The sequence below is a fragment of the Rhodopseudomonas sp. RCAM05734 genome (genome assembly GCF_052658035.1).
Genome location: NZ_CP199742.1, coordinates 2,722,132 through 2,777,076 on the forward strand (window position 1 = coordinate 2,722,132; position 54,945 = coordinate 2,777,076).

58 protein-coding genes, 1 other RNA gene and 2 pseudogenes (2 of these 61 cut by a window edge) are annotated in these 54,945 nt (G+C 64.5%); 48 read left to right on the plus strand and 13 right to left on the minus strand.

Annotated elements, in window-relative coordinates; genetic code table 11:
• Positions 1 to 641, minus strand: a pseudogene (gene tkt / locus ACUXVA_RS12860) (transketolase) (it extends 1,349 nt beyond the left edge of the window).
• Positions 642 to 929: 288 nt separating this feature from the next.
• Between tkt and ACUXVA_RS12865 the strand changes: the two are divergent.
• The 12 genes from ACUXVA_RS12865 (at position 930) to ACUXVA_RS12920 (ending at position 6,854) form a co-directional block, all read left to right on the plus strand.
• A complete protein-coding gene (locus ACUXVA_RS12865; protein ID WP_265079948.1) occupies positions 930 to 1,268 on the plus strand; it encodes a DUF4164 domain-containing protein in 339 nt (112 codons plus the stop codon).
• Complete coding sequence (locus ACUXVA_RS12870; protein ID WP_265079947.1) at positions 1,265 to 1,648, plus strand: cell division protein ZapA; 384 nt, start codon at positions 1,265 to 1,267, stop codon at positions 1,646 to 1,648. The genes ACUXVA_RS12865 and ACUXVA_RS12870 overlap by 4 nt, the downstream gene beginning before the upstream one ends.
• 270 nt (positions 1,649 to 1,918) lie before the next feature.
• Positions 1,919 to 2,078, plus strand: a non-coding RNA gene (gene ssrS / locus ACUXVA_RS12875) — 6S RNA.
• A gap of 194 nt (positions 2,079 to 2,272) precedes the next feature.
• A complete protein-coding gene (locus tag ACUXVA_RS12880; RefSeq protein ID WP_445492498.1) occupies positions 2,273 to 2,866 on the plus strand; it encodes a 5-formyltetrahydrofolate cyclo-ligase in 594 nt (197 codons plus the stop codon).
• 1 nt (position 2,867) lies between these two features.
• Positions 2,868 to 3,692: a TIGR00282 family metallophosphoesterase gene (locus tag ACUXVA_RS12885; protein ID WP_265079945.1), complete on the plus strand. Its 825-nt coding sequence runs from the start codon at positions 2,868 to 2,870 to the stop codon at positions 3,690 to 3,692.
• A gap of 221 nt (positions 3,693 to 3,913) precedes the next feature.
• Positions 3,914 to 4,630 carry an outer membrane protein gene (locus ACUXVA_RS12890; RefSeq protein ID WP_265079944.1) on the plus strand — a complete coding sequence of 239 codons (717 nt, stop codon included), beginning with the start codon at positions 3,914 to 3,916 and terminating at the stop codon, positions 4,628 to 4,630.
• 34 nt (positions 4,631 to 4,664) lie between these two features.
• Entirely contained in the window at positions 4,665 to 4,958 is a 294-nt protein-coding gene (locus ACUXVA_RS12895) for a hypothetical protein (protein ID WP_265079943.1), read from the plus strand.
• 73 nt (positions 4,959 to 5,031) lie between these two features.
• On the plus strand, positions 5,032 to 5,343 hold the full coding sequence (locus tag ACUXVA_RS12900) for a sigma factor (protein WP_445492501.1): 312 nt from the start codon (positions 5,032 to 5,034) through the stop codon (positions 5,341 to 5,343).
• Entirely contained in the window at positions 5,234 to 5,590 is a 357-nt protein-coding gene (locus tag ACUXVA_RS12905) for a sigma-70 family RNA polymerase sigma factor (protein ID WP_445492503.1), read from the plus strand. Before ACUXVA_RS12900 ends, ACUXVA_RS12905 begins: the two co-directional genes overlap by 110 nt.
• Positions 5,587 to 6,006 carry a hypothetical protein gene (locus tag ACUXVA_RS12910; protein WP_265079941.1) on the plus strand — a complete coding sequence of 140 codons (420 nt, stop codon included), beginning with the start codon at positions 5,587 to 5,589 and terminating at the stop codon, positions 6,004 to 6,006. The genes ACUXVA_RS12905 and ACUXVA_RS12910 overlap by 4 nt, the downstream gene beginning before the upstream one ends.
• Positions 6,003 to 6,446, plus strand: coding sequence for a periplasmic heavy metal sensor (locus ACUXVA_RS12915; RefSeq protein ID WP_265079940.1), 444 nt, complete (start codon positions 6,003 to 6,005; stop codon positions 6,444 to 6,446). The genes ACUXVA_RS12910 and ACUXVA_RS12915 overlap by 4 nt, the downstream gene beginning before the upstream one ends.
• Before the next feature lie 123 nt (positions 6,447 to 6,569).
• Positions 6,570 to 6,854, plus strand: a complete 285-nt coding sequence (locus ACUXVA_RS12920; RefSeq protein ID WP_265079939.1) for a hypothetical protein — start codon at positions 6,570 to 6,572, stop codon at positions 6,852 to 6,854.
• Positions 6,855 to 6,897: 43 nt separating this feature from the next.
• On the opposite strand, the gene ACUXVA_RS12925 is transcribed toward ACUXVA_RS12920, so the two are convergent.
• The 3 genes from ACUXVA_RS12925 to ACUXVA_RS12935 form a co-directional block, all read right to left on the minus strand.
• The gene (locus tag ACUXVA_RS12925) at positions 6,898 to 7,749 is read right to left on the minus strand and encodes a carbohydrate ABC transporter permease (RefSeq protein ID WP_265079938.1); all 852 of its coding nucleotides are present in this window, start codon (positions 7,747 to 7,749) and stop codon (positions 6,898 to 6,900) included.
• An 11-nt stretch (positions 7,750 to 7,760) separates the two neighbouring features.
• The gene (locus ACUXVA_RS12930; RefSeq protein WP_265079937.1) at positions 7,761 to 8,639 is read right to left on the minus strand and encodes a carbohydrate ABC transporter permease; all 879 of its coding nucleotides are present in this window, start codon (positions 8,637 to 8,639) and stop codon (positions 7,761 to 7,763) included.
• Between the two features lie 232 nt (positions 8,640 to 8,871).
• Positions 8,872 to 10,188, minus strand: coding sequence for an ABC transporter substrate-binding protein (locus tag ACUXVA_RS12935; RefSeq protein ID WP_445493282.1), 1,317 nt, complete (start codon positions 10,186 to 10,188; stop codon positions 8,872 to 8,874).
• A 403-nt stretch (positions 10,189 to 10,591) separates the two neighbouring features.
• Between ACUXVA_RS12935 and ACUXVA_RS12940 the strand changes: the two genes are divergently transcribed.
• Entirely contained in the window at positions 10,592 to 11,701 is a 1,110-nt protein-coding gene (locus ACUXVA_RS12940) for an alkene reductase (protein WP_445492507.1), read from the plus strand.
• Between the two features lie 119 nt (positions 11,702 to 11,820).
• On the opposite strand, the gene ACUXVA_RS12945 is transcribed toward ACUXVA_RS12940, so the two are convergent.
• Both ACUXVA_RS12945 and ACUXVA_RS12950 read right to left on the minus strand, forming a co-directional pair.
• Positions 11,821 to 12,789 carry a tetratricopeptide repeat protein gene (locus tag ACUXVA_RS12945; protein WP_445492509.1) on the minus strand — a complete coding sequence of 323 codons (969 nt, stop codon included), beginning with the start codon at positions 12,787 to 12,789 and terminating at the stop codon, positions 11,821 to 11,823.
• Positions 12,790 to 13,122: 333 nt separating this feature from the next.
• Positions 13,123 to 15,003: an autotransporter outer membrane beta-barrel domain-containing protein gene (locus ACUXVA_RS12950; RefSeq protein ID WP_445492511.1), complete on the minus strand. Its 1,881-nt coding sequence runs from the start codon at positions 15,001 to 15,003 to the stop codon at positions 13,123 to 13,125.
• Between the two features lie 245 nt (positions 15,004 to 15,248).
• Between ACUXVA_RS12950 and ACUXVA_RS12955 the strand changes: the two genes are divergently transcribed.
• The 3 genes from ACUXVA_RS12955 (at position 15,249) to ACUXVA_RS12965 (ending at position 18,625) form a co-directional block, all read left to right on the plus strand.
• On the plus strand, positions 15,249 to 16,334 hold the full coding sequence (locus ACUXVA_RS12955) for a helix-turn-helix transcriptional regulator (protein WP_445492513.1): 1,086 nt from the start codon (positions 15,249 to 15,251) through the stop codon (positions 16,332 to 16,334).
• Between the two features lie 194 nt (positions 16,335 to 16,528).
• Entirely contained in the window at positions 16,529 to 17,032 is a 504-nt protein-coding gene (locus tag ACUXVA_RS12960) for a GDSL-type esterase/lipase family protein (protein WP_320109666.1), read from the plus strand.
• Between the two features lie 159 nt (positions 17,033 to 17,191).
• The gene (locus tag ACUXVA_RS12965; protein WP_445492515.1) at positions 17,192 to 18,625 is read left to right on the plus strand and encodes a tetratricopeptide repeat protein; all 1,434 of its coding nucleotides are present in this window, start codon (positions 17,192 to 17,194) and stop codon (positions 18,623 to 18,625) included.
• Between the two features lie 110 nt (positions 18,626 to 18,735).
• Here the strand turns inward: ACUXVA_RS12965 and ACUXVA_RS12970 are convergent, their stop codons facing one another.
• Positions 18,736 to 20,487, minus strand: a complete 1,752-nt coding sequence (locus tag ACUXVA_RS12970) for a methyl-accepting chemotaxis protein (protein WP_445492517.1) — start codon at positions 20,485 to 20,487, stop codon at positions 18,736 to 18,738.
• A 200-nt stretch (positions 20,488 to 20,687) separates the two neighbouring features.
• Between ACUXVA_RS12970 and ACUXVA_RS12975 the strand changes: the two genes are divergently transcribed.
• The 7 genes from ACUXVA_RS12975 (at position 20,688) to ACUXVA_RS13005 (ending at position 24,981) form a co-directional block, all read left to right on the plus strand.
• Positions 20,688 to 21,434: a YebC/PmpR family DNA-binding transcriptional regulator gene (locus tag ACUXVA_RS12975; protein WP_265079928.1), complete on the plus strand. Its 747-nt coding sequence runs from the start codon at positions 20,688 to 20,690 to the stop codon at positions 21,432 to 21,434.
• A gap of 238 nt (positions 21,435 to 21,672) precedes the next feature.
• A complete protein-coding gene (gene ruvC, locus ACUXVA_RS12980) occupies positions 21,673 to 22,200 on the plus strand; it encodes a crossover junction endodeoxyribonuclease RuvC (RefSeq protein WP_265079927.1) in 528 nt (175 codons plus the stop codon).
• A 157-nt stretch (positions 22,201 to 22,357) separates the two neighbouring features.
• On the plus strand, positions 22,358 to 22,975 hold the full coding sequence (gene ruvA, locus ACUXVA_RS12985; RefSeq protein WP_265079926.1) for a Holliday junction branch migration protein RuvA: 618 nt from the start codon (positions 22,358 to 22,360) through the stop codon (positions 22,973 to 22,975).
• On the plus strand, positions 22,972 to 23,472 hold the full coding sequence (locus ACUXVA_RS12990; protein WP_445492520.1) for a hypothetical protein: 501 nt from the start codon (positions 22,972 to 22,974) through the stop codon (positions 23,470 to 23,472). Before ruvA ends, ACUXVA_RS12990 begins: the two co-directional genes overlap by 4 nt.
• Positions 23,469 to 24,521, plus strand: coding sequence for a Holliday junction branch migration DNA helicase RuvB (gene ruvB, locus ACUXVA_RS12995; protein ID WP_445492522.1), 1,053 nt, complete (start codon positions 23,469 to 23,471; stop codon positions 24,519 to 24,521). Before ACUXVA_RS12990 ends, ruvB begins: the two co-directional genes overlap by 4 nt.
• Positions 24,521 to 24,763 carry a type II toxin-antitoxin system HicA family toxin gene (locus ACUXVA_RS13000; protein WP_265079923.1) on the plus strand — a complete coding sequence of 81 codons (243 nt, stop codon included), beginning with the start codon at positions 24,521 to 24,523 and terminating at the stop codon, positions 24,761 to 24,763. Before ruvB ends, ACUXVA_RS13000 begins: the two co-directional genes overlap by 1 nt.
• Complete coding sequence (locus ACUXVA_RS13005; protein WP_445492525.1) at positions 24,760 to 24,981, plus strand: type II toxin-antitoxin system HicB family antitoxin; 222 nt, start codon at positions 24,760 to 24,762, stop codon at positions 24,979 to 24,981. The genes ACUXVA_RS13000 and ACUXVA_RS13005 overlap by 4 nt, the downstream gene beginning before the upstream one ends.
• A 12-nt stretch (positions 24,982 to 24,993) precedes the next feature.
• On the opposite strand, the gene ACUXVA_RS13010 is transcribed toward ACUXVA_RS13005, so the two are convergent.
• Positions 24,994 to 26,601, minus strand: coding sequence for an oleate hydratase (locus tag ACUXVA_RS13010; RefSeq protein ID WP_445492527.1), 1,608 nt, complete (start codon positions 26,599 to 26,601; stop codon positions 24,994 to 24,996).
• On the minus strand, positions 26,598 to 26,813 hold the full coding sequence (locus ACUXVA_RS13015; RefSeq protein WP_265079920.1) for a hypothetical protein: 216 nt from the start codon (positions 26,811 to 26,813) through the stop codon (positions 26,598 to 26,600). Before ACUXVA_RS13015 ends, ACUXVA_RS13010 begins: the two co-directional genes overlap by 4 nt.
• Before the next feature lie 73 nt (positions 26,814 to 26,886).
• On the opposite strand from ACUXVA_RS13015, the gene ybgC reads away from it, so the two are divergent.
• Positions 26,887 to 27,333, plus strand: coding sequence for a tol-pal system-associated acyl-CoA thioesterase (gene ybgC, locus ACUXVA_RS13020; protein ID WP_265079919.1), 447 nt, complete (start codon positions 26,887 to 26,889; stop codon positions 27,331 to 27,333).
• 77 nt (positions 27,334 to 27,410) lie between these two features.
• Complete coding sequence (locus ACUXVA_RS13025) at positions 27,411 to 27,878, plus strand: nuclear transport factor 2 family protein (RefSeq protein WP_265079918.1); 468 nt, start codon at positions 27,411 to 27,413, stop codon at positions 27,876 to 27,878.
• 21 nt (positions 27,879 to 27,899) lie between these two features.
• Here the strand turns inward: ACUXVA_RS13025 and ACUXVA_RS13030 are convergent, their stop codons facing one another.
• On the minus strand, positions 27,900 to 28,577 hold the full coding sequence (locus ACUXVA_RS13030; RefSeq protein ID WP_265079917.1) for a nitroreductase: 678 nt from the start codon (positions 28,575 to 28,577) through the stop codon (positions 27,900 to 27,902).
• Between the two features lie 110 nt (positions 28,578 to 28,687).
• The gene (locus tag ACUXVA_RS13035; RefSeq protein ID WP_265079916.1) at positions 28,688 to 29,332 is read right to left on the minus strand and encodes a glutathione binding-like protein; all 645 of its coding nucleotides are present in this window, start codon (positions 29,330 to 29,332) and stop codon (positions 28,688 to 28,690) included.
• A 99-nt stretch (positions 29,333 to 29,431) separates the two neighbouring features.
• On the opposite strand from ACUXVA_RS13035, the gene ACUXVA_RS13040 reads away from it, so the two are divergent.
• From ACUXVA_RS13040 to ACUXVA_RS13065, 6 genes are all read left to right on the plus strand, one after another.
• Positions 29,432 to 30,082, plus strand: coding sequence for a TetR/AcrR family transcriptional regulator (locus ACUXVA_RS13040; protein ID WP_445492531.1), 651 nt, complete (start codon positions 29,432 to 29,434; stop codon positions 30,080 to 30,082).
• An 81-nt stretch (positions 30,083 to 30,163) separates the two neighbouring features.
• On the plus strand, positions 30,164 to 30,544 hold the full coding sequence (locus ACUXVA_RS13045; RefSeq protein WP_265079915.1) for a YciI family protein: 381 nt from the start codon (positions 30,164 to 30,166) through the stop codon (positions 30,542 to 30,544).
• Entirely contained in the window at positions 30,541 to 31,839 is a 1,299-nt protein-coding gene (locus ACUXVA_RS13050; RefSeq protein WP_265079914.1) for an RNA polymerase sigma factor, read from the plus strand. The genes ACUXVA_RS13045 and ACUXVA_RS13050 overlap by 4 nt, the downstream gene beginning before the upstream one ends.
• Positions 31,840 to 31,962: 123 nt before the next feature.
• Complete coding sequence (locus ACUXVA_RS13055; RefSeq protein ID WP_265079913.1) at positions 31,963 to 32,499, plus strand: SRPBCC family protein; 537 nt, start codon at positions 31,963 to 31,965, stop codon at positions 32,497 to 32,499.
• Positions 32,500 to 32,526: 27 nt separating this feature from the next.
• A complete protein-coding gene (locus tag ACUXVA_RS13060; RefSeq protein WP_265079912.1) occupies positions 32,527 to 32,937 on the plus strand; it encodes a VOC family protein in 411 nt (136 codons plus the stop codon).
• A 312-nt stretch (positions 32,938 to 33,249) separates the two neighbouring features.
• Entirely contained in the window at positions 33,250 to 34,452 is a 1,203-nt protein-coding gene (locus tag ACUXVA_RS13065) for a multidrug effflux MFS transporter (RefSeq protein WP_265079911.1), read from the plus strand.
• Between the two features lie 165 nt (positions 34,453 to 34,617).
• Here the strand turns inward: ACUXVA_RS13065 and ACUXVA_RS13070 are convergent, their stop codons facing one another.
• Both ACUXVA_RS13070 and ACUXVA_RS13075 read right to left on the minus strand, forming a co-directional pair.
• Positions 34,618 to 35,409 carry an SDR family NAD(P)-dependent oxidoreductase gene (locus ACUXVA_RS13070; RefSeq protein ID WP_413776393.1) on the minus strand — a complete coding sequence of 264 codons (792 nt, stop codon included), beginning with the start codon at positions 35,407 to 35,409 and terminating at the stop codon, positions 34,618 to 34,620.
• 235 nt (positions 35,410 to 35,644) lie between these two features.
• A complete protein-coding gene (locus tag ACUXVA_RS13075) occupies positions 35,645 to 37,909 on the minus strand; it encodes a TonB-dependent siderophore receptor (protein WP_445492536.1) in 2,265 nt (754 codons plus the stop codon).
• A gap of 664 nt (positions 37,910 to 38,573) precedes the next feature.
• Between ACUXVA_RS13075 and ACUXVA_RS13080 the strand changes: the two genes are divergently transcribed.
• The 17 genes and pseudogenes from ACUXVA_RS13080 to ftsH form a co-directional block, all read left to right on the plus strand.
• Positions 38,574 to 39,233, plus strand: a complete 660-nt coding sequence (locus ACUXVA_RS13080) for a glutathione S-transferase family protein (protein ID WP_265079909.1) — start codon at positions 38,574 to 38,576, stop codon at positions 39,231 to 39,233.
• Positions 39,230 to 39,598: a nuclear transport factor 2 family protein gene (locus ACUXVA_RS13085; RefSeq protein ID WP_265079908.1), complete on the plus strand. Its 369-nt coding sequence runs from the start codon at positions 39,230 to 39,232 to the stop codon at positions 39,596 to 39,598. Before ACUXVA_RS13080 ends, ACUXVA_RS13085 begins: the two co-directional genes overlap by 4 nt.
• Positions 39,599 to 39,735: 137 nt before the next feature.
• Positions 39,736 to 40,947 (plus strand): diguanylate cyclase, encoded by a 1,212-nt coding sequence (locus tag ACUXVA_RS13090; RefSeq protein WP_445492538.1) that lies wholly within the window; start codon positions 39,736 to 39,738, stop codon positions 40,945 to 40,947.
• Between the two features lie 76 nt (positions 40,948 to 41,023).
• The gene (locus tag ACUXVA_RS13095) at positions 41,024 to 41,452 is read left to right on the plus strand and encodes a YciI family protein (protein WP_265079906.1); all 429 of its coding nucleotides are present in this window, start codon (positions 41,024 to 41,026) and stop codon (positions 41,450 to 41,452) included.
• Between the two features lie 31 nt (positions 41,453 to 41,483).
• The gene (locus ACUXVA_RS13100) at positions 41,484 to 41,903 is read left to right on the plus strand and encodes a YciI family protein (RefSeq protein WP_445492541.1); all 420 of its coding nucleotides are present in this window, start codon (positions 41,484 to 41,486) and stop codon (positions 41,901 to 41,903) included.
• A 154-nt stretch (positions 41,904 to 42,057) separates the two neighbouring features.
• Positions 42,058 to 42,771 carry a TetR/AcrR family transcriptional regulator gene (locus ACUXVA_RS13105; protein ID WP_265079904.1) on the plus strand — a complete coding sequence of 238 codons (714 nt, stop codon included), beginning with the start codon at positions 42,058 to 42,060 and terminating at the stop codon, positions 42,769 to 42,771.
• A 132-nt stretch (positions 42,772 to 42,903) separates the two neighbouring features.
• Entirely contained in the window at positions 42,904 to 43,377 is a 474-nt protein-coding gene (locus tag ACUXVA_RS13110) for a DUF2852 domain-containing protein (RefSeq protein WP_445492543.1), read from the plus strand.
• Positions 43,378 to 43,759: 382 nt separating this feature from the next.
• Positions 43,760 to 44,473, plus strand: coding sequence for a protein TolQ (gene tolQ, locus ACUXVA_RS13115; RefSeq protein WP_265079903.1), 714 nt, complete (start codon positions 43,760 to 43,762; stop codon positions 44,471 to 44,473).
• 36 nt (positions 44,474 to 44,509) lie between these two features.
• A complete protein-coding gene (gene tolR / locus ACUXVA_RS13120; RefSeq protein WP_445492546.1) occupies positions 44,510 to 44,959 on the plus strand; it encodes a protein TolR in 450 nt (149 codons plus the stop codon).
• Positions 44,960 to 44,961: 2 nt separating this feature from the next.
• On the plus strand, positions 44,962 to 45,990 hold the full coding sequence (tolA, locus tag ACUXVA_RS13125; protein ID WP_265079901.1) for a cell envelope integrity protein TolA: 1,029 nt from the start codon (positions 44,962 to 44,964) through the stop codon (positions 45,988 to 45,990).
• 90 nt (positions 45,991 to 46,080) lie between these two features.
• Positions 46,081 to 47,370: a Tol-Pal system beta propeller repeat protein TolB gene (tolB, locus tag ACUXVA_RS13130; protein ID WP_413776539.1), complete on the plus strand. Its 1,290-nt coding sequence runs from the start codon at positions 46,081 to 46,083 to the stop codon at positions 47,368 to 47,370.
• Positions 47,371 to 47,553: 183 nt separating this feature from the next.
• Positions 47,554 to 49,876: pseudogene (locus ACUXVA_RS13135) on the plus strand (putative bifunctional diguanylate cyclase/phosphodiesterase).
• 166 nt (positions 49,877 to 50,042) lie between these two features.
• Complete coding sequence (locus ACUXVA_RS13140) at positions 50,043 to 50,786, plus strand: N-acyl amino acid synthase FeeM domain-containing protein (RefSeq protein ID WP_265079898.1); 744 nt, start codon at positions 50,043 to 50,045, stop codon at positions 50,784 to 50,786.
• A 263-nt stretch (positions 50,787 to 51,049) separates the two neighbouring features.
• Entirely contained in the window at positions 51,050 to 51,544 is a 495-nt protein-coding gene (gene pal, locus ACUXVA_RS13145; RefSeq protein WP_265079897.1) for a peptidoglycan-associated lipoprotein Pal, read from the plus strand.
• A gap of 157 nt (positions 51,545 to 51,701) precedes the next feature.
• Entirely contained in the window at positions 51,702 to 52,667 is a 966-nt protein-coding gene (gene ybgF, locus ACUXVA_RS13150) for a tol-pal system protein YbgF (RefSeq protein ID WP_445492549.1), read from the plus strand.
• A 59-nt stretch (positions 52,668 to 52,726) separates the two neighbouring features.
• Entirely contained in the window at positions 52,727 to 53,755 is a 1,029-nt protein-coding gene (gene tilS / locus ACUXVA_RS13155) for a tRNA lysidine(34) synthetase TilS (protein ID WP_445492551.1), read from the plus strand.
• Between the two features lie 225 nt (positions 53,756 to 53,980).
• A protein-coding gene (gene ftsH, locus ACUXVA_RS13160) for an ATP-dependent zinc metalloprotease FtsH (protein ID WP_265079894.1) crosses the window boundary here: on the plus strand, positions 53,981 to 54,945 show its 5' portion. It continues 952 nt past the right edge of the window; the window shows 965 of its 1,917 coding nt (coding positions 1–965); its start codon is at positions 53,981 to 53,983; its stop codon lies off the right edge, out of view.

Here is a 54,945-nt window from a genome sequence, read left to right on the forward strand (position 1 = left end):
ACATGGACCGCGTTCCAGCCATGAGCCTTGAAGCGGGCCACCTGGTCGACATTGTCCGACAGCGACAGCGGGCCGTCGATGGTGATGCCGTTGTCGTCCCACAGCAGGATCAGCTTCGACAGCTTGAGGTGACCGGCCAGCGCCAGCGCCTCGTGGCTGACGCCCTCCATCAGGTCGCCGTCCGAGCACAGCACGTAGGTGTAATGATCGACGATGTCACCGAATTCGGCGGCCAGCAGCCGTTCGGCCAGCGCCGTGCCGACCGAGGACGCGACGCCCTGGCCGAGCGGGCCGGTGGTGGTCTCGACGCCGGCGGTGATGAAGTTCTCGGGATGGCCCGGGGTCTTGGAATGCAGCTGACGAAAGTTCTTGAGCTGGTCGAGGGTAACGTCCTCGTTGCCGGTCAGATACAGCAGCGCATAGAGCAGCATCGAGCCATGGCCCGCCGACAGGATGAAGCGGTCGCGGTCGGGCCAGCGCGGGTCGGCGGCATCGAATTTGAGGAACTGGGTCCACAGCACGGTCGCCACGTCGGCGGCGCCCATCGGCAGGCCGGGATGGCCGGATTTGGCCTTTTCGACGCCATCCATGGCCAGCGCCCGAATCGCATTGGCCATCTTTGCGTGATCAACCTGCGTCATGATCGTTTCCGTCTGCGTGGAAGGGTGGGGACGTTCCGCATCCGCGGGACATGCGGCGTGCAGCGAAGTCTCGGTATACCGGTGGAGAAAGCGCTGGATAGCATCTGCGTTCCCGGGAGTCCAAGCCGGCGGGTCGTTATCGCCCGTTTTTGTGGCCTTTGCGGTGCATAGCTGCTGAGCAGCGTTGCGCCAGGCTTGCTTGCCACGTAAATTTCCCCGCCTAAACGCTTGCCGAGCCGCAGTTTTTGCGCCCCGGCGGGTTTTGCAGCGAAGGTCCGCGTAAACAGTATGATCGATCGACCCGCTTATGGTCCCAGTCCGGACGCCGCCCTCGGCGGATCCTCCGAGATTGACGCCGCGACGCGGCGCCTGATGGCGGCGCTGGATGCGCTGGAGAGCGCGGCGGAGCGACGCCGCGAGGCCGATCGCGACGAGGACGAGCTGGCAACGCGGATCCAGGCGCTGGGCGCAGACCGGTCGCGGCTGGCCGACGAACTCGACGGCACGCTGGTGAAATCGCGCCGGCTGGAACGCGCCAACCGCGAAATCGCCGGCCGCCTCGACGCCGCCATAGGCACCATCCGTTCCGTGCTCGACTCCGAACTGCCGGAGGGTGACGCCTCATGAGCCACGTCAACGTCACCATCAACGGCCGGCAATACCGCATGGCCTGCGAGGAGGGTCAGGAAACCCGCCTGCTCCGCTTGGCCGAGAGCCTTGAGGCGCGGGTCGAGAATTTGCGCGGAAAATTCGGCGAGATCGGCGACGCCCGCCTCACAGTGATGGCGGCGCTGACCGTGGCGGACGAGCTGGTCGACGCCAACCAGAAGATCCGCGCGCTGGAAGAGGAACTCGCCGCCTTGCGCGATGTCCGCGTGGCCGCCGCCGACCGCGCCCGCGCCACCCAGGCGGCCGTCGCCGCGGCGCTGAATTCCGCTGCGGAGCGCATCGAGAAGACCACCCAAGTGCTCAACCGCACCATCGGCGGCGGTGTCTCGATCGGGTAGGGGGCTTCTATCAAGCGCGCTTTCCGGTGAGAAACTGGCGAGGCGAAGGGCTTTGCCTGTCGTCCCCGCGAAAGCGGGGCCCCAGTAAACACTGATATGAGGGATGAACACTGTCGTCGCGGCATACTGAGTCGCCCGGTCCTGGCGCGCAATTGCGCGCAGGCCGGGCGACGACAGGGCGCGTATGCGGCGAAGGGCGATGAAGGCGCAAAAGCTGCGACATCCCACTTCCCACTGGCAAAACCAGCCCACCGCGCCTACATTGCTGTTGCGAGGCTGTGTCGCGCGTCAGAAGCCATAATTCTCCGGGGCCTTATCGATCCTCACGGGAACTGTCCCTGACCAGGTCCGTGGATCTGGTCACACGGTGCCCACCTACTTTCGTAGGTGCTCCGGGATCGAGTGCTTCAACGGCCAACGCGGCTTCGCACTTTTCTTTTTGGTTGTCGCTGATTTGATCATCGCCGCTCACATCCGCACTGTTGTCATCCTCGCGAAAGCGGGGATCCAGTATGCGGTGGACTCTCAGCCGCATCACCGGCTCCTCGGAATACTGGGTCACCCGCTTTCGCGGGTGACGACAGCGGAGTCCAACTCCCCCGCGCGAAATTGGTGCCGGTGCTGATGTCGGCACCAGAGAACGCCCCAAACGCCGATAAGTCGTCACTCCGCACCGCGGCCATCCAACGCCGCGAGGCGCTGGGCGTAGAACAGCGCGCCGCAGCCGCGCAGGCCATGGCCGCGCAAAAATTCCCCGTCGCCATCAAGCCCGGCGCCATCGTGTCCGGCTACTGGCCGATCCGCGCCGAGCTCGATCCGCTGCCGCTGATGCGACAGCTTGAAGCGCAGGGCGCGCAACTGGCGTTGCCGGTGATCATGGGGCGCGAGCAGCCGCTGATTTTTCGCGCATGGAATGCGGATGCGCAATTGCTGCGCGGCCAATTCGGCATCATGGAGCCGTCGCCGCAATCCCCCGCCGTGCTGCCCGACATCGTGCTGGTGCCGCTCGCGGCCTTCGATCGCCTCGGCCACCGCATCGGCTACGGCGCCGGCCATTACGATCGCACCTTCGAAGTGTTGCATGCCGCCAAGCCCATCATCGCCATTGGCGTCGCCTTTGCCGTGCAGGAAATCGACGCCGTGCCGGCCGAGCCGCACGACGTGCAGCTCGATTATGTGCTAACCGAAGCGCGCACATTCGATTTCCGGAGTTTATGATTTGCGTATTCTGTTTATCGGCGACGTGGTCGGAAAGACCGGGCGCACCATCATCCTTGACCGCCTGCCGGGCCTGGTGCGCGACTGGAAGCTCGATCTCGTGGTCATCAATGGCGAGAACGCCGCCGGCGGCTTCGGCATCACCGAGAGCATCTATAACGATCTGATCGATGCCGGCGCCGATGCGGTGACGCTCGGCAACCACGCCTGGAATCAGAAGGAGGCGCTGGTGTTCATCGAACGTGCGCCGCGGCTGATTCGGCCGTTGAATTTTCCGCGCCACACGCCGGGCCGTGGTGCCGCGCTGATCGATACCAAGAACGGCGCCCGCGCGCTGGTGATCAACGCCATGGGCCGCGTCTTCATGGAGCCGCTCAACGATCCCTTCAGCGCCATCGGCAAGGAGATCGACGCTTGTCCGCTGGTCGAGGCGGCCGATGCCATCGTGGTGGATTTCCATGGCGAGGCGTCGAGCGAGAAGCAGGGCATGGGCTATTTCTGCGACGGCCGCGTCAGCCTCGTGGTCGGCACGCATACCCACGTGCCCACCGCCGATCACCAGATCCTGGCGGGCGGCACCGCCTACATGACCGATGCCGGCATGACCGGCGACTATGATTCGGTGATCGGCATGCAGAAGGAAGAACCGGTGCGCCGCTTCACCACCGGCATTCCCTCCGGCCGCTTCGAGCCCGCCTTCGGCCCGGCAACGCTGTCGGGCGTCGCGGTGGAAACCGACGACAAGACTGGCCTCGCGCTGCATGTGGGGCCCGTGCGTCTCGGCGGACGGCTGTCGCAGGCGGTGCCGGAGTTTTGGGTGAGCTGAGCGCACAGCGCCCATGCGAAGACGTCCCGCGTCAGAGCCCGCTCAAACATGCGTCAGAGTCCAATCCACTCCCTCTGAAGCCTAGGCGGTTCCTCTCCGCGCTGGATTAAGCTTTGTGAACCGGACGCTTAAAAACCTCGGCTGCAGCCGAGGGAAATCCGTGGGCCGGCCGTACTTCCCCTGTCTTGCGGCGCATCGCGCCGCGCTACCAGGGGATCAGCATGAAGAAAGCAATTGGTTTGGCGTGCCTGCTCGGCCTGTCCGGCATCGGCAAGGGGTTGGCTGCCGATCTCGGCGTGGCGGCGCCTGTCGCGCAGCGGCAGTCTGTGGTGCCGCTGCTGCCGAGCTGGGCGGGGCCTTATGTCGGCGTCCAGGCCGGCTATCTGTGGGGCGGCGGAGAAATCGGCATTCCCTCGACCGGTGAATCCCATGTCGTCGATCCGAAGTCGTTCATGGGCGGCGTCACGCTCGGTTACGCCAGGCAGCGGGGCCGCTTCGTCAGCGGTCTTGAGGCTGACATCAATGTCGTCGGTGGCAGCGCGACCATCGATACCGGCCTCGCGCCCGATCCCACGCTGACCCAGTTGCAGACCAGGATGACCTGGAACGGGCATCTGCGCGCCCGGCTCGGCTACAGCTTCGATCAGGCGATGATCTTCATGGCCGGCGGCCTGGCACTGGCGGGCGTGCAGAACAAGGCGATCGACAACGCCGCCGGGCTTTCCGCGAGCTGGAGCGATACGCGGGCGGGCTGGACGCTCGGCGGCGGTGTCGACTACCGCATCTCGCCGCTGACAACGTTCCGGCTCGAATATCTCTACGACAACTACGGCACCGCGACGCTTGCGGCGCAGTCGTTCGACAACGTCGCTTTCGCCGAGCGCGAACACAAGCTCGACACCCACACGCTTCGCGCCGGCGTCAACTGGAGCTTCTGATCGTCCATCACTCAGCGAAAGAAAGGATATCACCATGTGGAAATTTCCGATCCTCGCAGCGCTGCTCGTCGCCGCGCCCGTGGCCAAGGCAGCGCCGCTGATGGCGCCGGATGCGCTGCGTCCCGCCATCGCCGCGGCCTCGAACGTGGAAACGGTGGCCTGCGTGCGTTATGGTTGGCGCGGCGTCGGCGTCTATCCCGGCTGCTATCGGCCGCGCTACGCGATGGCGGCGCCGTATTACGTTGCGCCGCCCGTCTATGTCGCACCGCCCGCCTATGTGCCGCCGCCGCGGCGGTGCTGGTACGCGGGCGCGTGGCGGCGCTGCTGATGCCATGGCATTGGCATCCGTAGCCCGGCGCGTCCGTGCGACGTTGCCGCGCGGCGAACCTGGGACGCAGGCGATGGAGAACGAAACGGACGAAGCCCTGATGCTGGCGGTCGCGGCGCGCCAGCAGCAGGCGTTTCGCATCCTGATGGGCCGGTACATGCCGCGCGCCATCCGCGTCGCCCAGCGCGTCGTCCGCAATGCCGCCGAGGCCGACGAGATCGGTCAGGAAGCCTTCCTGCGAGATCTGGACGCGCGCGACATCGTTCGATCCGGCAGTGGCGCGGTTCACCACCTGGCTCTACCGGATCGTGCTCAATCTCGCTTTCGACCGCGTGCGCAAGCCGGCCTTCGCGCCGATCGAAGACGCAGGCGATGTGCGGGATGACAGGCCCGAACCGGTGGAGCGGCTGATCGCGGATCAGGAGCGGCGGATGCTGGAGCAGGCAATGGCGCATCTGTCCGACCGGCAACGTGGCGCCATCGCGCTGTTTCACATGGAAGGGCTGAGCGGCGAGCAGTCCGCCGAGGCCATGAACATCAGCGCCAAGGCATTCGAGTCGCTGCTGGCGCGCGCACGCGACGCGCTCAGGGAGCAAGTCAGGAAAATTCAGGATGGCGGGAGGCAGGTATGACACGCGATCAATTCAGGCAATTGGCGGAGACATGGGGAGGCGACATCGATCGCTGGCCGGTGGCCACGCAGGCTGCCGCACGCGGCATCGCGGCGAGCGCGGACGGCGCGGCAATTCTCGAGGCGCAGCGCGGTTTCGACCGGCTGTTCGCAACCGCGCCCGACATCGGCAATGCGCGCGCCGGACAAGCGGGCCTGGCGGTCCTGCAGCGCCTCGCGCGGGCACAGGCGGTGCTGCCTTGGTACCGGCGGCTATGGCAGCCGGGATCGATGGTTCCGGTCACCGGCCTAGCCTGTTCGTTACTGGTCGGCGTCTGGCTGGCGAGCGCGCTTCCCTATCATCCGTCGGACGAGGGCATGTCGCTGGTCAGCATGCTGTTCGATAGTTCCGTCATCTCGCCCTGGGGGGTCCAATGACATTCTGGCCCTCTCCGCCGAAGCGCCTGCGCTGGGCGCTCCTGGCATCGCTCTGCATCAATCTCGCGCTGGCGACCTATGTTTCGGTGCAGTGGTTTCAACCGGACGGGCCGCCGGCCAATGCCGGTATGCCGCTGAGAATGGTCGAGCGCATCGCCGCACGGCTGCCGCAGGAGGATGCAGATATCCTGTGGCGGATCTACCGCGAGAAGCAGCCCGACATGCTGCCGCTACAGGCAGACTACCTGAGGGCGATGCGCAAGACGCTGCAACTGACGGGACAGCCGGAGCTGGACAAGGCCGCATTGCGCGCCGCGATTCTGGATGCGCGCGACAAGCGCATCAAGATCGGCGACGCCGTGATCGACACCTTCATCGAGACGCTGGACCAGATTTCTCCGAAAGGGCGACGTCAACTCGTCGGCGGGTTTCCGCGCTGAGACGTTGCGGCGCCGCGAGGGATCTCCGCAACCGGTGCGTATCAACTCTATCGGCCTGGATGGTCCGGGCCTGAGCGATCTCAAGCATGGGGAGCCGATATGGTGCAGCGAGTGAATTCACGGATGCCGCGTAACGACGGCAAGAGGTTCGTTTTTCGCCCGAGCGACACGTTCATGCGGGCGCTGCTCGCGGCGGCATGCCTGATCGGGATCCTGGTGGTGACGTTGTCTGTGGCGATGGCACAGGACGGCCGCGGCCAGGCCCGCCAGGCCTGCGAGGCGGACTACCGCAAACTATGCGCGGGCACCATTCCCGGCGGCGGTCGGGTTCGCAAATGCCTGAACGAGAATTTCAGCGCGCTGTCGGATCCTTGCAAGAAGGCCGTGTCGACGTGGCCCGGCAGGTAGCCGGCCCGGCGATCCGGCCGCGCGCCGGTCGCGGTGCCGGTGTCTACGACTTCACTGCACCGGCCGTCAGACCGCCGACCATGTAGCGCTTGAAGGCGTAGTACATCGCCGCCGGCGGCAGCGCATAGATCAGGCCGGTGGTCATCAGCAGTTCCCACGGCGAGTCGTCGGCGGCGAGGAAGTTGCCGAGCGCTACCGGCAGGGTGATCTCGGTGTCCTTGGACAGCAGCAGGAATGCGTAGAGATATTCGTTCCACGCCAGCAGCACCGCATAGGCGCCGACTGCCACCAGCGACGGCAGCATCAAGGGCAGATAGACCAGCCGGAACAGCTGGGGCGTTGTGGCGCCGTCCATGATGGCGGCCTCGTCGAGCTCGACCGGCAACTTGTCGGAGGCCTGCTTGAGCACCCAGATGGCATAGGGCGAGGCGATGGTCACCATGGCCAGGATCAGCGACCAGTGATTGTTGAGCAGACCGTAATTGCCCATGGTGCGATACATCGGCACGGCAAGGAATGCCGCCGGAATGAAGTAGGTGAACAGCGCCAGATTCATCACCAGCCGTCCGCCGCGCACCCGTAGCCGCGAGATAGCGAACGCTGCCGCGGTGGCGATCACCAGCGTCAGCACGCCGACCGACAGCGCGATCACCGTGGAATTCCAGAACTGCGCCCAGAAATCGCGCAGGAAGTAGTGCTTCTGGCCGAACACGATGCCGAAATTGTGCAGCGTCGGATGATCCGGCCACAGCTTGCCTGCGAAGGCATCCTGCTTCGGCGAGATCGCGAACAGGAACAGGTGATACAGCGGCAGCATGGTCCAGATGAACACGGGAATGCCGATCAGCAGCAGGCGCGCCTCGACGCCGACCTCGCGCAGGGTGGGCATGCGCATCTCTGATATCTTCATCGCGACAACCGTTTCATCATCACATAGACCAGAGGCAGCACCAGCGGCAGCGCGCAGACGATCGCCGCCATCGACAGGTCGAGCTGGTCGAGGCGGAGATAGCGGATGCCCAATGTGGCCAGCACATGGGTGAGGTCGGCAGGGCCGCCGCCGGTGAGCAGATAGACGCTGTTGAAGTCGCCGAGCGTCCAGATCATCGAGAGCAGCGTGCAGGTCAGATACAGCGTGCGCATCGACGGCCAGGTGACGTAGCGGAACTTCTGCCACGGGCTGGCGCCGTCGACCTCCGCGGCCTCGAACTGGTCGTCGGGAATCGCCAGCCGCCCGGTGATCAGGATCAGCGTCCAGAACGGCAGCGACTTCCAGATGTGCATGCCGATCGCCATGGTCAGCGCGATGGTGGGATCGTTGAGCCAGTTCGGCCCGTCCTCGCCGGTGAACCTGAAGATCAGATTATTGACCATGCCCCATTCGGGATTGAACATGAATCGCACCGACAGGATGGTCGGGATCGACGGTACCGCCCAGGGCAGGATGAACAGCACCGACAGCCATTTGATCCAGGTGCGCGTGTTGACGAAGAAGCCGGACAGGAACAGCGCGATCAGCATTTTGAAATTGATGCCGATGATCAGGAAGATCAGCGTGTTGACCGCGGCGCGGGCGAAAATCGGATCGTGATACAGCGCCACGTAGCTCGCCGGATGCCGCGCCAGCCACAGCCCGTAGCAGACGGGATAGACGACGAAAGCCAGGAACACGAGCATGTACGGCGTCAGCAACGCCAGCCCCCAGACCTGCTGCGTCGACAGCCGCGCCGACCACGGTTTTCGCGGGATCGTGTCTTGGGGCGAGGAGAGCGTGAGTGACGTCATGGCGTACCTGTAGAAGATCGAGGTGTCGTGCTTCCGAGAACGGCCGATCCGAGCCGTGCCCTCATCCTGAGGAGCGGTCGTCTTCGGCCGCGTCTCCTGCGAATGGCACGCCATTCGCTCGGGATGACGAATACACTTCATGGTTCGAGACCCGCGCTCAGAGGCGCGCTCCTCACCATGAGGTCGGTGCTCCGGGGCGCGCAGCGATGCTGCGCGCCCCGGAATGACGGACTTAGCCCGCGACCTGCTTGATGCGGGCGATCAGCTCATCCACGGCCTTGTCGACCGGCACCTTCTCGCTGACCACGCGGTTCATGGCCTTGGCCCAGGCGTTCTCGTTGTTGAGGATCGTGAACTTGTAGTTCTTCACGAAGTCGAACGTCGAGGTGCCGCCCATGAACTGGTTATACACCGCCTTGCGATGACGGTCGGCCTGCCAGAATGCGCTCTTCTGGCCGGCGGTGGTCACCGGGAACCAGCGGCCCAGCGCGCCTTCGATGTAGGGCTGCAGGTTTTCTTCCTGCAGCAGGAATTTGACGAATTCCTTGGCCTCCGGCTTGTTCTTGGACGCGCTGAAGATCATGCCGGTCTTGACGTCGGAGCGATACTTGATCGGCGTGCCGTCGGGCTTGTTGGGGAACGACGCCGTGATGATGGTTTCCTCATAGGCCTTCTTGCCCGCGGCGCGCTGTTCCGGCGTCAGTGCCTGGTTCTGCGAGTCCTCGAACCACTTGGCCGCGATCGAGATCGTGAAGTTGTGGGTCATCACGATGGTCTTGTTGTGGAACGCGACGTTGTTGTCGGGGTCCTTCCACGTGGTCGAGGAGGGCGGCGAGCAGCCCTTGATATAGGTGTCGGTGTAATCGCGGAGCGCGCCGATCAGGCCTTCGCGCACCTTGGGATCGTCGACCAGCAGCTTGCCGTCGTCGTCGACCAGCTTGACGTTGTAGGCGTCCATGAAGGTGTAGAACGACTGGAAGGAGTCTGTGGATTCCACGCCCATCGGCTGTCCGACGCCGAAGGCGCGGGTGCCGGATGCCTTGCGGTAGGCCGGCTGCACCCTGTCGCACCAGAACGACCAGTAACCCTTCCAGTCCTTCGGGATATCGCTGACCTTGAAGCCGGCCTGCTCCAGCATGTCGCCCCAGATTTCCACATGCATCGACTGCTGCTTCAGCGGAAAGCCGTAATAGGCCTTCTTTTTGGTGACGTCATTGTAGAGGAATGCCGTCTCGATGGTGTTGGGCGCGAAATTGCCCTTGATCGGCGTCAGGATGTCGGTGAGGTCCTCGAGCTTGCCCTCGGATGCCCACTTGCCGGAGGCCTGCACGTCATAGGTGTCGGCATAGGCGACGTCCGGCGGTGTGCCGGAATCCAGCGCCGCCACCGTCTTCGGGATCATGTCCTGAATAGCGTATTGCGACAGCTCGACCTTGATGCCGGTCTTGGCTTCGAATTTCTTGATCGCCTCGATCAGCGATTCATCCTCGGACTTGTAGAAGCCCTTGCTGAACCAGACCGTGATCTTCTTTTCCTGGGCAAACGCCACGCCGCCGGCGTGGACGAGAAACGTGCCGGCAAGCGCCGCAAATGCAAACGTACGAAACGTGGATGTCACAATTGTCCTCCCTGATATTTTATTTTTATCCCGCCACTGTAGGGAGGCGTATCAATCCGGCAAGTGAATTGGATGCTGCAAAGCAGCATTAGCCAGAGTTGTACGATGATCGTACCTTCGACTTTCGTAGCAGGCGCAGATCCGGCGGGCCGGTTGAGGTCTTTGCAAAACCTATGGCCGCGCGTGCCGCCGTCCCGCCTGGCGATAAGCCTTGCGTCGGGGAGTGAGAAGGGGAGCGCACCGCCTTGCCGTTTCGCTGCTTCGACCGGCATACTCTACCGACCGCCCCGGCCGACATTTGCCATGGCCCAACAAAATTCCGAATGGAGTCCCGATGCCATCTCCCTCGCTGTTCACGCCGCTGCAGATCGGTCCGTATACGCTGAGCCACCGCGTGGTGATGGCGCCGCTGACGCGGATGCGCGCCGATCGCGACAGCCTCGCTGCGCGGCCGCTCAATGCCGAATACTACGGTCAGCGGGCGAGCGAAGGCGGCCTGATCATCGCCGAGGCCTCGCAGGTCATGCCGGAAGGGCGCGGTAATCCGGATACGCCTGGCATTCATTCGGAGCAGCAGGTCGCCGGCTGGAAGCAGGTCACCGACGCCGCTCATGCCAAAGGCGGCGTCATCTTCCTGCAGCTCTGGCATGTCGGTCGCGCCTCGCATTCCTCATTCCAGCCCGGCGGCGTGCTGCCCGTGTCGGCGTCGGCCATCGCCATTTCCGGCACCACCCGCAGCGCCGATGGTGCGACGGTGCCGTATGAAGTCCCCCGGGCGCTCGAGACCGCGGAGATCGCCGCTGTAATCGAGGCCTATCGCCACGGCGCGCGCAACGCGATGGCGGCCGGCTTCGATGGCGTCGAAGTGCACGGCGCCAATGGCTATCTGCTGGAGCAGTTCCTGCAGTCACGCTCCAACCAGCGCACCGACCGGTATGGCGGCTCCATCGAGAACCGCGCGCGGTTGCTGCTGGAGGTCACGCAGGCGGTCATCGACGTGTGGGGCGCCGACCGCGTCGCGGTACGGCTGTCACCCTATGGCGTCGCCAATGATACCGGCGAGGCCGATCCGATGCCGCTGTACACCTACGTCATCGAAGAGTTGAAGACGCCGGGCCTGGCCTATCTGCATTTTGTCGAGCCGCGTTCGAGTGGCTCCGGTCGCGCCGAGGTCAACCACACCAATGTGCCGGCGGCGTTCGAACTGTTCCGGCCGTTCTGGCCGGGCGTGCTGATCACGGCCGGCGGCTTCGATGCGGCGTCGGCAGAGGCGGCGGTGGAGTCCGGCAATGCCGATGCGATCGCGTTCGGCCGCGCCTTCATCGCCAATCCCGACCTGCCGGAACGGATCCGGCGCCAGGTGGCGTTCACGCCCTACAACCGCGCCACTTTCTACGGCGGCGATGTCGCCGGCTACACGGACTATCCGTTCATGGCAGGCTGAGTCGTTTAGCAGGCAGATTCATCAAGCCGCGGCCATCACCTGTTTCAAGCGAGACGAACGAAGGCGAGGCACTCTTGGCGGCGAGTCTGTCGGGGCGCCTCGCGTCGCTACGTCCGGACTCAGATCGGTCCTGACTCTGTTTTCCCTCGAATGACCATCGAGCGCTTATGGGCTTGTGCGGCGTCGGCATAGCGCCCCTGATCCTTGTAGAAGCCGGCCAGGTTCTCCAGGACACCAGCGAGATCCGGATGGTTCGGGCCGAGCGTCCTTTCAAACATGGCCGCCGACTGCTTGAACAGATACTCGGCATCCGCCTTACGTCCCTGACGGGAGTAGAGTTCTGCCAGATTGTTCTGCGCCTGCGCGATGTCGGGATGGTTGGGGCCGAACGCTTTCGACGTCACCACGATCGCTCTCTTGAGCAGGCGCTCTGCATCCGCATAACGATGCCGCTGGATGTAGCTATTGGCCAGGTTGCTCATCGATACCGCAGCTTCGGGATCGTCGGGACCGTTCGCCTTCTCGAGGATGGCCAGTGCCCTTTCGAACATCGGAATGGCCTTGTCGTTACGGCCTTGAAGACTGTGGACAGCGGCGAGGTTGTTCAACGGCAGCACGATCGACGTATCGTCAGGGCCGCGCTTTTTTGTGCCGATGGCGATGGACCGCTTGAGAAACGACTCAGCTTCCGCGTAACGCTTTTCCGCACGATAGACGTCGCCCAGATTATTCAGCACCATTGCGAGGTCCGCATCATCCGGACCGAGCGTCTTCTCCCTGACGGCCAGTGAGCGCTTGTAAAATTGCTCGGCAACGGCGTATTGACCCAGCTGGTAGTGGATTGTGCCGAGGTCATTCAGCGGCATTGCGACGTGCACATCGTCTGACCCAAACTCCTTCTCGCGAAGCGCAAGGGACTTCTGCGCCAATGGCAGCGCCTCCACGTATTTCCCGGCCTGATAAAATTCTTTCATCTGCAGAATGAGGGTGGTCGCCTCATCCTCTGCCGCGTAGGACGTTGCGCTGGGCGACAGGCTCAGGGCGAGCGCGGCGACCACGACACAGATCGATGCTTTCAGGGCCCTCATCGCGCATTCCTTGCTCGTCATTCTCGGGATGTCTGCGATTTTGTGTTGTCAGAGGCCGCACAGGTTCAATTCGGGCTGTGAGACAGCGGATCGTCCACGGCTTGCCGTCGCTGCTGGCATTTCGCGGCCAGCGCACGGCCGCACAAACTTGATCACTTTGGGGCAGCGCGGCCGCGGCGCGCATCGCATCACTGGTTTGGACACGGTCCGGTGCGAATGCGTCGCGGATGCTTATTCTATCGTGGTGAGGCAGCACCAGGACGTGGCTGACCTCACCCGACCGCAGGTGGAAGAGATAAAGAAAGCCGATCTACAATCTATAGGCCGGAAATGCTATTTGGTGATCAACTTCGCCGCCTGCTGCGCGCCGAACGCGTAGTTCATGCCGAAGCGGCCGCCATAATTCATCGCGCCGGATAGTCCGAGCTGGGCGTTGACGGCGGCGAGCGCAGTCCAGTCCTGCGCAAATGCAATGGTGGTGCCGATGCTGGCGCTGGCCCAGTCGCGGCCGAGCTGAACGACGGGCAGTGAGTAGCTCGGCGCCGTCGCCAGCGTCGTCAGGCTGGCCGTGACCGTGCGGCCTGCAGTGTCGTCAAACTCGTGATTCCAAGTCACCTGCGCGAACGGTCGCCAAATGCCGAGGTCAACGGCTGCGCGATAGCCCAGCGCGCTGACCGTCGAGGTCCGGCCGATGCCGGAAAAGGCCAGGCTGGTGAAGCTGCCGGTCTCCGTGAAGTTGTCGATGCCTACCGACTGCACTTCCACGCCGACCACCGGGCCATGGGTCACAGCGCCGTGGCGGAAATCGTAGCCGGTCAGCGCTGCGAACGAGAAATTGCGGCCGTGGGTGGAGGCGGAATTGCTGTCGAAGGTAATGCCCAGCGGCACCACGCGGTTGACGTCGTACTTCAGCCAGCCGAAGCTCATGATCGCATTGGCCCACAAGGCGCCGCTGCGCGCGGCGCCGAAGATCGTCGCGGCGACCTCTCGCTCCCTGAAGCCGCCGCCCGATGAAAAACTCGGATCCTGCGATCCCAGCGTGACGGCGGCGCCGACCAGCGCATGGGCGCCGAAACTGTAGCTGGCGCCCAACGTGCCGGAAATGGGCGTGCTCGGGTCATTGGGGAAGCCCGCCGAACTGTTGTTCAGCTTCAGCGAGGACACGTCGCCATTGAACCAGACATTGAAGCCGGGGCCGCCGCGGCGTTGTGCGACGTCGATCTGCTCCTGGATGCCCAGCGTCACGCCGCGGCGGAACTGGATCGCGCTTTCGGTCAGGAACGAGATCTGACTGGGCGCGACGATCAGGCTGTAGAAGTAATCGGACTCGATCTGCTGGCCGGCCGGCGAAAAATGGATATTGTCGGAAAACAGGCTGGTCTGCAGCGCGGTGGCCGAACCGAGAGATGCGACGTTCGGGGCCGGCCGCGTCGTCGAGGCCACGCAATACAGTCCGTAACCGGAATAGCCGTTGCTGGGCGGCTGACAGGCGGATGGCGACGTCAGTACCGGTGGCACGGTGCCTACCGCGGTCGACGTCAGCCCGAACCGCTCCGGCGTCGCGCGGATTGCGCCGACCATGGCCGCGAGATCCGCAGGAATGAAGTTGACGCCGGCAGCGGTGAGATTGCTGTAGATCTGGGTATTGAGGAAATCCCTGCTGGTGTTGGGGATCAGAATGTAGCGCGCGCCGGCCGCCTGAAGTCGCGCGACCGAGTCCGTGAACAGGCCGGCCTGGGTGGCGAGAACGGCCTGCGTGGCGCCGGGAGCGGTGACGTCGTTGCTGCCTGCGCTGATCACATAGAGCGCATTCGCATTGGCTACGCCACCGGTCGAGGCGAGGTAGTTGGTCATCTGTTGGGTGATGCTTGGCGTGAGAGCGGCCGATGCAAACGCGGGCGTGAAGGAGTTGGCTGCAGTGATGCGCGCGCCGGACACCGCGTAGTTGGTGCCGTTCGGCGATACGCCTTGCGACACGTCGGTCAGCCCGAACCGGGCGGACAGAAAGTCGGTGACCATGAGGCCGGCCGACGGGGTCATGGCGGCACCATTGGCGCGCGCGACTGTGAAATGATTGTCGCCGCCGGATGTCTTGAAGGAGCCGCTGTCGAGATTGCTTGGGCCGAACACCAGGAACTGATCGAAGCTCTGCGCGGAGGCGGAAAGTGACGTGGAAACCAGGAGCAATGCTGCGGCTGAGGCCCTGAGAAACATGAAATGCCTTACAAAATAAACGCGGAGATCGTGCAATACATCCCGCTTACCGCGTGTAACGCACGGCGTCGATGGCTTGCGGGCGATTCTGAGAGGTTCTCGAATTCCCGCAACACATCCTACCCCCAATTGGGTGAGACGCGGTGCCGGGGGTGCCCGGTCAGGGCTTTGCGACCACTTGCAATCAAACGGGAAACTGCGCGACACTGCGCCTTTCGGTGGCATCACTTATTGATCGAGCAATCATGCGGTCTATTTCATTCGACCGGGCTGCGCTGTCGCTGCTCGACGCCGCCGTCGATCCGGCGTTATGGACCGCGGCGATGGATACGGTAGCCCAGTACGCCAATGCCACCGGCGCGGTGTTGCTGCCACTCAGGGGCCGCGGTCCCGGTACACCGCACTCCTCGTCGCTCGGCGAAGGCTTCGAGGAATACTTCAGGGACGAATGGCATCTGCGCGATCAGCGCGAGCGGGGGATTCCGCACCTGCGGGCCAAGGGCATCTCCGTCGACCAGGATTTCGTGACCTCGGAGGAGCTGAAGACCTCCGACTACTACAACGGTTTTCTGCGCAAGTACGATGCGATCTGGTCGGCCTGCATCGGCTTCTCCAATGACGACGACGAATGGTGTCTGGTCATGGAGCGCGGGGACGCCGGAGGTTTTTATACCGACCGCGAGCAGGCCGATCTGGTGCGGTTCGGCGCCTATCTCGACCGCGCCGCGCAGCCGGCGCGCCAGATGGCCTACGCCAACGCCACCGGTATGCTTGACGCCTTCGCGGCACTGGGCTGCGCCAGTTTCCTGCTCGATCACGCCGGTTGCGTGATCCGCCACAACGCACAGGCGGAGCGACTGCTCGGCAACGGGTTGATGCTGGCGCGCGGCCGGCTGCGCTGTGACCGCGCCCCTGACAGCCTTGCCCTCGGCCAGCTCACCGCCGCCCTCGGCCGTAGCGCAGCCGCACCGCCGGTGGTGGTGCACCGGCTGTCGAAGCGGCCGCTGGTGATCCAGGGCATCCCGCTGGCCGGTCTCGCCAGCGCAATCTTCTCGCCGGCGACGGCCATCCTTCTGATCTCCGACACCGACCTCCGGCCACCGCCGACGGCCATGGAGACCACGCAGCAGATGTTCGGTTTGACGGTGATGGAATCGACGGTGCTGTCGCTGCTCGAGCAGGAAGTGCCGCTTCCGGCCGTCGCCGAGGTGATTGGCATGTCCTACGAGACGGCGCGCTCGCACCTGAAGCGCATCCTGTCCAAGACCCGCACCACCCGCCAGGCCGAGTTGCTGTCGCTGCTCGCCCGCATCCAGCGCGCGCCAACCTAGGCGGCTGCGTTTCCACGCCTCTCCGCGAGCGGCAGAGCCTAACGGAAGCCCTCCCTTTGTCGCAGCCTCAGTCACCCAATTGGGTGACTGAGGCTGCGCGGCGCCGTGGCCTGCTGGATTCGCCGGGCCGCAGCGAAAACTCGCATCGGCTGGCGGCGACGCTAATCCAAAACGATCACATGAAGGGAACACCGATGATCTCGATGAAAACGGCGCTGCTTGCTGCGGCTTTGCTCGGCGCTATGGCCGTCACGCACACCGCATCCGCGCAGGTCGTCGCGCTCGGCGCCAGCAACACCGAAGGTCACGGCGTCGGCGCGTCGGAGGCCTATCCCGCCCAGCTGGAGCGGATGCTGCAGGCAAAGGGCAAGGGGATGTCGGTGCGCAACGCCGGCGTGTTCGGCGACACCTCCGCGGGCATGCTGTCGCGGCTGTCCAGCAGCGTGCCGGAGGGCACGAAAATCGTTATCCTGCAGTTTGGCGGCAACGACATGCGCCAGGGGATCACGCCGCCGCAACGGGCCGCCAACATCGCCAGCATCCAGCAGCAGCTCAGGGCGCGCGGCATCAAGACCGTGCAGGCCGACGGCTACGTCAAGTCTGCGCTGCAGTCGGGCATGGCGCAGAACGACCGCATCCATTTGACCGCCGCCGGCCATCAGAAGGTGGCCGCCCAGCTCGTTGGGTCGATCAGGTAACTTCACCTCTCCCGCAGGCGGAGCGGGAGGTCATCAGGAACCAGTCGAGCGTATTCCGTGACGCACTTCTCAATGCAGTTCTTTCGACAAGGCCCGCCGCGGCTGATGCTGCGGCGGGCCTTGCGTTCGTCGCAATCATCTCATTTCGGGAAGCCCGCCATGTCCACTGAGAGCGTTCCGCAAGAACGATTGCAGCCGACCATCGCTTCGGCTGCGCCGAGGAAGCGGAAGTTGCACGTCCGCGCCGGGCAATATCTGGCGTCGCAGGTCCGCGAAAGGTCGGCGGCCGAACTTGTGATGTTTGCCAAGGGGCTCGCGGTGGTGGTCGTGACCGTGGTGCCGATTGTTCTGACAGTGATCGTGGTCGCCAAGGCGATGATCGAGAACGGCATCGTTATGACCGCGCTGCGCGTGCCGCAATCGCTGGAAAATGCAGGCTATACCGCGGAGACGGCCACCCAGCGGCTGCTGGACGAGATCTCCGCGCTCAACCGCAATTCCAACGCGGCGAAGCCAAAGACCGCACTTGGCGATACCCAGTTGATCGACGCGCTGTCGTCGATCGAAACGCCGGCCGGAAACATCGACCTCAAGTCGTTCCAGTCGCTGATCCAGAAGGTGCTCGGCAAGCAGATCGTGCAGATCTCCGGCGAGATCACCACCCGCACCGAGGACGGCAAGGAGCTGCTGCGGCTTCGCCTGCGTCAAAATCCTGGCCGGGAGGGGTTGATTGACGTCGAGACGGCGCAGGGCGCCGAGACCCTGTTCAGGAAGGCCGCGCTGAACCTGCTGGAGCACATCGATCCGGAGATCGCGGCCGGCATCTATTTTCGCGAGTACGGCGACGAGGAAGCCGCCATGCGGCTGACGGCCGTGGCGCTATCGGGCAGTCATCCTGGCGCCGAGAAGTATGCCATGAACCTGCGCACCTACATCTATCTCAGCCGCGGCCAGATTGGCGAGGCCGCCTCGGCCACCGACGGCGCGCGCGCCATGGATCCGGAGTTCGCCGCGGCGGAATACACCCGCGCCTTCGTGCTGATGGCGCAGAAGAAGCCGGAGGAGGCGCTGCAGGCGGCGAAGCTCGGGGTCGCGCGCGCGCCGGATGCCGACAACAGCTACAATTCGCTGGGCATCGTGCTCAATTCCATCGGCCGCAAGGACGAGGCCATCGAGGCGCACCGCACCGCGCTGAAGAAGAACGTGCGCAGCATCGTCGCCTACCGCCGGCTCGGCATCGTGCTGCGCGAGGCCGGCCGAACCCGCGAGGCCAGCGACGCGCTGCTCACCGGCGTGGCGGTGGCGCCGAACAGTTCGCTGCTGCAGTTCGACTACGGTGAGGACCTGCAGCGCCAGGGCCGCAACTTCGAGGCGATTGCGCCGTTGCGCCGGGCGATCGAGGCGCAGCCCGACAACCTCCGGTTCCAGGTGGCGCTGGCCGAGACCGAATACGCCCTGGGGCACGGCGCCGAGGGCGACAAGCTCGCCAGCATCGTGAAGAACCGCATCGCCACCGGCGAAAAGGTGCCGCCCAATCTCAGGGCGCGCGCCGATGCGGTGGTGGCGCGGGCGCCCCCGGCCCAGGGAAAATAGCCGGCGAGGCCACCGTAGCTTCCTCGCTCGCCGGCGGGAGATGGCCGGAGTGAGGGCTGCAAGGGGAGCGGAGCGTAACGGCAACACGAAAAGCGACAGTTCCGGAGCTACTACAATTTGTACGCCGTGCGGAATCCGCCCCAATGCCGGCCGTGCACGCGGATCGGTACGTCGATCTCGCGCATCATCACCGTGGTGCCGTTGCCCATGTCGCGGGCATAGCTCTGGATCAGGTAGGCGCGGGTGTTGCGGCCGGCGGCGAGGCCGGCGGGATCGTTGAAGATGCGACGGTTGCGCGAATTGGCGGTGTTGAAGGCGACGTCGCCGGGCCGTTGCGGCTTGGAATAGATGCTGTTGTGCACCGGCAGGTAGCCGTTGCGGTCGATCGCGGCGCAGAACGCCATGCGCGGGTCGGTCGCCAGCAATTTGTCCTGGAAATCCGGCAGCGCGCGGTCGGCCCAGTCGAGAATCCGCGTGCGCACCTGCACCGGATTGGAGCCGGCGATCTCCACATAACTTTCGTCGAACATGTCGTCGATGCCGATGGCGCCGGAGGCGATACCGTCGGCGAAGATCTTGTTGAGCGTGACGCCGGCATCGATGGCGCGGGTGACGAATTCGGTGTTCTCGTCGTGGATCGCCCATAGCCGGTCCTCGATCCGGCTGGTCAGGGCGGCGTCCGGCGCCACGAACAGGGCGCGGGCACCGGCCTTGGACTGTTCGGTGACACGCAGCCGGCAGGTGCCGACCTCGACAAGATCGGCCGTCAGCATCTCGTGCGGTTGCAGCGAGGCCGCGTCCGGGCCGCCGATCAGAATGCCTTCCAGGGAAATCTCGTAGACCGGCGCACGCAGCGTCGTGTTGCGGGTCTTGATCTCGATCTGCAGGTGGCACGGCAGCCGCTCGCGCTTGCGCTCGTCCTCGCGTTCGTCCTGGCGCAGCAGCGTGGCGCAGCGCGACTTCAGCTTCTGTGCGAACATGGTCACGGCGCGGCCGGCCTCGGCGACGCTCTGGCCATGCACCTCAGCGGCCTGGGTGGCGCTGTCGATCTCGGCAGCGCTGTCGCCTACGGCGACGATGAATTGCGACGCCGAGGCGGCATTGTCGGACATGTCGGAGGTCGTGGCGTTCTGTTCGGCCACTGCGCCGTTGACGCTGTCGAACACCGGGCGGATCGCCTGGATCGCGTTGGAGATGCGGTGCACCGCATCCACTGAACTCGCGGCATCCTTCTGCAGCGCGTCGATCTTCTTCTTGATCTCTTCGGTGGCCTCTGCGGTCTGCACCGCCAGCGCCTTGACCTCGGTGGCGACCACCGCGAAGCCGCGGCCGGCGGCGCCGGCGCGTGCGGCCTCGATCGTCGAGTTGAGCGCCAGCAGCGTGGTCTGCTTGGCGATCTGGGCGATCAGGTTGACCACGTTGCCGATTGCGGCGGAGGATTCCCTGAGGCGGTCGACGTTGCGGCTGGCCTCGTCCGCGGCGGCGCCGGCGTCGTCGGCCAGTTTGCTGGCGTTGCGCACCTGGGCGCCGATGCCTTCGGCGGAATGGGTGAACTTGTCGGCGGCCTGCGCAAAGGTGGTGGCGGTGGTCTGCGCCGCGCTGGTCTGGCCGGTGAGGGCGTCGGTGCGCTGGCGGATGGTGGAGAGGGTGGAGGCGGTGGATTCGGCGCCGCCGGCCACCGACTGCGCGGCGCGCTCGAGCTGGCGGATCAGCGCCCCCAGTTCCAGCTCCAGCAGTTCCAGGATCTCGCGCGCCGAATCGCGCTCCGGCTCGGGCACGGCGGCCGCCGCCACCACCACCGCGGGCTGCGCAACAGGAACAGGCGCCGGCGCCTGCCGCTTCCGAAACATTCCGAAGACCATGTCGTCTCTCTGGGGGATACAATCTATGCGGGTATCCTTGCACCCTGACGTGAAGCCGTGGTTAACGGATGTGCGACGCTTGCGCGCAGCCGGTATCCCAAGGCGGAAACCGGACTGTTTTTTTGATTTTGCCGGGCTCGCGGCCTATAACCCCGCGCCGCCGCACCCCTGACAGACCGCACGAATCCGAAAGAGACCGCATGGCCGGACATTCCCAATTCAAGAACATCATGCACCGCAAGGGCCGGCAGGATGCCCAGAAGTCGAAACTGTTCAGCAAGCTGGCCCGGGAAATTACCGTGGCCGCCAAGCTCGGCACCCCCGACCCGTCGATGAATGCCCGGCTGCGCGCCGCGGTCACCGCCGCCCGCCAGGAAAACATGCCGCGCGACAATATCGAGCGCGCCATCAAGAAGGCGATCGGCTCCGACGGCGAGAATTATGACGAGATGCGCTACGAGGGCTACGGCCCCGGCGGCGTCGCCGTGATCGTCCAGGCGCTCACCGACAACAAAAACCGCGCCGCCTCGGACATCCGCTCCTATTTCACCAAGTCCGGCGGCAATCTCGGCGAAACCGGCTCCGTGTCGTTCATGTTCGACCATGTGGGGATCATCGAATACGACGCCGCCAAGGCCTCCGCCGACGACATGCTGGAAGCCGCCATCGAGGCCGGCGCCGACGACGTGATCTCGTCCGAGACCGGTCATGAAGTCTATGCCGCCCAGGAAACCTTTCGCGACGTCGCCAAGGCGCTGGAAGCGAAATTCGGCGAGCCGCGCAAGGCGGAACTGACCTGGAAGCCGCAAAACACCGTCGCGGTCGACGACGAGACCGGCGAGAAGTTGCTGAAGCTCATCGACCTGCTCAACGATCACGACGACGTCCAGAACGTCTACGCCAACTTCGAGGTATCCGACGCGCTGGTCGCCAAGATGGGCGGCTGAGGCCAGCCGTTGCGTCAAACTCCGCTGTCATCACCCGGCCGGCGCGCACTTGCGCGCTGGACCGGGGACCGAGTAGACACTGGCCTTTCGGGGCACATGCAGGCCGGCGTTTACTCGATCCCCCGCATCCGCGGGGACGACAGCCTGTGGTCGGGGCGCACCGTCTCCGCCCACTTTCGCCGTGCAAACCCGTCTGTTGCTATTTTGTTCTTAAGCTTTCGGCGTTATCACTGCGCCCATGACAGCCGTCCCGATTCGCCCATCCGTCCGCATCATCGGCATCGATCCGGGCCTGCGCCGCACCGGCTGGGGCGTCATCGAGATCGATGGCAACCGGCTGACCTATATCGCGTGCGGCTCGGTGGAGCCGACGGACACCCTGCCGCTGGCAAGCCGGCTGCTCGGCATCCATGAGGGGCTGTCGAAAGTGCTCGGCGACTTCCAGCCGGCCGAGGCCGCGGTCGAGAACACCTTCGTCAACAAGGACGGCGTCGCCACGCTCAAGCTCGGCCAGGCCCGCGGCATCGCCATGATGACGCCGGCGATGTTCGGCATCGCGGTGGCCGAATATGCGCCGAACCAGGTCAAGAAGACCGTGGTCGGCGCCGGCCATGCCGACAAGAACCAGATCCAGATGATGCTGAAGATCCTGCTGCCCAAGGCCGAGCCGAAATCCGCCGACGCCGCCGATGCGCTGGCCATCGCCATTACGCATGCGCATCACCGTCAGAGCGCGCAGCGGCTGCTGCGGGTGGTGGGGGCATAATGTGTAGTTTGATCCTGCGCTGCAAACGTCGTCGGTTCCCTCCCCCCTTGCGGGGGAGGGTCGGGGAGGGGGGTCCACAAGCGACGTCGCCCGTAACACCCCCACCCCCGGCCCCTCCCCGCAAGGGGGAGGGGAGCATGCGCACCGGAGCTCTCTCATGATCGGCAAGCTCAAGGGCCTGATCGACAGCTACGGTGATGACTACGTCATCCTCGACGTCTCCGGCGTCGGCTACCAAGTGCATTGCTCCGCGCGTACGCTGCAGGCGCTGCCGCAGCCGGGCGGGGCGGCGGTGCTGTCGATCGAGACCTATGTCCGCGAGGACCAGATCAAGCTGTTCGGCTTTCGCTCCGACCAGGAGCGCGAATGGTTCCGGCTGCTGCAGACCGTGCAGGGCGTCGGCGCCAAGGTGGCGCTGGCGGTGCTGTCGACATTGCCGCCGGCCGACCTCGCCAATGCCATCGCGCTGCGCGACAAGGCTGCGGTGGCGCGCACCGTCGGCGTCGGCCCGAAAGTCGCCGAGCGGATCGTCAGCGAGTTGAAGGACAAGGCGCCGGCGTTTGCATCGGTCGATCCGGCGCTGGTCAATCTGTCCGGCGCCATCGAGGACAACACCGCGCCGCGTCCGGTGTCGGATGCGATCTCCGCTCTGGTCAATCTCGGCTACGGCGCGCCGCAGGCGGCCGCGGCGATTGCCGGTGCCGCGCGCATTGCGGGAGAGGGCGCTGAGACGGCGCAACTGATCCGGCTCGGGCTGAAGGAGTTGGCGAAGTGAGTTTCGGCCGGCTCGGACGCGTGATCGGTATCGTGGCGATCTTCTCCATTGTCGGTCCACTGGCGATGGCGGCGGTGGTTGCGCTGATCGTCGTCGTGCTCGGCGCGCCCATCGTCCAGCCGGTGTTTGCGGTCGCCGATCTTGACGCGTTGCGTGGCGTGCTGTCGATCGCGGTCTGGCTGCTGGCCTTCGTGGTCGTTATCGCCACGCTGCTTCCCTCCATGGCCGCAGGACTGACCTTTGCGGTCGCGGCGATCTATGCCGGTCTCAGTCCGATCTGGATGGCCTGGCTTGCCGCGGCCGCCGCCATTGCCGCCGTGGTGCTGCTCGGCGCTTTCATCCAGCCGTCAGAATCCTCGGCGGTGATGCTGCCCGGTACCCAGTCGCTGCCGCAGGCACTGTCGCTGTTGGCGCTGCTCGCGGTGCTGGCGATCGGTCCCGCCAGCCTGTGCTGGTGGCTCGCGAAGCCGCTGCATCGTGCTAACGTGACCCCATGACCACTGCTCCCATCCGCCTGATCACCCCCGAGCGCCGCGCCGATGACATCGGCGACACCTCGCTGCGCCCGCAGAACCTGTCCGAATTCGTCGGCCAGCAGCAGGCCCGCGCCAATCTGCAGATCTTCATCGACGCCGCCCGCAAACGCGGCGAGGCGCTCGACCATGTGCTGTTCGTCGGCCCGCCCGGCCTCGGCAAGACCACGCTGGCGCAGATCGTGGCGCGCGAGCTCGGCGTCGGTTTTCGCGCGACGTCGGGGCCTGTCATAGCCAAGGCCGGTGATCTCGCCGCACTCCTGACCAATCTCGAAGAACGCGACGTGCTGTTCATCGACGAGATTCATCGTCTCGCGCCCGCGGTCGAGGAAGTGCTCTATCCCGCGATGGAAGACTTCCAGCTCGATTTGATCATAGGCGAGGGCCCCGCCGCGCGCTCGGTAAAAATCGAACTGGCGAAGTTCACTCTTGTCGGCGCCACCACGCGCGCCGGTCTGCTCACCAATCCGCTGCGCGACCGTTTCGGCATTCCCGTGCGGCTGAATTTCTACACCGTGGAAGAGCTGGAAAAGATCGTCACCCGCGGCGCCCGTGTGCTGGAGATCGGCATGACCGCCGACGGCGCCAACGAGATCGCCCGCCGTGCCCGCGGCACGCCGCGCATCGCCGGCCGCCTACTGCGCCGCGTCCGCGATTTCGCGTCGGCCGCCGACGCCTCGGCCATCGACCGCAAGATCGCCGACCACGCACTGTCCGCGCTGGAAGTCGACAGCGCCGGCCTCGATGCCATGGACCGTCGCTATCTCACCACCATCGCCATGAACTACGGCGGCGGCCCGGTCGGCGTCGAAACCATGGCGGCGGCGCTGTCGGAGCCGCGCGACGCCATCGAGGACATCATCGAGCCGTTCCTGATCCAGTGCGGCTACCTGCAGCGCACCCCGCGCGGCAGGCTGCTCACCTCGCATGCGTTCAAGCATCTCGGGCTGAATGAACCCAGCCGCGATCCGAGCCAGATCGGGTTGTTCGGGCAAGGCATTGAGGACGAGTGATGGCGGCGGATCTGCTGGAGCAGATGCGGCGCAATCCGGCGGGCGACTGGACCATCGGCGATGTCGAGAAGGTCTGCCTTTCCCATGGCCTGCTGTTTCGGGCTGGCAAGGGAACCTCGCACTGCCACGCCAAGCACCCGGCAGCGGCCGAAATTCTGACCATTCCGGCCCGGCGACCGATCAAGCCGGTCTACTTTCGCAAACTCGTGCATTGTATTGATGACCACGGAGGTCACCGATGAAACTCGAATATGCCATTCGGATCGAGCGGCTGGCGGACAGCGACGGCGGCGGCTATCTCGCCACAGCGCCGGAGCTTCCGGGATGCATGTCCGATGGGGCGACGCCGGAAGAGGCTCTGCGCAATGTGCAGGAGGCCATCGCTTCGTGGATCGAGGCGGCGAAGGAATGGAAGCAGGAGATCCCCAAGCCCGCGCCGCCATTGGCGCGCGCGGGCTGAGGCCTTTTGATCTCAGCTCATCAGCGTCTTCATGGCGCGATACAGCACCGCCGGATCGTGCTCGCCCTTGTATAGCGGCGAGACCTTGTTCTCGAGGCCGAGCAGCGCAAACACCGCGGTCTGCGCCGAGCGCACCGAATACTCCACGGTGAACACGACATCGTCAGGGATTTCGCAATACTGCCCGAGGAAGGCGAGGTTGCTGGTGCCGGCCGGCGTCACCGCCGGGCGGTCGCCCTTGACGCGCGGCATGAACTGGCTGGTGATATAGGGCATCATGCAGGGGATGCAGTTGGCTGCCTTGATGATCTTGTCCTTGTCGGCATCGAAGCGGAGATGGCCTATCAGTTCAGTCATCAGTTCCTCGCCGGTGCAGTCCGACATCTTCTTCTTCACGAAGTTGCCGATCTGGTCGACGAACAGGCCGTAGCCCCAGAAGGTCTGAACGTTCTTCGGCTGGCCGATGAAATGCGGCTGCGCCGCCAGCACCACCGACATCAACCAGTTGGAATCGGTGAAGGTGACGAGGCCGCCGGTGCCGGCTTCGTTGCCGGTGAATTTCTCCATCAGGTCGAAGAAGATCGGATCCTTCATGGTGGTGGTGAACGACAGCCACTTGGATTCATCGACCCGGCTGTTGAAGGCCGACGGCTTGCCGAATTCCGGGTGTTTTTTCGCCAGCGTCTCCCACAGCGCCCATGAGCCGTCGGTCTTGCCGTCCTTTGCGGTCAGCTCGGAGGGCCGCGTCATCGAGCCCAGGGTGGAGGCGGTGGTCATCGAACCGTTGGTGACGAACACCAGGTCGTCGTCGCCGACCGCGATCAGCTTCGGCACGCCATGCTCGACCACATGCAGACGCTCCACCGCCTTGCCGCGTGGCCCGTACTTGAAGTCCATGTCGGCCACGCGGACGCCCGTGACAAAGTTTACGCCCTGGGCCTTCAGCCAGGTGGTCAGCGGCAGCACGATGGAATCGTATTGATTGTACGGCGTGCGGCGCACGCCGCCCAGCGTCTGGATGCGTGGGAATTCCTGGATGAAGCGATGCAGGTAACGCTTCAACTCGACCGCGCTGTGCCAGGGCTGGAATGCGAAGGTGGTGACCCACATGTACCAGAAATTGGTGGTGAAGAACGACGGCTGGAACATGTCCGCGATGCGCCTGGCACCCAGCGTCGCTTCCGACGTCGCCATCAGTTCGATCAGGTCGAGCCGGTCCTGGGCGGAAAAGCCCATGGTGGAGACGTCGACCTTCTGGCCGCCGCGCACCAGCCGCGCCTTGGAATTCGGAATGTGCTTCTCGTTGAAGGCGTAGATCTCGTCCTTGACGGTGATGGCGGGATTGCCGAGCGAGGGAATGCCCGACAGCAGGTCGAAGGTGCAGGTATAGGCCTCATAGGTGAACATGCGGCCGCCGCGGATCACATAGCCCTTGTCGGCGTTGCCGTCGCCGTCGAGGCTGCCGCCGAGCAGTTCGGTCTCCTCGAACACGCTGATATTGTCGCCCTTTAACCCGCCGTCGCGGATGAGATAGGCTGCGCTGGCCAGCGATGCGATGCCGCCGCCCGCCAGATAGGCCTTGATGTCGCTCCGCGCTGCGGTTCGATTGCTGGATGTCATGGATTTGCCTTTACGTGGGATATCTTGGTGTCGGCGCGATGGGCGATCGGGTCGTAGGCTGCGGGATCGGGCAGGGCGCCATCAGGTTCAGCGGATGAGGAAGAGTAACCGCTCGTTTCGATCGCCGACTTGACCTCGATCAAAGTGCCGCGTTTGGTGCGACGGCCGCGCGCGGCGGACCAAATCCAATGGCGGAATTTTGCCGTGGCCATCGTCTGGGCTATATCGTCAGTCACTTGTGCCGGCCCCGCCTGCGACAACCAGATTTGACGAGTATGTTTCCCGATGACCACCCATCTCGACGGCGCCATTGCTGACGGCCTGCATCGCATGCAGGTCCGGGTCTATTACGAAGACACCGACTTCTCCGGTATTGTCTATCATGCCAACTACCTGCGCTTCATGGAGCGCGGCCGCACCAACTATCTGCGGCTGCTCGGCGCCGACCAGCGCGCGCTGTTTGCGGAAGCCGAGAGCGAGGCGCCCGGCTTTGCCTTCGTGGTGCGTGCGATGACGCTCGAATTCCTGAAGCCGAGCCGGATGGACGACGTGCTGGAGATCGTGACGCGCCCGATCGACGTGAAGGGCGCCTCGATTACGCTGAGCCAGGAAGTGCGGCGCGGCGACGAACTGCTGCTGGAGGCGAAAGTGAAAGTCGCGTTCGTGTCAGACGGCCGGGCCAGGCCGATCCCGAAGGCGCTGCGAACAGCAATGAAGGCCGATCAGCTTTAGCAATCGGGCGATAGGCAAGTTGCCATCGACTCTCCGACATGCCGGGCTACAATCGCAGCGAGCCAACGGAGATGCCCATGTCGCGCCCGCCATTGCCGCCGTTCACCCGCGAGACCGCCGCGCAAAAAGCGCGTATGGCCGAAGACGCCTGGAATTCCCGCGACCCGGTCAAGGTCTCGCTGGCCTATACCGAAAACAGCGTATGGCGTAACCGCGTCGAGTTCTTCGAAGGGCGCCCGGCGATTGTCGACTTCCTGACCCGCAAATGGGCGAAGGAGCATGAGTATCGCCTGATCAAGGATCTGTGGGCCTTCGACGGCAACTTCATCGCGGTGCGCTTCCAGTATGAATGGCACGACGACGCCGGAAACTGGTTTCGCTCCTACGGCAACGAGCAGTGGGAATTCGATGCCGAAGGTTTGATGGCGCGCCGCGAGGCCAGCATCAACGATCTGGCGATTGCCGAGAAGGACCGCCGCTTCCTGTGGCCGGCGCCCGGGCCGCGCCCGGCCGATGTGCCGGGGCTGGCCGCGACGCCGTTCTAGGCCGCGCTGCTCTGCGCGGGTCTATTCGTCGAAGCCGACGAATACCGTGGCTTCCGCCACCGACTTGCGTTCGGAGACCACCGCATTGGCCGGGAAGCTGTCGTCCGGCCAGCCCAGCGCGATGCTCTTCATGATGACCTGGTCGTCGGCAATGCCGGCGTGCTCGCGCACTACGGGCGATTGCATGATGCCCTGGCTGTTGATCACGGCGCCCAGCCCACGCGACCAGGCGGCGGTGACCAGAGCGGTCGCCACCGCGCCGCAGTCGAACGGCGTGTCGTCGCTGCCGTCCAGCACGCGGTCATAGGTCACGATCACGCAGACCGGCGCGTCGAACTGACGGAAGCCGCGCAGCACCCAGTCCTGGCGCATCTCCTTGTCGTCCCGGGCGATTCCCATGGCGGAGAACAATTGCTTGGCGACGCCGACCTGGCGGTCGCGGTGCGGACCGGCAAATGGCTGGCCGATGCGGAATTCGCGCGACTGCGGCACCCCCGCCACCATCCGCTCGGTATTGCCGGCGCGGATGCGGTTCAGCGGTTCGCCGGTGACAATGTAGAAATTCCACGGCTGGCTGTTCATGGACGACGGCGCGCGCATCGCCAGCGCGATGACTTCCTCGATCAATTTCCGCGGCACGGGATCAGGCTTGTAGCCGCGAATGCTGCGGCGACCGAGAATGACGTCATCGAACTTCATGGACCTGCGCTTCCCCCGGATGGCTTCTCAATTGGCCGCGATCTTTGCGGTTTCCCGGGTATCACGCAAGGGCGTGCCGGGGGCGGTGGCGACCACCCCCGGACGTGTATTTACGCCGCTGCTCTGTGCCGCGCCTGTTCGGCCTTGAACAGTTCGAACTCCTCGGCCACGGCGCGCGCAATGCTCGGCCGTGCGCGCAGCCGCTGGTGATAGGCCTTGATCGCCGGCCATTGCGCAAAGTCGAGTTGCGGTGTCGCCATGGTCCAGTTTATCACCGTCGCGAGGTAAGCATCGGCGAGGCTGAAGCGGTCGAGCAGGAATTCGCGGCCTTGCAGATGCGCCTCAAGGTAATCCAGCCGCGAGGTGCCTCTCGCCAGCGCCCACGCCTTGGTCTCCGCCGACGCTTTCGGGTCGAGCAGCGGGATGAACAGCGCCTTGTGCAGTTCGGTGCCGATGAAGCATAGCCACTGCTGCAGGCGGGTGCGCTCGATGCCGGTGCCGGCGGCAATCGGCGAGTCGGGAAAGCGGTCGGCGACATATTGCAGGATCGCGGCATTCTCGGTCAGGATCACGCCGTCGTCGGTGCGCAGGGTCGGCACCATGCCGAGCGGGTTGAGGGTGCGAAAATCCGAGCCGTCCTGCAGCACTTGCTTGGTCTTCGGATCGACTTCGAGATAGGTGGCGTCGGCGCCGGCCTCGTCGAGCGCGATGCGGGTGGCCATCGAACAGGCCATCGGCGAGAAATACAGATCCATGGAAGGCCTCCTTGGCTTGCGTCCCGTTGCGATCGGAGCGCGGGTTGATTTTTATACCGTCTCGCATAATATAAAACACGTCAAGGAATTAAATTCGAAATGGTACAAAAAAAGAAGCCCGCGCCGGACAAGGCCGACAGTGCGGCGCCGAAGCGGCGCGGCCGGCCGCGGGCCTATGAGCCGGAGCTGGCGCTGGGTCAGGCGCTGGCGTTGTTTCGCAAGGATGGCTTCGCCGCCACCTCGCTGGACGATCTGTCCGCCGCCACTGGCATGAACCGGCCGAGCCTGTATGGCGCGTTCGGCGACAAGCGCGCGCTCTACATCAAGAGCTATGCGCGCTACCGCGAGGACTACAGCGGCGCCGCCGCGGAGATCTTCAAGGCCGATATCGATATCCGCGAGCGGTTGCGCCGCTTCTACGGCGCCGCGCTCGACATCTATCTGCAGGGCGGCCCGCGCGGCTGCTTCACGGTGATGACGGTGGCCTCCGACGCCATCGCCGATCCCGAGATCCGCGCCATGGTGCTCAAGGGATTCGGCGATCTCGACGAGGCGCTGAGCTGGTGCTTCCGCACGGCGATCAAGCGCGGCGAACTGCCTGAGACCGTCGATGTCGCGGCGTTGTCGCAGCTCGCCTCCGCCACACTGTACTCCCTCGCCATCCGCTCCCGAGCCGGCATCGCGCGCCGGGAACTCGAAGGGATCGCGCAGGGGGCGATCGACTTGATGTGCGGCTCCGCCGCGAAATAACCTGCCTCGCGCGCGAAATTCTCAGCCAGCCGTGTCGGGATCGTGGTGTCCTGCCCGTCTTCCAGCCAAGGAGACCGATCCATGCTCTACGCCATCCTTTGTTACCATGATGAAGCCGTTGTCGGATCGTGGACCCGCGAGGAGGACGCTGCGGTCATGGGCAAGCTGAAGCTGGTGCACGAGAAGCTTGCGCAGCAGGGGCGGCTCGGGCCGGTGGCACGGCTGCTGCCGACCACCGCCGCCACCACTCTGCGCAAGGACAGCGATCCGCCCCTGGTGCTCGACGGTCCGTTCGCCGAGACCAAGGAACAGTTGCTCGGGTTTTACGTGGTCGAATGCCCCGACCTCGATGGGGCGCTGGAGGTGGCGCGCGATCTCGGCCGCGCCAATCCCGGCGGCGCCTATGAGATCCGTCCGATCGGCCTGTTCACGCCCGGCCATGTGGCGGGACACACGCCATGACCACCGATCTCGCCTGGATCGATGCGGCGCTGACCACGGCGCGCCCCCAGGCGCTCGGCGCGCTGTTGCGCTATTTCCGCAACCTCGACACCGCCGAGGAGGCATTCCAGAATGCCTGTCTGCGTGCGCTCAAGACCTGGCCGCAGAATGGCCCGCCGCGCGACGCCGCGGCATGGCTGATCATGGTCGGCCGCAACGTCGCCATCGACGACATCAGGAAGACCAGTCGCCACACGGCACTGCCGGAGGACGAGGCCATCTCCGACCTCGACGACGCCGAGGCGGAATTGGCAGAGCGGCTCGACGGCGCGCATTATCGCGACGACATCCTGCGCCTGCTGTTCATCTGCTGCCATCCGCAGATTCCGGCCACGCAGCAGATCGCGCTGGCGCTGCGCATCGTCTCCGGCCTGTCAGTGAAACAGATCGCCCGTGCCTTCCTGGTGACGGAAGCCGCCATGGAACAGCGCATCACCCGTGCCAAGGCGGCGATCGCCAAGGCCGACGTCGCCTTCGAGACGCCGGGCGCGCCGGAGCGCTCGGAGCGCCTCGCCGCGGTGGCGGCGATGATCTATCTGGTTTTCAACGAAGGCTATTCCGCCTCCGGCGAAGCCATCGCCGAGCGCGCGTCGCTGTGCCAGGAGGCGATCCGGCTGGCGCGGCTGCTGCTCAAGCTGTTCCAGTCGGAGCCGGAGATCATGGGGCTGACGGCCCTGCTGCTGCTGCAACACGCCCGCGCACGGGCGCGGTTCGATGCCGACGGCTCGGCGGTGCTGCTCGACGACCAGGACCGCACCCTGTGGGACCACTGCCTGATCGCCGAGGGCCTGGCGCTGATCGACAAGGCGATGCGCCATCGCCGCACCGGGCCGTACCAGATCCAGGCGGCGATCGCCGCGCTGCATGCCCGCGCCGCCACGCCCGCCGAGACCGACTGGCTGCAGATCGATCTGCTCTATGGCTCGCTGGAGATTCTCACGCCGTCGCCGGTGATCACCCTGAACCGCTCGGTGGCGGTGTCCAAGACCCGCGGCGCGCAGGCGGCGCTCGACATGATCGAGCCCTTGGCGCCACGGCTGTCGAACTATTTTCACTTCTTCGGCGTGCGCGGTGCCTATCTGATGCAGCTCGGCCGCGGCGACGAGGCGCGCGTCAGCTTCGACCGCGCCATCGCGCTGGCCAATACCTCGGCCGAGGCCGCCCATATCCGCATGCACATCGATCGGCTGAAGCGCGACAGCAAGAGCGGCAGCGCGATGGCTCCCGCGGCCCCGCACGAGGCGAAGCTTCGCTAGGCGGACCGGCTGCCTTTACTTGATCGGGGGGGGCGGCGAGGAGCACACAAATCCTGGCGCCGGTGTCGGAATCCGGTTTTCCCGTTCGTCCTTGAAGCAGGTTGCATCACCCCGGAGCCACCCATGCTGAAGATCATTGCCGTGATCGCCGTCATTCTCGCGGTCGCGCTTGTCGCCGTTCTGGCGCTGGCGCTGACAAAACCCGACACGTTCGAGGTGGCGCGCAGCGCCGCCATCAAGGCGCCGCCGGACAGGATCTATCCGCTGATCGAGGACCTGCATCGCTGGACCGCGTGGTCGCCCTACGAGGCGAAGGATCCCGCCATGAAACGCAGCTACAGCGGTTCCGAGTGCGGCAAGGGCGCGGCCTATGGCTGGGACGGCAACAGCAATGTCGGTTCCGGGCGCATGGAGATCACCGATGCCGCATCGCCGACGCGGATCGTGCTCAAGCTGGATTTCTTCCGGCCATTCGAAGGCCACAACACCGGCGAATTCACCCTGCATCCGCAAGGTGATATCACCACCGTGACCTGGTCGATGCGCGGCCCGGCGCCGTTGATGTCGAAAATCATGCAGGTGTTTCTCAATATGGACCAGATGATCGGCAAGGACTTTGCCGTCGGCCTGGCCAACCTCAAGTCGATCGTCGAAAAATAGAACCGGCCCCAACCAAGGAGACCACCGATGCAGGTCAATCCCTATCTTCACTACAACGGCAATTGCGAAGAGGCCTTCAACTTCTATGCGAAGGCGATCGGCGCCAAGATCGACGTCATCATGCATGTGGAAGGCTCGCCGGCCGCCGAACATATGCCGCTGGAGATGGCCAAGAAGGTGCTGCATGCGCAGCTGTCGATCGATGGCGAGGTAGTGATGGCCTCCGACGCGCCGCCCGGACAATTTCAGAAGCAGCAGGGCTTCTCGGTGTGCCTGCAGATCGAGGATCCCGCCCATGGCGAACGGATCTTCAAGGCGCTGGCCGACGGCGGAACCATCCACATGCCATTCGGCGCCACGTTCTGGTCAAAAGGTTTTGGCATGTGCCTCGACAAGTTCGGCATTCCCTGGATGGTGAACGGCCCGGCCCCGGATTAGGAGCCCACGGCGTCCTGACCTCTCCCCGCTCTTTCTTAACCTCTCCTCGCATCTTGCGCGGGGAGAAGTCGACCAGCGTAGCGAAGCCGGTCGGGTGAGGGGCGAGGCACGCGGCCGATCGCAAACCTGACGTTCGCGGGTCGCGCGCGTGCGGAATCGCTGTTACGACCACGAGGCAGACGACGTATTGCGCCCGGCCCCTCACCCGAAGCCGAGCTTTCGCTCGGCTCCGACCTCTCCCCGCGCAAGATGCGGGGAGAGGTGAAGAGCCGTCGTCGCAGCAAATGACGCAAGACCAGAAAAGAAAACCTGATGACCTCTTCTTTCACGCGCAACGCCGTGGTGCTCGGCCTTTTGTCCGCCGTGGGCCCGTTCGCCATCGACATGTATCTGCCGGCGCTGCCGGCGATCGCGGCGGATCTGCACGCCACCACGGCGGCGACGCAGATGACGCTGACCATGTTCTTCATCGCCTTCGGCCTGTGCCAGATCGCCTACGGGCCGCTGTCCGACGTCTACGGCCGCAAGCCGCCGCTCTATGCCGGGCTGGCGCTGTTTACGCTGGGTTCGGTCGGCTGCGCGCTGGCGCCCGGCGTCGGCTGGCTGGTGGCGTTCCGCATCCTCCAGGGCATGGGCGCCGCTGCCATGGGCGTGATTCCGCGCGCCATCATCCGTGACCTGCACACCGGCGTCGAGGCGACCCGGCTGATGGCGCTGGTGATGCTGGTGTTCTCGGTGTCGCCGATTCTCGCGCCCCTGACCGGCAGCGCGCTGATCGTGCCGTTCGGCTGGCGCGCGGTGTTCGTCGCCGTCACGGTGGCCGCGCTGCTCGCCATCGTGCTGGTGGCGTCTTTGTTGCCGGAAACCCGCCCGGTGGAAGAGCGCATCAATGGCAGCGTCCGCAACGTGCTCGGCAGCTTCGGCGAGCTGTTGCGCGACTGGCATTTCCTCGGCCTCACCTTCATCGGCGGCTTGGGCATGGCGAGCTTCTTCGCGTTTCTGGCGACGTCGTCCTTCGTCTATATCGGCCATTATGGGCTGACGCCGACGCAGTACAGCCTGGCGTTCTCGGTCAATGCCATCGGCTTCATCGGCGCCTCGCAACTGGCAGGCTTCCTTGGCGGCCGCTTCGGCATGGTGCGCGTGGTGATCGCGGCGGTGTCGGCCTATGCGGCCTTCGCGGTGCTGCTGCTGGCGCTGACGCTCGCCGGCTTCGACAGCCTGCGCGTGCTGATCCCGCTGCTGTTCACCTCCTTCGCCTTCCTCGGCCTGGTGATCCCCTCCACCATGGTGCTGTCGCTGGAGGACCACGGCCCGATCGCCGGCATCGCCAGCGCGCTCGGCGGCACCCTGCAGATGGTCACCGGCGGCGTCATGATCGCGGTGGCCGGCCTGTTCTTCGACGGCACCTCGTTGCCGATGGTGGCGACCATCGCGCTCACCGCGGTGGCGGCACTGGTGGTGACGCTGGCGACCTTGCGCTGCCGCGCTGCCGCGCCGCAGTTGGCGGAGTAACGCCGTTGCGTTCCCCGGACGCAGCGCAGTGCGGCGCGCTTGTGCCGTAGTGCGCTGCAGATCCGGGGTCCCCGGTCGTCGGCAAGCAAAAACCGGGATCCCGGATCTGCGAAGCAACACTTCGTGTTGCATCGCGGCCGGCACACGAGAGCTGCGCTCCGCGCGCTACCCGTTGCTTCCCTCTTTGCGCAGCGTCGGCAGGCCGATGCCCGCGGCGTCGAAGCCGCCGTCCACCGCCAGCGTCTGGCCGGTGATGTAGCTGGCGCGCGGGCTGCACAGATAGAACACCGCGTCGGCGAGTTCGTCCTCGCCGCCGTAGCGGTTGAGCGGAATGGTGTCGTGATAATCGGCGCGGATCGCCGGCGTGTGCACCGCCTTGGCCATGGCGGTCTCCACCGGGCCGGGCGCCACCGCATTGACGCGGATGCCGAGCGTCGCCAGTTCCACCGCGAACTGCTTGGTGAGATGTGCGAGGCCGGCCTTGCTGGTGCCGTAGGCGGTGCGCAGCGTCGAGGCCCGCAATGCCGAGATCGAGGTGATGTTGACGATGGCGCCGCCGCCATGTTCGCGCATCAGGGGCGCCGCGGCCTGGGTGCACAAAAACGGCCCGGTGAGGTTGACGTCCAGCACGCGCTGCCATTCGGCCTGGGTGGTGTCGAGCAACGGCTTGAACACCGCGATGCCGGCGTTGTTGACCAGCGCATCGAGCCGGCCGAAGCGCGCCTGCGCCGCGGCGAAGGCGGCAGCCACCGCGGCGGCATCGGAGACGTCGGCATGCAGGGCCAGCGTCGTATCCGGCGCATTCAGCGCCTGGACGGTCGCCGCCAGCAATTCGCGCTCGATATCCAGCAACGCGACGGCATAGCCCTCGCCGAGAAATCGCTTGGCCACCGCGAGGCCAATGCCGCGCGCCGCGCCGGTGACAAGCGCAACCTTGCGCGGTGTGGTGCTGATCATGTCCTGCCCTGTGGTTTTGTGCTGGTGCAGGGCTGTCTAGAGAACGGCGAAGTCCGCGACAAGCCTGGCGGCGCCTTTTCCTTCCCCCGGCGAAGCTTCGCGAGGTGGGGAGCATTCGGGTGGGCAAAGCATCGCCGCGCGCAGCGCAGAGACGCGTGCCCACCACGTCCTCCACGGCGCGGAGATGGTGGGCACGGCGCAAGCGCGCCTTTGCCCACCGTACGTCTCTCCGTTCTCAGAACCGGTAGGTCGCGGTTCCCAGCACCGTGCGTCCGATGCCGTAGTAGCAGTCGCCGCGGGCATAGCACGCTGCGACATAGCGCTCGTCGCTGATGTTGTTGGCGTTGATCTGCAGCCGGAACGGGCCCGGATCCCAGGCGACCATCATGTCGAACAGCGTGTAGTCCGGCAGCGTGACGGTATTGGTCTCGTCCCAGGCATTGCCGATATAGCGCACACCGGCGCCGACCGTGACATCGCGCAGGCCGAGTGCACCGAGGCGGTATTTGCCCCACAGCGAGGCCTGGTTCATGGGCACGGTCTCTAGACGCTCGCCGACATTGTCGCCTTGCTCGACCTTGGCGTTGATGTAGGAGTAGCTGGCGATCAGGTCGAAGTCCGGTGTGACCTTGCCCAGAACCTCGATCTCGGCGCCGCGGATGCGGACCTGGCCGATCTGGCTCGAGGCGAACGGGTTGCTCGGATCGTTCGATACGGAGAGCCGGTTCCTTTCGACCGTATCGTAGATCGCGCCGTTGACCGCGAGGAATGCTGTCGGATTGTACTTGAAGCCGACCTCGTAGGTCTCGCCGCGCTGGTCCTTGCAGGTTCCGCCGATGCAGGAGCTGCCACCGTAGGCGGCACTAAAATACACCGGATTGAACGACTGCGCCCACGTCACATAGGGATTGAAGCCGTACGGCGTTTCATACATCAGGCTGGCGCGTCCGGTCGTCGCCGAGCGGTCGCTGTCGTCCGCGACGGTTCGCCGCGTGCTGGCGTAGTCCTGCCGAATGCCGAGCGTGGCGAGCCAGGGACCGAGGCGCATCTGGTCTTGCGCGTAGAGCCCGGTCTGGGTTTGCCGCGTGTCAGGAGTGGCGATCAGTGCAGGCAAGGGCAGGTTGCTATAAACTGGCGCGTAAAGGTCGAACGGCGTGGCGTCCAGGCCCCCGCCCACCGCCGAACGCTCTCTGACGTCCCGGTAGTCGACGCCGAACAGCAACTGGTGCGACAATGCCCCGGTGAGCGCCTTGACATGAACGTTGTTGTCGATCGTGAAGTTGTCCTTCGCCGATGCCTGCGACATGGTGTAGCGATTCACCGTCCGCCTCGACGCGTCGAGAAACGGATCGGCCGAGAACGAATTCGCGTAGACGCTTTGATAGATGCCATCGACACGGGCATAGCGCAGGTTCTGCGTGAACTTCACGGCATTGTTGAAGCTGTGTTCGAACAGGCTGCTGACCGCACCGGTCTCGGTCTGGTACAGGTCGGTGCTCGGGTCGCCGACGAAACGGTTGCGCGGAATGGTGCCGTTCGGGCCGGGATACAGCACACCTTCGCGCGGCAGGAAGCCGTTTGTGGTGCCGGTCTTGTCCTTTTGGTAGGTGCCGAGCACGGTCCAACTGGTGTTGTTGGTCGGGCGCCAGGTCAGCGACGGCGACAGCACGAAACGGTCATCCGGCACGGAATCGACCTGCGTTCCACTGTCGCGGAACAGGCCGACGAAACGATACAGCCATTCGCCGTCCTTGGTCAGCTTGCCGGTCGAGTCCATCTGGGTCTGCTTGCGTCCGAAATTGTCGAAGCTCACACCAACTTCATTGCGCGATTCCGCCTGCGGTCGCTTCGAGATCAGGTTGACGAGGCCTGCGGTGGAGGTGTCGCCGTACAGGACGGATGCCGGGCCGCGAAACACCTCGATACGCTCGAGCATGTAGGGATCGACGCGCCATTCGTTGAAGACGTTGGTGTTGTTGACCCGCGTGCCGTCGAGATAGATGTTCGGGCTCTGCCCGCGGATTTTCGGATAGTCGCTGCGCGAATCGACGCCGCCCGGTTCGGCGAACACGCCGGGCACGTAGCGCAGGCCCTCCTGGATGCTCGTGACGCCCTGGTCGCGGACTTGCTCGGCGCCGACCACGCTGATCGACTGTGCCGTCTGGCGGAGCGGCGTATCGGTCTTGGTGCCGGTGCCGCTGACCGTGGCGAGATAGCCCTGCACCGGGCTGCTGCCGGTTTCGGCGCGCGCGCCGGGCGTCGAGACGGCGTTTGCTGCGGCGGTGCCGCGCGCGGCGGCGCGGCGATTTGCGGAAGAGCGTGCGGTCTGCTGCGGTCGCGAGGCGGGGCGCGTTCGCGCAGCCTGACGCGTCGGCTGCTCGACGACGACGGCCGGGAGCTGGCTTGGCGATTGCGCCCGTACGGGCGCCGTGATCGCCAGACTCGCCAGCACCAGCATCGAGGCGCCCGCAAAGCGTGGCGCGTTGTTGAATTCAGTCACTCTTGCCCCCAGAACATTATCGTCGGGGGCAGGCCTAACGTGCGCTGTCGGCTGTGGAAACGCCAAACCGGCGTTTCCACAGCGCGCGAAATTAGTATCGCTCTATAGTTCCATCTGGAATTAGTCCAATTCGAATCCGGTGTGGCGGATGTTGTTGAGCGTGGCCGCGTTCATCGCGCGTAGAACACAAGACTTGCAATGACGAGCATGGCCGTCACCGCCAGCATTTGCGCGAACACCCCCGAGACTTTCTTGGCAGGTGAGGCTGCCTTGCGTGTGGCATCCTTCATCGTTTCTCCCCAGACATCGGCTTATGAACATGGCGACCGAATGGGCGCACTCCGTCATCGCGTGACGAACGCTCATCCGATCGGACAGAGTTTACGCAGAACGCCCCAATACAGAATCTTCGCGACAAGAGTCCCCACTCAACGAAGATTTACCACTCCAGAGTCTGACATCAATGCGGCGGGAATTTGTCGCAGGACACACTGCACTGCGGTGCAATCCGTCGTGCCGCCGGGGCGCGCATGACGATCCGTCGAATTATTCTGGCGGTCATGTCGGAGTCGCGAGATGCCGTTCGTCCTGCGCGTAACATCCTTGCCGCGTCCAACGGCCGAGCATGCGGCGCCGACATCCGAAAGCATCGAGGAAGATCACAATGTCACTGATACTCTACTATCATCCGCTGTCGTCCTTCTGCTGGAAGGCGCTGATTGCCCTTTATGAAAACGACACGCCGTTCACGCCGAAGCCGGTCAACCTCGGCGATCCCGACGAGCGCGCCGCGCTGTTGCAACTGTGGCCGATCGGAAAATTTCCGGTGCTGCGTGACACGGCCGCGGACCGCATCGTGCCGGAATCCAGCATCATCATCGAATATCTCGACGACGCCTGGCCCGGCCCGACGCGGTTCATCTCCGCGGACTGCGGGCAGGCATTGCAGACCCGGTTGCGCGACCGCCTCTACGATCTTTATGTCCACCTGCCGGTACAGAAAGTCGTTGGCGATCGGCTGCGCCCGGCCGGCCAACGAGATCCGCACGGCGTCGCCGAGGCGCGAGCGCGGATCGTCTACGGCTATGACATGATCGAGCGCGAGATGGCTGGTCGGAGCTGGGCGATGGGCGAGAGCTTCAGCCTTGCCGATTGTGCGGCGGTGCCGGCACTGTTCTATGGCAACAAGGTGCAGCCGTTCGGCGCCGCGCATGGCAAGGTCGCGGCCTATCTCGACCGGCTGCTGGCGCGGCCCTCGGTGGCGCGGGTGGTGCGCGAGGCCGAGCCTTATTTTCACATGTTTCCGCAGGAGGAGACGGCATGACCGACAAGGCCGCTATCGTCCGCGCGCTGTTCGCTGCTTACCGCGCCAGCGACCGCGCGTCCGTGGAGCAAACCTTCACCGACGACTTCCGCTTCACCAGCCCGTTCGACGACCGCCTCGACAAAGCGGCCTATTTCGAGCGCTGCTGGCCGGCTTCGATCGACGGCTGGATGAAAGAACAGGACATCGAGCACATTGTCGTCGATGGCGACGCGGCCTTCGTCACCTATCAATGCGTGGCGAAGGACGGCAGGAGTTTTCGCAACACCGAGTTCTTCACCTTCGATGGCGACCGCATCCGCAGTATCAACGTCTATTTCGGCGCGACGTATCGCGACGGGGTGTTCGCGAAGCAGGAATCCTAGACGGCTGCGGCGGCCGCCTGCTTATCGAGGTCCGTAACATTTTGGTCACCATACTCGCGGAAAGACCGGGATACCGATGGTTGGTAAACTCCAGTGGACTATGACGAACCTGCCAGGTTCTAAAATGGTCGGCCGGAATGCCCCTCGATCAGCTTTCGATTTTTTCTGCCATCGGTCTCTCCAGCGCCGCTCTTGCGCTGACTCTGTTCGTGAGCTGGATGGTCGGCCGGTCCGATGCCTATCTGCTCACCTGGTCCATCGGCCTTGCTGTCATCGTCGTCGGCGTCGTGCTTTTCGCCGGCTTCGGAGACAGCTACAACGCCGGCTTGCAGCTGGCGTCGTTCCTGCTGTTGATCTGCGGCTTCGGTCTTGTCTATGCCGGCTCCGCGCAGTTCTGCAGCGAACGCAGCCGTTGGAGCTGCGCGATCCGGGCCACCGCGGCAGGGCTGTTGCCGACCCTCGGCGCATTCGCGCTCGGCTTTTCCGGCGCGGGAACGATAGCCGCGAATCTGGCAATCGCGCTGCTGCTGGCGTTGAATGCGTATGAATACTGGAACGCGCGCAATGAAGCGGCGCTGCTGATGGTGTCGAATGCAGTGCTTTACCTGATCACCGCCATCTCGTTCGTCGCTTGCGCTTGTGTCCTGGCCTGGCATGGCCAGCTTGTTCTCGATGCGCGGCCGTCAAATTGGGCGGAGGAGTTCAATGCCATCGCCATCATTATCGGTCTCACCGGCATCGGCGCGCTGTCCCTCACCATCCATCAAACCCGCATCGCCAACCGGCACAGGTCGGAATCGATGACCGATCCGTTGACCGGCCTGCACAATCGGCGCGCGCTGTTCGGTCGTCGCACCGATGATGTTGCCCGGGAGGCGGCGGTGGTGGTGATGGACCTCGATCATTTCAAGGCGATCAACGACCGCTTCGGGCACGCGGCTGGCGACCGCGTCCTGCGCGCCTTCGCTGAAATTATTCTCTCGAACATCCGTGCAAGCGATCTGGCGGTTCGGCTCGGCGGGGAAGAGTTCTGCGTGCTCCTGTCCGACATTGGCGCCGCCGCGGCGATGGCCGAGCGCATCCGGTCGCAGTTCGAGGCGAAGACGTTTGTGACGCCGGCCGGTGCGATCCGGGCGACGGTCAGCGCGGGGATCGCCGTGCGGTCGTCCGATGCCGAAACCGTTCAGGCGATGGTGGATCGCGCCGACATGGCGCTCTATCAAGCCAAAGAGGCCGGTCGAAACCGCGTTCATATTTTCGGCGTCCCCTGTGCGGCGCGGTCAGTCGAGGCGCCACGCGCAATCGAACCGGCCAGCCCTGAGAAAATTTCTCCACCATTGTCTGTCTGATCGACGCGCAATCGTCCTGAGGTCGGAAACGAGACCGCAGCACCGGTCCCGTGCGCTGTACAGCAAGGAGCTAGCGATGCGCTTCATGGTAATCGTCCATGCCAGCAAGGAAACCGAGGCCGGCGCGACGCCGTCGACGGAGTTGCTGACGGCGATGGGAAAGTTCAACGAAGCGATGGTCAAGGCCGGGGTGATGCAGGCCGGCGAGGGCCTGCATCCGACCTCGAAGGGCGCGCGGATCAAGTTTCCCGGCGGCGCTCCGGTGGTGACACAGGGGCCGTTTCCCGTGACCCCCGATCTGATCGCCGGCTTCTGGCTGATCGACGTCGCCTCGAAGGACGAGGCGATCGCCTGGATGAAGCGCGCGCCGTTCGACGGTGGCGCGGAGATCGAGATCCGCCAGATCTTTGCGACGGAGGATTTCGGCGAGGCGCTGACGCCGGAATTGCGTGAGCAGGAAGAGCGCCTGCGTTCCGGCACAGCGAAAAACGTCGCCAGGACATAATCGCCGACATCCCGAATAGCAGGAGCCAACCATGCGTTTCATGATGCTGATGATTCCGAAGGGCTACGAGACCGCGCCGCCCGACGTCCAGCTCGACCCGGCGGCCGCCGCGGCGATGATGAAGTACAATGAAGAATTGCAGCAGGCCGGTGTGCTGATCACCCTGGAAGGGTTGCATCCGCCGTCGATGGGCGCCCGCGTCAGCTTTGACGGCGGCAAACCGATGGTCACCGACGGACCGTTCGCCGAGGTCAAGGAAGTGCTCGGCGGCTTCTGGATGATCGACGTCGCCTCGCGCGACGAGGCGATCGCCTGGGCCAAGCGCTGCCCGGCCGGCCCCAACGAGATCATCGAGATCCGTCAGGTCCAGGAGATGGCGGATTTTTCGCCGGAGGTGCAGGACGCGTTGGTCGGCTACGAGGACATGCTGGCGCGGACGCGGCGCACCTGAGGGAAGGACCGGCGAAATTGGCTGCAGCAACGCTGCCACGGGTTTGCCGCAAGAATTTCATTCGAGATTTTTCAATGATTCCGGTGGCCATTATGGCCGCCGGCGCAGCGATTTGAAGTGACCTGCGAACCCGGCTCATGTAAAAGCCCTTCACATGAGCTGGCGCAAAGACGACCGCCGCGCCGAGCGCGGCTATCACCACGGCAATCTGAAAGAGGCGCTGCTGCAGGCAGCGCTCGGGCTGATCGCGGAGAAGGGCCCGGCCGGGTTCACCTTTGCCGACGCCGCGCGTTCGGCCGGCGTCAGCGCTGCCGCGCCGTATCGTCATTTTCGCGACCGCGACGATCTGCTCGCCAGCATCGCCGAGCGCGGCTTCGGTCAGTTCGAGCTGGCGTTGTCGACGGCATGGGATGACGGCCGGCCGGACACCGTCACCGCCTTCATGCGTGTCGGCAAGGCCTATCTGGCCTTCGCCCGCAACGAGCCGGCATTCTACTCGGCGATGTTCGAATCCGGCGTTCCGGTCGACCAGAACCCCACATTGAATGCGGCTGGCGAGCGCGCCTTCGGCGTCATCCGCGCCGCCGCCGAACGACTCGCCGCGCTGACGCCGCCCGGCGTGGCGCGGCCGCCGGCGCTGATGATGGCGCTGCACATCTGGACGCAGGCCCATGGTGTGGCGTCGCTGTTTTCACGCGGCGATGCGGCGCGGCGCAAGCTGCCCATGTCGCCCGAGGACCTGCTCGAAGCCGGCGTGCTGATCTATCTGCGCGGCCTCGGCTTTCCGACCGATCAGGCGCCGTCGGCGCAGCCCTCCGCCAAGCCGGCCGCAGCGCCGTCGGGCCCCTGGGGCACTGCGCCGAAATAGCGCAGGCCCGCGTCTTCACGATTATTTTGATCGCACGCTTCTGCGTCCGTCTTGACAAAATCCGGCCGCGGTTTACGTATGTAAATGTTATTTACATTCACGGGCGGCATGATGCCGCCATGGAGAGAGGCAATGTCCAACACCGCAGGCGCCAATCGCTGGGGTCCCTACGAGCCGCCCGGCATCCGTTACGAGATGCGCTCGCCATGGCGTATCGCTCTGATCGTGCTCGGTTTTATCGTGTGGTGGCCGGTCGGCCTCGCACTCCTCTTTTTCACACTCGGGAGCCGGAACATGGGTTGCTGGAACAATGGTGATCGCTTCGCCAACAAGATGGAGCGGATGCAGTACAAGATGGAGCGCATGCGCGACCGCATGGAGCGCCGCGGCTTCGGCTTCGGCGGCTTCGGTCCGCCGTCCAGCGGCAACCGCGCCTTCGACGAGTATCGCGTCGAAACCCTGAAGCGTCTCGAAGAAGAGCAGCACGAGTTCAAGGATTTCCTCGATCGTCTGCGCCACGCTAAGGACAAGGAAGAGTTCGACCAGTTCATGGCCCAGCACCGCCCGCGCCCGACGCCGCCGTCGGATGCCCAGCCGCAGGGCTAAGGATTGAGCCTCGGGCGTCAAACCTCCGTCGTCCGATGCCGCTCAACCGCCCGTCTGCATCCGCAGGCGGGCGGTTTTGCTTGCGCCTCGCTTCCGCACCCTTCCAACAAGCGAACGGAGCTTCATTTCTCCCGCGAAATCTTCTTTAGTAACCTCGCATTAACCACGATCAGCGTCTGGTAAGGGGCGGCCAGACACGCTGGAGCCCTCGTTTTGACATCTTGGCAGGCAAAGCAAGCCCCGGCTTTGGACGAGCCTTCCATGCGACACAACAGGGCTTGGCGCTGGCGTTTACGCCGCGCGCGGTGCGTGGCCGCGGAATCCGCAGCGGGCTCCTCCGCCGCGAACCATTTGGGATTTTTGCGTTGAGAGGATACCGCCTATGAATCCGGCCGATGTAGCGCAGTCAGCGCTTCCGCTGGCGTCTTCCGACGTATCGTTGATCTCGCTGTTCTTTCAGGCGCACTGGATCGTCAAGGCCGTCATGCTGGGCCTGCTCGGCTGTTCGGTCTGGGTCTGGGCCATCGCCATCGACAAGATGTTCCTCTACGCCCGTACCAAGAAGGCGATGGACCGTTTCGAACAGGCATTCTGGTCCGGTGAGTCCATCGAGGATCTGTATCGCGCGCTGTCGGCCAAGCCGACGCAATCGATGGCGGCGTGTTTCGTGGCGGCCATGCGCGAGTGGAAGCGCTCGTTCGAAAGCCAGGCGCGCTCCTTCACCGGTTTGCAGATGCGCATCGACAAGGTGATGAACGTGTCGATCTCGCGCGAGATCGAGCGGCTGGAGCGGCGGCTGCTGGTACTGGCGACGGTCGGTTCGGCCGGCCCCTTCGTCGGCCTGTTCGGCACCGTCTGGGGCATCATGTCGAGCTTCCAGTCGATCGCTTCGTCCAAGAACACCTCGCTGGCCGTGGTGGCGCCCGGCATCGCCGAAGCGCTGTTTGCCACCGCGGTCGGCCTTATCGCCGCCATCCCGGCGACTATTTTTTACAACAAATTCACGTCAGAGGTGAACCGGCAGGCACAGCGCCTCGAGGGATTTGCCGACGAGTTCTCCGCCATCCTGTCGCGCCAGATCGACGAGCGCGCCTGATGTCGAAGGTTTGGATCAAAAAGTGAGCACCCGATCATGGGCATGAGTATGGGCGGCGGAGGCGGCGGCGGACGGCGCGGACGCCGCCGTGCGCCGGTCATGGCCGAGATCAACGTCACCCCGATGGTCGATGTCATGCTGGTGCTGCTGATCATCTTCATGGTGTCGGCGCCGATGCTGACCGTCGGCGTGCCGCTCGACCTGCCGCAGACCCAGGCCAAGAGCCTGGAGCAGGACAAGCAGCCGCTGCGGCTGTCGGTGGATATCGCAGGCAAGATCTTCATCAACGACACCGAGGTGTCGATGGCCGATCTGGTGCCGAAACTAAAGGCGATCACCGACGCCCGCGGCGGGACCGACGAACGTATATTCATGCGCGCGGACAAAAAGGCGGATTACGGAACTGTTGCCAAGGTGATGGGGCAACTTTCGGGGGCCGGTTTCAAGCGGCTGGCTTTGGTGACCGAGGTGGAGCAGGGGACCTGAACGTGAAGGTCGACAAGACACTGGTGGCGTCCGCCGCCCTGCACGTGCTGGTGCTGGGCTGGGGACTCGTGTCTTTTTCGTCCAAGGCGTTCGAGACCTCGCCGGAAGAATCCCTCCCGGTCGAAATCATTTCCGCCGACCAACTGGCCAAGGTGACCGCCGGCATCAAGAGCGGCAAGAAGGAAGTCACCAAGCCGCTGGTCGAGAAGGTCGCCGAAGCCAAGCCCATCGAAGACACCGTCGGCAAGATTACCGAGAAGCCTCCGGTGGTGACCGATACCACGCCGCCGCCACAGCCGAAGACGGAAGACAAGACGGCCGCCGAGGCGGCCGCGAAGGCTGCTGCTGCGGCCAAGGCGGAAGCCAAGGCTGCCGCAGACTCCAAGGCAAAGGCCGATGCGGCGGCCGAGGCCAAGATCGAGGCTGAAGCTCTGGCGCAGGCCAAGGCAACTGCTGAAGCGAAGGCCCAGGCCGACGCCAAGGCCAAGGCGGATGCGCAAGCCAAGGCGAAGGCTGAAGCGAAGGCCAAGGCCGAAGCGAAGGCCAAGTCTGAAGCTGACGCGAAAGCCAAGGCCGAAGCAAAGGCCATGTTGGAGGCGAAGAAGCCAGAACGCACCTTCGATCAAACAAAGATCGCGGCCCTGCTCGACAAGCGCGACCCAAGTCGCGCCGCGGCGACCGGCGAGACGCTGAACTCCAATGCAGCCCTCGGACTTGCACACGGCAAGTCAGCGGACAATTCGGCGACGTGGGGGTCGATGTTCAAGGAACAGGTGAACCGTTGCTGGAAGAAGCCGTATGGCGGTCTCGACGCGCAACTGGCTCAGGCCGAGTTCAGCATCAAGCTGAAGCAGGATGGGACGCTGGAATCCATGCCGGTGATGCGGGGATCGGCTACCACGCCATTTCAGCGGGTGTTCCAGGAAAGCGGTGCCCGCGCCATCATCGCTTGCCAGCCATACAAGCTGCCGCCGGCATTTTTCGAAGAATGGAAGTTTTTCTACCCCGTTTTTGACAGCAAAGATCTGTAGCGGCGCGGTAAGTTGAAAGCAAAAAATATGTCCGATCATACATCGACCAATCCGCTCTATCGCATCAGTCGCCGGCAGCTCCTGTCCGGAATGGCTTCCACCGGTTTGATACTTGGCGGCGCGCATCGCGCCTTCGGCCAGGCGCGCGTGACCGTCACCGGTGGCGAAGTCGCTCCGTTGCCGATCGCGATTCCCAACTTCGTCGCGGGCAGCGCGGCCGACAACGAGGTCGGCGTCGGCGTGGCGCAGGTCATCACCAACAACCTCAAGCGCAGCGGACTGTTCGCGCCGATCGATCCGGCAGCCTTCATCGAGAAGGTGACCAACATCGACGCGCCACCGCAGTTTCAGAACTGGAAGACGATCAACGCCCAGGCGCTGGTGACCGGCCGCATGACGCGCCAGCCCGATGGCCGGCTGAAAGCCGAGTTCAGGCTGTGGGATGTGGGCACCGGCCAGCAGCTCACTGGCCAGCAGTATTTCACCTCGCCCGAATACTGGCGCCGTATCGCCCATATCATTTCGGACCAGATCTATGAGCGTCTGACGGGCGAAAAGGGCTACTTCGACAGCCGCGTGGTGTTCGTCGACGAGACCGGGGCCAAGGAGCGCCGGGTCAAGCGTCTGGCGCTGATGGACCAGGACGGCGCCAACGTGCGCTATCTCACGCGCGGCGCCGATCTGGTGCTCACGCCGCGGTTCTCGCCGTCGACCCAGGAAATCACCTATATGGAATTCGGCCAGGGCGATCCGCGGGTCTACCTGTTCAACATCGAGACCGGTCAGCGCGAGATCGTCGGCAATTTCCCCGGCATGTCGTTCTCGCCCCGGTTCTCGCCGGATGGCCAGCGCATCATCATGAGCATGCAACAGGGCGGCAATTCCAACCTGTTCGTGATGGACCTGCGCTCCAAGTCCACCACGCGCCTCACCGATACCCCTGCGATTGATACGTCGCCGTCCTATGCACCGGACGGTGGCAGGATCTGCTTCGAGTCCGATCGCGGCGGCAAGCCGCAGATCTACGTGATGGCGGCGAGCGGTGGCGCGGCGCAGCGCATCTCGTTTGGCGAGGGCAGTTATTCGACGCCGGTATGGTCGCCGCGCGGCGACTACATCGCTTTCACCAAGCAGGGCGGTGGGCAATTCTCGATCGGCATCATGAAGCCCGACGGCTCCGGCGAACGACTGCTCACCTCGGGCTATCACAACGAAGGCCCGACCTTTGCGCCGAACGGTCGCGTCATCATGTTTTTCCGCGATCTCGGTGGCAACGGCGGACCGTCGCTCTATACTGTGGACGTTTCCGGACGTAACGAGCTCAAAGTTCCGACCCCGGGTTTTGCGTCGGACCCGGCTTGGTCGCCGCTGCTATCGTAAACAGAGCGTTTACGAGGCTCGTCGGAAGTGCCAGGTGAGTGCGGCATTCTTTGCCTACCTCGCTGGAATCATGTTCAATTTTGCACTTTATGTGCGGGCGTCAACGTTTCGCTAAGGATGTTCCCTCAGGAAGGCTTCACCTGAATCCGGTACCTGTAGGCGCTGAAATGGACGCATTCCGCCATGCAATCTGCCGACCAAAGCGCGATGATGGATCAGGAGATGCCGCCTAAAATCTATGCGGCACTGGTAGATCTCGCTGTTTATGAATCCCGTGCCCATGATTCTGGGGGCTTTCGGTCCGGCAATTGCTGGCGCGGTCATCGCCGTCATGTCCGGCGATCCCGTCGTATGGCTCTCTGTGCCTCTGTTCGTCATGGTCGGGGCCGCGCGCGCGCTGCAGATGTACCGTTACCAAAAGCGGAGTTCTGCGCTGACGGCCACCGAAGCGGCTGTCTGGGAAAAACGATATCTGTGGGGTGCGCTCGCGCATGGCGTTGCGCTGGGCATCTGGAGCAGCACGGTCTTGCTGCGGGTCGACAGCCCGGCCGCACACATGCTGTGCGTGACGACGGTGGTCGCCTATATGTCGGCAGGTGTAGGCCGCACTTTTGGCCGGCCGCGCATTTTTCATCTGCAGGTTCTGCTCGGATGCGGGCCGCTGATTGTCTCGCTGATGTTTATCGGTGGGGCCTATCATTTTTCGCTGGCTTTGCTGAGCATCGTCTTCTTCGTCGCCATCAGACAATTGACCTCAAGCCTGAACGGCATCTACCTGAACGCGTGGCTGGCGAGGGAACGCGAGGCGGCGCTCGCCGGTCAATTCGATACCGCGTTGAACAACATGCCGCATGGCCTGTGCATGTTCGCGGCGGATGGCCAGCTGGCCGTTATCAACGATCGCCTCAATGAAATGATGAGTGCCGGTGCCGACTTCGTCAGGCCGGGAGCTTCGCTGCGCGAGGTCGTGGCCGCCTTCGTCGAGGTCGGTACGGTGTCTGCCGCCAGCGCCATGACGATCATCTCTGAAATCGAAAATTCGCGGGCCGCCGAGATCACCACGCTCGACCACGCGCGAAACTGCGAGCGTGCGCTGTCGTGGAAATTCCAGCCGATGGTCGGCGGCGGCACCGTGGTGCTGGTGGAAGACATCACCGAGCGGCGCACCTCGGAAGCCCGCATCAGCCACATGGCGCGCTTCGACGAACTCACCGGTCTGCCGAACCGTGTCAGTTTCCGCAATGAAATCGGGCGCATGCTCAAAGGCGCCGATTCCGCCTCGCTGTCGGCACTGCTGTTCATCGACCTCGACCAGTTCAAGCAGGTCAACGACACGCTTGGCCATCCCAGCGGCGACAAATTGCTGTGCATGGTCGCCGACCGGATTCGCGAAATGCTGCGGGCGGACGACTTCGTCGCGCGCTTCGGCGGCGACGAATTCGTGGTGTTCCAGCGCGGCATCAAGGCCAACCACGATGCCGCGGACCTGGCGCGCCGCATGGTCGAACGCCTGAGCGAACGCTACGAAGTCGATCATCATCAGGTCGAGATCGGCGCCAGCGTCGGCATCGCCTTGACCCAACCCGGCGTCGGTGCCGACGGTCTGCTCAAGAATGCCGATATGGCGCTGTATCGGGCCAAGGCGTCCGGCCGCGGCACCTTCTGCTTCTTCCGTGAGGAAATGGCCCAGACTGTCGAGGCGCGGCGGGTCCTTGAACTCGACCTGCGCAAGGCGCTGGCCAACGAAGAGTTCGAACTGTTCTACCAGCCGCTTGTGAACCTCAAGTCCGGCCGGATCTCCACCTGCGAGGCACTGCTGCGCTGGAATCATCCGGTTCGCGGCACGGTGTCCCCGACCGAGATCATTCCGGTGGCGGAGGACATGGGCCTGATCGTCGATCTCGGCCGCTGGATCCTGCGCAAGGCGTGCATCGAATGTACGAAGTGGCCAGAGGCGGTCAGCGTCGCGGTGAACTTCTCGTCGCAGCAGTTCCATCAGCGCGATTTCCTGAGCGAAGTGCGCTACGCCCTCGAAGTGTCCGGCCTGCCGGCGCAACGCCTCGAGATCGAAATCACCGAGTCGTCGCTGCTGCGCAACACGCAGTGGACGCACGACGCACTGTCCCAGCTCCATGCGGCCGGATGCCGGATCTCGCTCGACGATTTCGGAACCGGCTATTCGAGCCTCAGCTATCTGCACAATTTCCCACTGCAGAAGGTGAAGATCGATCGCTCGTTCCTTGAGGGGATCGACACCGACCGTCCGCTGACTCTGCTGCGCGGGGTCGCGCGCCTCAGCGCCGATCTCGGCATGTCGGTGGTCGTGGAAGGGGTCGAGACCAACGAACAGCTGGAACTGATCAGCGCCGACGGAACGGTCACGGAAGTTCAGGGATACCTGTTCAGCAGGCCCGTACCCGCTACCAGCGTCCGTAAGCTGCTGGACGCGTCGCACGGGCGCCATGCCGTCCACGACAAGCGTCTTGTCGCGTCATTGCTTCCCTGAACGGATGTCATTCCAAATTTCTGGCTGAACTGGCTTCTAAATGTTGCTCGGAGCTGTAACCTCACGGTTAGTTAACCTTAACATAGGTAGTTCTTTGCGCTCCGGTAAAGAAGACGTTTACCCTAGCTTTTGGAACCTCTGTTAGCAGGCAGCGTCAGGCCACTTCATGAACGCGCAAGAAACAGTCAAGCAAGCACGGCCTGTCGAGCGCGGTATCGAACTCCTCGACCGCGTCGACTACCGCCTGGCCGAAACTGAGGAAGAAAAAGACGAGATCTATCGCCTGCGCTATCGCGCCTATCTCAAAGAGGGCGCCATCGAGCCGAACCGCGAGTGCAAGATCAGCGACCGCTACGACGATCTGCCGAACTCCTGGATCTTTGGCGTTTACTTTGAAGGGGTACTGGCCAGCTCGCTGCGTATCAGCGTGGCATCGCCGGAACATCCCACCACGCCTTCGCGCAGCGTCTTTCCCGAAGTCATGGAGCCGGCCCTCGCGCAGGGCAAGATCATCGTCGATCCCAGCCGCTTCGTCGCCGAGCCGGCTCCGGCCAATCGATTTCCCGAACTTCCCTATATGACGCTGCGGCTGGCTTTTGTGGCCTGCGATTACTTCCATGCCGATATTGGCCTTGCATCGGTCCGCGCCGAACATCAGCCTTTCTACCGCCGGATCTTCATGCACAGCATCGCGCCGTTGCGCGACTATCCGGGGCTGACCAAGCAGATCGGGCTGCTGGCGATCGAGTTCCCGAGCATGCGGGACAAGGTCTTTGCCCGTTATCCCTTCCTGCGCTCCACCTATTTCGAACGCCGGAAGCTGTTCGAGCGGATGAGCGATCGGGCCCATCGGCACGGTGAAGTCCCGCTGCTGACCATGGAGCGACCCTCGCTCGTCCCCCGGACCTGACCGCAGAGGCGGCCGCCGCTACCTGCCGCAAGGGGTGTTTGCCCGGCGACTGCAAAAGTTCTGCCGGAACGGCTGGCTTTGGCGGCTTTCCTTCACCGTCGCGCCACATTTACTCCGCATTAACCAAGCCGTTGCTTTTCGGCGACCTGTGGCATTTGATCGGGTTTGGCAACACCTCATCAAGGTTGACGGAACGTTCGCTTAACCAACGCCCTGTAGACCGGTTGTCAGTTGGAAAAAACGTGAGCGTTGGAGGCTCCGGAATGAAAAATCAGATGCGAATCCTCCAGGGATTTAAACTGGCTGCAGTTCTGGCTGTGGCGCTATCGATGGGCGCTTGCGCCAACAAGAATCCGCTGGGGGCCGACGGTTCGATGGCTAACGCCGCGACGCCGGGAAGCCAGCAGGACTTCGTGGTCAATGTCGGCGATCGCGTGTTCTTCGAAAGCGACCAGACCGAACTGTCGCCGCAGGCGATTGCCACGCTGGAGAAGCAGGCGCAGTGGCTGCAGAGCTACAACCGCTACTCCTTCACCATCGAAGGCCATGCCGACGAACGCGGCACCCGCGAATACAACATCGCGCTCGGCGCCCGTCGCGCCCAGTCGGTCCGCACCTTCCTCGCCTCGCGCGGGATCGATGCCAGCCGGATGCGGACGATTTCCTACGGCAAGGAGCGTCCGGTCGCGGTCTGCAACGACATCTCGTGCTGGTCGCAGAACCGCCGTGCCGTCACCGTGCTGAACGCCGGCGCCTGAGCGAACGATTGATATCAACACACCGGCGTCTGCCTTCGGGCAGGCGCCGGTTTTGTTTTGGGTGAAAGAACTTGCCCCTGTCGAAAGTCACATTTTCGGCGTAGTGAAGCTCTCAATGTGGTGCGCTTTCGATTGGCGCAAAATTCGTCAGGCAAACATGTCATCCCCTCTTCATACTTTCGCGCGCGTGGTCCTGATGTCCGCGGCGCTGGCGATTCCGTCGCACGCTTTCGCCCAGATGCAGCAGTCCGACGATGTCGACCCCGAGGTCCAGGTCCAGCGGCTCGAGAGCCAGCTGCGTCAGCTCACCGGGCAGAACGAAGAACTGCAGTTCCGCAACCGCCAGCTTGAAGAGCAGATCCGCCAGCTGCAGGCCGGCGTGCCGCCGGCCGGCAATGCGCGGCCCAACGTGGCTGCGGTGCCCGCGCAACCGGCGCCGGCGCGGCAGCCGACGCAACAGCAGCCGACCTATGACCAGCCGCAGATCGCGGCACCCGCGCCGATCGTGCAGGATCCTGCGCCGCCGCAGCGGGGCGGGCGGCGTAACGACGCCTTCGATCCCAATGCCAATCCGGCCGCGCCCGGCGCGCCGCGTGCGCTCGGCGGCGGCCAGTTGCCGGTCACCGCCAATGCCCCCGCCACCATGCCCAACGGTCGCGGGGCTGGAGAGCCGCTTGAACTCGGCAACGCCAGCCCGGGCGGTGCCGCCGCCGGCGGTCTGACGACCTTGCCGCCCGGCGCCACGCCGAAGGACGAGTTCGACCTCGGCATCGGCTACATGCAGCGCCGCGACTATGCCCTGGCCGAAGAGACGATGCGCAACTTCGCCCAGAAATATCCGAGCGACCCGCTGCTGGCGGATTCGCAATATTGGCTCGGCGAGAGCTTCTTTCAGCGCCAGAAGTATCGCGACGCCGCGGAGTCCTTTCTGGGCGTAACCACCAAGTTTGGCAGTTCGGCGAAGGCTCCGGACGCCTTGCTGCGGCTCGGCCAGTCGCTGGCGGCGCTCAAGGAAAAGGAAGCTGCCTGCGCCGCGTTCGGCGAGGTCACGCGAAAATATCCGCGCGCCTCGCAGGGTGTAAAGCAGGCCGTGGACCGCGAGCAGAAGCGGGTTAAGTGCTAGAGCTTGACGCGCGCGACTAGACCTCCGATCTGTCGGGGGACGGCAACCGGCTTCCGCTCATGTCCGACGACGACGATTCTCCGATCTCGGCCCAGGATGCCAGGCAGCCGCTTGCCGACTGGAAGGCTGCGCCCGCGCTGGTGCTTGCGGTGTCGGGCGGGCCCGATTCGATTGCGCTGATGTGGTTGGCGGTGCGCTGGCGCCGCGCCCTCAAGAACGGGCCGGCGCTGATCGCCGTCACGGTCGACCACGGGCTGCGGCCGGAAGCCGCCCGCGAGGCCCGCGACGTCAAGCGGCTCGCCGTCAGTCTTGATCTGCCGCATCGGACCCTGCGCTGGACCGACGCCAAGCCCGAAACCGGCCTGCCGGCGGCGGCGCGCGAGGCCCGCTACCGGCTGTTGGCCAAGGCGGCACGGGCGAGCGGTGCGACCCATATCCTTACCGCGCATACCCGCGACGACCAGGCTGAGACGCTGCTGATGCGGATGGCGCGTGGCAGCGGTATTGCAGGCCTGGCCGCCATGGCGCGCGAATCGGAGCGCGGGGGCGTGGTGCTGGCGCGGCCCTTGCTCGACGTGGCCAAGGCGCGGTTAATCGCCACCCTGGCCAGGGCGAAGGTCGATTTCGCCGACGATCCCACCAACCGCGATACCCATTTCACCCGGCCGCGGCTGCGGGCGCTGATGCCCGGTTTGGCCGAAGAGGGGTTCGATTCGCGCAATCTGGCGCGGCTGGCGGCGCGGTTGGCGCGGGCCAATGCCGCGCTGGAGGTGTTGGTCGACGGGGCAGAGCGCTTTCTGGCGCTGAAAAGCGATCCCCGGCCCGGTGTTGACGCCAAGATCTTCGCCGCGCTCCCTGAGGAAATCCGGCTCCGGCTGCTGCTGCGCATGGTCAACCGGGCCGGCCATGAGGGCCCGGCCGAACTCGGCAAGGCCGAGGCGCTGGTGCTGGCGCTGGACCAGGCCTGTCGCGACGGTGCCAAAGGTATCCGGCTCAAGCAGACCCTGGCCGGTGCGCTGGTCAGCCTGACCGGCGACCTGCTGCGAATCGAGGCTGCGCCGCCGCGCCGCCGGCCGATTGGGACGTGAAGGCGGAGCAGCCGCAGCGCTATCCTTTAACCACCGGCGGAAAACCCCGGCGAGACGCCATCATTTGAACTGGAATAGCGCTAGGATGCGCTAAATAGTCCCGAATGGTTCCCTTGGCATCGCGTCGTCCCGCACCTAGATTGTAATGCAACCGACCCAGGGTGATCCCTTGAGCCGATCCAAGGGAAATAAGGCCGCGATCCGCGCGGCGACGAAGGAAGTTCAATGAACGCGAATCTGCGCAATTTCGCCCTCTGGGTCATCATCGTTCTATTGCTGCTGGCGCTGTTCACGCTCTTCCAGAATCCTGGTCAGCGCGCCGCCTCGCAGGACATCACCTTCTCGCAGCTGCTGACCGAGGTCGATCAGAACCATGTGCGCGACGTGGTGATCCAGGGGCCAGAGATTCACGGCACCTTCACCAACGGCTCCAGCTTCCAGACCTACGCGCCCTCCGATCCGACGCTGGTGAAGCGCCTGTATGACGGCAAAGTCTCGATCACCGCCAAGCCGCCCGGCGACAACGTGCCGTGGTTCGTTTCGCTGCTGGTGTCCTGGCTGCCGTTCATCGCGCTGATCGGCGTGTGGATCTTCCTGTCCCGCCAGATGCAGGGCGGTGCCGGCAAGGCGATGGGCTTTGGCAAGTCGCGCGCCAAGATGCTGACGGAGGCGCACGGCCGCGTGACGTTTGAAGACGTCGCCGGCGTCGACGAAGCCAAGCAGGACCTGCAGGAAATCGTCGAATTCCTCCGCGACCCCGGCAAGTACCAGCGCCTCGGCGGTCGCATTCCGCGCGGCGTGCTGTTGGTCGGCCCTCCCGGCACCGGCAAGACGCTGATTGCGCGCGCGGTGGCCGGCGAGGCCAACGTGCCGTTCTTCACGATTTCAGGTTCTGACTTCGTCGAAATGTTCGTCGGCGTCGGCGCCAGCCGCGTCCGTGACATGTTCGAGCAGGCCAAGAAGAACGCGCCTTGCATCATCTTCATCGACGAAATCGATGCGGTCGGTCGTCATCGCGGCGCCGGCCTCGGCGGCGGCAACGACGAGCGAGAGCAGACCCTCAACCAGTTGCTGGTGGAGATGGACGGCTTCGAAGCCAACGAAGGCGTAATCCTGATCGCCGCGACCAACCGTCCGGACGTGCTGGATCCCGCTTTGCTTCGCCCGGGCCGCTTCGACCGTCAGGTCGT

Bases quoted from the DNA above. Each gene is read 5' to 3' on its own strand.
- ACUXVA_RS12865 (WP_265079948.1), top strand. From the start codon at position 930: ATGATCGATCGACCCGCTTATGGTCCCAGTCCGGACGCCGCCCTCGGC.
- ACUXVA_RS12870 (WP_265079947.1), top strand. From the start codon at position 1,265: ATGAGCCACGTCAACGTCACCATCAACGGCCGGCAATACCGCATGGCC.
- ACUXVA_RS12880 (WP_445492498.1), top strand. From the start codon at position 2,273: ATGTCGGCACCAGAGAACGCCCCAAACGCCGATAAGTCGTCACTCCGC.
- ACUXVA_RS12890 (WP_265079944.1), top strand. From the start codon at position 3,914: ATGAAGAAAGCAATTGGTTTGGCGTGCCTGCTCGGCCTGTCCGGCATC.
- ACUXVA_RS12895 (WP_265079943.1), top strand. From the start codon at position 4,665: ATGTGGAAATTTCCGATCCTCGCAGCGCTGCTCGTCGCCGCGCCCGTG.
- ACUXVA_RS12900 (WP_445492501.1), top strand. From the start codon at position 5,032: ATGGAGAACGAAACGGACGAAGCCCTGATGCTGGCGGTCGCGGCGCGC.
- ACUXVA_RS12910 (WP_265079941.1), top strand. From the start codon at position 5,587: ATGACACGCGATCAATTCAGGCAATTGGCGGAGACATGGGGAGGCGAC.
- ACUXVA_RS12915 (WP_265079940.1), top strand. From the start codon at position 6,003: ATGACATTCTGGCCCTCTCCGCCGAAGCGCCTGCGCTGGGCGCTCCTG.
- ACUXVA_RS12920 (WP_265079939.1), top strand. From the start codon at position 6,570: ATGCCGCGTAACGACGGCAAGAGGTTCGTTTTTCGCCCGAGCGACACG.
- ACUXVA_RS12925 (WP_265079938.1), bottom strand. From the start codon at position 7,749: ATGCGCATGCCCACCCTGCGCGAGGTCGGCGTCGAGGCGCGCCTGCTG.
- ACUXVA_RS12930 (WP_265079937.1), bottom strand. From the start codon at position 8,639: ATGACGTCACTCACGCTCTCCTCGCCCCAAGACACGATCCCGCGAAAA.
- ACUXVA_RS12940 (WP_445492507.1), top strand. From the start codon at position 10,592: ATGCCATCTCCCTCGCTGTTCACGCCGCTGCAGATCGGTCCGTATACG.
- ACUXVA_RS12945 (WP_445492509.1), bottom strand. From the start codon at position 12,789: ATGAGGGCCCTGAAAGCATCGATCTGTGTCGTGGTCGCCGCGCTCGCC.
- ACUXVA_RS12950 (WP_445492511.1), bottom strand. From the start codon at position 15,003: ATGTTTCTCAGGGCCTCAGCCGCAGCATTGCTCCTGGTTTCCACGTCA.
- ACUXVA_RS12955 (WP_445492513.1), top strand. From the start codon at position 15,249: ATGCGGTCTATTTCATTCGACCGGGCTGCGCTGTCGCTGCTCGACGCC.
- ACUXVA_RS12960 (WP_320109666.1), top strand. From the start codon at position 16,529: ATGATCTCGATGAAAACGGCGCTGCTTGCTGCGGCTTTGCTCGGCGCT.
- ACUXVA_RS12965 (WP_445492515.1), top strand. From the start codon at position 17,192: ATGTCCACTGAGAGCGTTCCGCAAGAACGATTGCAGCCGACCATCGCT.
- ACUXVA_RS12970 (WP_445492517.1), bottom strand. From the start codon at position 20,487: ATGGTCTTCGGAATGTTTCGGAAGCGGCAGGCGCCGGCGCCTGTTCCT.
- ACUXVA_RS12975 (WP_265079928.1), top strand. From the start codon at position 20,688: ATGGCCGGACATTCCCAATTCAAGAACATCATGCACCGCAAGGGCCGG.
- ruvC (WP_265079927.1), top strand. From the start codon at position 21,673: ATGACAGCCGTCCCGATTCGCCCATCCGTCCGCATCATCGGCATCGAT.
- ruvA (WP_265079926.1), top strand. From the start codon at position 22,358: ATGATCGGCAAGCTCAAGGGCCTGATCGACAGCTACGGTGATGACTAC.
- ruvB (WP_445492522.1), top strand. From the start codon at position 23,469: ATGACCACTGCTCCCATCCGCCTGATCACCCCCGAGCGCCGCGCCGAT.
- ACUXVA_RS13000 (WP_265079923.1), top strand. From the start codon at position 24,521: ATGGCGGCGGATCTGCTGGAGCAGATGCGGCGCAATCCGGCGGGCGAC.
- ACUXVA_RS13005 (WP_445492525.1), top strand. From the start codon at position 24,760: ATGAAACTCGAATATGCCATTCGGATCGAGCGGCTGGCGGACAGCGAC.
- ACUXVA_RS13010 (WP_445492527.1), bottom strand. From the start codon at position 26,601: ATGACATCCAGCAATCGAACCGCAGCGCGGAGCGACATCAAGGCCTAT.
- ACUXVA_RS13015 (WP_265079920.1), bottom strand. From the start codon at position 26,813: ATGGCCACGGCAAAATTCCGCCATTGGATTTGGTCCGCCGCGCGCGGC.
- ybgC (WP_265079919.1), top strand. From the start codon at position 26,887: ATGACCACCCATCTCGACGGCGCCATTGCTGACGGCCTGCATCGCATG.
- ACUXVA_RS13025 (WP_265079918.1), top strand. From the start codon at position 27,411: ATGTCGCGCCCGCCATTGCCGCCGTTCACCCGCGAGACCGCCGCGCAA.
- ACUXVA_RS13030 (WP_265079917.1), bottom strand. From the start codon at position 28,577: ATGAAGTTCGATGACGTCATTCTCGGTCGCCGCAGCATTCGCGGCTAC.
- ACUXVA_RS13035 (WP_265079916.1), bottom strand. From the start codon at position 29,332: ATGGATCTGTATTTCTCGCCGATGGCCTGTTCGATGGCCACCCGCATC.
- ACUXVA_RS13040 (WP_445492531.1), top strand. From the start codon at position 29,432: ATGGTACAAAAAAAGAAGCCCGCGCCGGACAAGGCCGACAGTGCGGCG.
- ACUXVA_RS13045 (WP_265079915.1), top strand. From the start codon at position 30,164: ATGCTCTACGCCATCCTTTGTTACCATGATGAAGCCGTTGTCGGATCG.
- ACUXVA_RS13050 (WP_265079914.1), top strand. From the start codon at position 30,541: ATGACCACCGATCTCGCCTGGATCGATGCGGCGCTGACCACGGCGCGC.
- ACUXVA_RS13055 (WP_265079913.1), top strand. From the start codon at position 31,963: ATGCTGAAGATCATTGCCGTGATCGCCGTCATTCTCGCGGTCGCGCTT.
- ACUXVA_RS13060 (WP_265079912.1), top strand. From the start codon at position 32,527: ATGCAGGTCAATCCCTATCTTCACTACAACGGCAATTGCGAAGAGGCC.
- ACUXVA_RS13065 (WP_265079911.1), top strand. From the start codon at position 33,250: ATGACCTCTTCTTTCACGCGCAACGCCGTGGTGCTCGGCCTTTTGTCC.
- ACUXVA_RS13070 (WP_413776393.1), bottom strand. From the start codon at position 35,409: ATGATCAGCACCACACCGCGCAAGGTTGCGCTTGTCACCGGCGCGGCG.
- ACUXVA_RS13080 (WP_265079909.1), top strand. From the start codon at position 38,574: ATGTCACTGATACTCTACTATCATCCGCTGTCGTCCTTCTGCTGGAAG.
- ACUXVA_RS13085 (WP_265079908.1), top strand. From the start codon at position 39,230: ATGACCGACAAGGCCGCTATCGTCCGCGCGCTGTTCGCTGCTTACCGC.
- ACUXVA_RS13090 (WP_445492538.1), top strand. From the start codon at position 39,736: ATGCCCCTCGATCAGCTTTCGATTTTTTCTGCCATCGGTCTCTCCAGC.
- ACUXVA_RS13095 (WP_265079906.1), top strand. From the start codon at position 41,024: ATGCGCTTCATGGTAATCGTCCATGCCAGCAAGGAAACCGAGGCCGGC.
- ACUXVA_RS13100 (WP_445492541.1), top strand. From the start codon at position 41,484: ATGCGTTTCATGATGCTGATGATTCCGAAGGGCTACGAGACCGCGCCG.
- ACUXVA_RS13105 (WP_265079904.1), top strand. From the start codon at position 42,058: ATGAGCTGGCGCAAAGACGACCGCCGCGCCGAGCGCGGCTATCACCAC.
- ACUXVA_RS13110 (WP_445492543.1), top strand. From the start codon at position 42,904: ATGTCCAACACCGCAGGCGCCAATCGCTGGGGTCCCTACGAGCCGCCC.
- tolQ (WP_265079903.1), top strand. From the start codon at position 43,760: ATGAATCCGGCCGATGTAGCGCAGTCAGCGCTTCCGCTGGCGTCTTCC.
- tolR (WP_445492546.1), top strand. From the start codon at position 44,510: ATGGGCATGAGTATGGGCGGCGGAGGCGGCGGCGGACGGCGCGGACGC.
- tolB (WP_413776539.1), top strand. From the start codon at position 46,081: ATGGCTTCCACCGGTTTGATACTTGGCGGCGCGCATCGCGCCTTCGGC.
- ACUXVA_RS13140 (WP_265079898.1), top strand. From the start codon at position 50,043: ATGAACGCGCAAGAAACAGTCAAGCAAGCACGGCCTGTCGAGCGCGGT.
- pal (WP_265079897.1), top strand. From the start codon at position 51,050: ATGAAAAATCAGATGCGAATCCTCCAGGGATTTAAACTGGCTGCAGTT.
- ybgF (WP_445492549.1), top strand. From the start codon at position 51,702: ATGTCATCCCCTCTTCATACTTTCGCGCGCGTGGTCCTGATGTCCGCG.
- tilS (WP_445492551.1), top strand. From the start codon at position 52,727: ATGTCCGACGACGACGATTCTCCGATCTCGGCCCAGGATGCCAGGCAG.